At 60.7% G+C, this 48,911-nt stretch carries 47 protein-coding genes; 27 read left to right on the plus strand and 20 right to left on the minus strand.

The window, feature by feature from the left end; translation table 11 throughout:
* The first annotated feature begins 100 nt into the window (after window positions 1-100).
* The 3 genes from QMX91_RS06290 to QMX91_RS06300 all read left to right on the plus strand — a co-directional run bounded on the left by QMX91_RS06290 (window position 101) and on the right by QMX91_RS06300 (window position 3,074).
* Window positions 101-2,062, plus strand: coding sequence for an acetyl/propionyl/methylcrotonyl-CoA carboxylase subunit alpha (locus tag QMX91_RS06290; RefSeq protein ID WP_282412424.1), 1,962 nt, complete (start codon window positions 101-103; stop codon window positions 2,060-2,062).
* A gap of 70 nt (window positions 2,063-2,132) precedes the next feature.
* Window positions 2,133-2,675 carry an exonuclease domain-containing protein gene (locus QMX91_RS06295; protein ID WP_027613412.1) on the plus strand — a complete coding sequence of 181 codons (543 nt, stop codon included), beginning with the start codon at window positions 2,133-2,135 and terminating at the stop codon, window positions 2,673-2,675.
* A gap of 114 nt (window positions 2,676-2,789) precedes the next feature.
* A complete protein-coding gene (locus QMX91_RS06300) occupies window positions 2,790-3,074 on the plus strand; it encodes a pyrimidine/purine nucleoside phosphorylase (RefSeq protein WP_003226701.1) in 285 nt (94 codons plus the stop codon).
* Window positions 3,075-3,145: 71 nt separating this feature from the next.
* On the opposite strand, the gene QMX91_RS06305 is transcribed toward QMX91_RS06300, so the two are convergent.
* A complete protein-coding gene (locus QMX91_RS06305) occupies window positions 3,146-3,952 on the minus strand; it encodes an MOSC domain-containing protein (RefSeq protein WP_097088280.1) in 807 nt (268 codons plus the stop codon).
* Window positions 3,953-4,150: 198 nt separating this feature from the next.
* Complete coding sequence (locus tag QMX91_RS06310) at window positions 4,151-5,086, minus strand: chemotaxis protein CheV (protein ID WP_003226705.1); 936 nt, start codon at window positions 5,084-5,086, stop codon at window positions 4,151-4,153.
* A gap of 456 nt (window positions 5,087-5,542) precedes the next feature.
* Between QMX91_RS06310 and QMX91_RS06315 the strand changes: the two genes are divergently transcribed.
* The 3 genes from QMX91_RS06315 to QMX91_RS06325 all read left to right on the plus strand — a co-directional run bounded on the left by QMX91_RS06315 (window position 5,543) and on the right by QMX91_RS06325 (window position 8,054).
* Window positions 5,543-6,013, plus strand: a complete 471-nt coding sequence (locus QMX91_RS06315) for a hypothetical protein (protein WP_098964877.1) — start codon at window positions 5,543-5,545, stop codon at window positions 6,011-6,013.
* A gap of 491 nt (window positions 6,014-6,504) precedes the next feature.
* Window positions 6,505-7,398, plus strand: a complete 894-nt coding sequence (locus QMX91_RS06320) for a sensor histidine kinase (protein ID WP_027613415.1) — start codon at window positions 6,505-6,507, stop codon at window positions 7,396-7,398.
* Window positions 7,395-8,054 carry a response regulator transcription factor gene (locus QMX91_RS06325; RefSeq protein ID WP_007969079.1) on the plus strand — a complete coding sequence of 220 codons (660 nt, stop codon included), beginning with the start codon at window positions 7,395-7,397 and terminating at the stop codon, window positions 8,052-8,054. The genes QMX91_RS06320 and QMX91_RS06325 overlap by 4 nt, the downstream gene beginning before the upstream one ends.
* Here the strand turns inward: QMX91_RS06325 and yegS are convergent.
* Window positions 8,038-8,955 carry a lipid kinase YegS gene (yegS, locus tag QMX91_RS06330; RefSeq protein WP_097088281.1) on the minus strand — a complete coding sequence of 306 codons (918 nt, stop codon included), beginning with the start codon at window positions 8,953-8,955 and terminating at the stop codon, window positions 8,038-8,040. The genes QMX91_RS06325 and yegS overlap by 17 nt on opposite strands.
* A 318-nt stretch (window positions 8,956-9,273) precedes the next feature.
* Between yegS and QMX91_RS06335 the strand changes: the two genes are divergently transcribed.
* On the plus strand, window positions 9,274-9,582 hold the full coding sequence (locus QMX91_RS06335; RefSeq protein ID WP_171061883.1) for a hypothetical protein: 309 nt from the start codon (window positions 9,274-9,276) through the stop codon (window positions 9,580-9,582).
* 57 nt (window positions 9,583-9,639) lie between these two features.
* Here QMX91_RS06335 and glp read toward each other — a convergent pair whose 3' ends face one another.
* Both glp and moaB read right to left on the minus strand, forming a co-directional pair.
* The gene (gene glp / locus QMX91_RS06340; RefSeq protein ID WP_098964878.1) at window positions 9,640-10,866 is read right to left on the minus strand and encodes a gephyrin-like molybdotransferase Glp; all 1,227 of its coding nucleotides are present in this window, start codon (window positions 10,864-10,866) and stop codon (window positions 9,640-9,642) included.
* Window positions 10,850-11,389, minus strand: coding sequence for a molybdenum cofactor biosynthesis protein B (gene moaB, locus QMX91_RS06345; RefSeq protein WP_003226719.1), 540 nt, complete (start codon window positions 11,387-11,389; stop codon window positions 10,850-10,852). Before moaB ends, glp begins: the two co-directional genes overlap by 17 nt.
* Window positions 11,390-11,471: 82 nt before the next feature.
* On the opposite strand from moaB, the gene mobA reads away from it, so the two are divergent.
* A complete protein-coding gene (gene mobA / locus QMX91_RS06350; RefSeq protein WP_225135807.1) occupies window positions 11,472-12,074 on the plus strand; it encodes a molybdenum cofactor guanylyltransferase MobA in 603 nt (200 codons plus the stop codon).
* Window positions 12,075-12,152: 78 nt separating this feature from the next.
* Window positions 12,153-12,374: a YgdI/YgdR family lipoprotein gene (locus tag QMX91_RS06355; RefSeq protein WP_282412425.1), complete on the plus strand. Its 222-nt coding sequence runs from the start codon at window positions 12,153-12,155 to the stop codon at window positions 12,372-12,374.
* A 77-nt stretch (window positions 12,375-12,451) separates the two neighbouring features.
* Here the strand turns inward: QMX91_RS06355 and QMX91_RS06360 are convergent, their stop codons facing one another.
* From QMX91_RS06360 to QMX91_RS06370, 3 genes are all read right to left on the minus strand, one after another.
* The gene (locus QMX91_RS06360; protein WP_282412426.1) at window positions 12,452-13,342 is read right to left on the minus strand and encodes a pseudouridine synthase; all 891 of its coding nucleotides are present in this window, start codon (window positions 13,340-13,342) and stop codon (window positions 12,452-12,454) included.
* An 81-nt stretch (window positions 13,343-13,423) separates the two neighbouring features.
* Window positions 13,424-13,741, minus strand: a complete 318-nt coding sequence (locus QMX91_RS06365) for a transcriptional regulator (protein WP_003226726.1) — start codon at window positions 13,739-13,741, stop codon at window positions 13,424-13,426.
* A gap of 166 nt (window positions 13,742-13,907) precedes the next feature.
* Window positions 13,908-14,144 carry a glutaredoxin family protein gene (locus QMX91_RS06370; RefSeq protein WP_098964882.1) on the minus strand — a complete coding sequence of 79 codons (237 nt, stop codon included), beginning with the start codon at window positions 14,142-14,144 and terminating at the stop codon, window positions 13,908-13,910.
* Between the two features lie 201 nt (window positions 14,145-14,345).
* Between QMX91_RS06370 and QMX91_RS06375 the strand changes: the two genes are divergently transcribed.
* Complete coding sequence (locus QMX91_RS06375) at window positions 14,346-16,058, plus strand: monovalent cation:proton antiporter-2 (CPA2) family protein (protein ID WP_282412427.1); 1,713 nt, start codon at window positions 14,346-14,348, stop codon at window positions 16,056-16,058.
* Here QMX91_RS06375 and QMX91_RS06380 read toward each other — a convergent pair.
* Window positions 16,055-17,263: an ammonium transporter gene (locus tag QMX91_RS06380; protein WP_027613424.1), complete on the minus strand. Its 1,209-nt coding sequence runs from the start codon at window positions 17,261-17,263 to the stop codon at window positions 16,055-16,057. The genes QMX91_RS06375 and QMX91_RS06380 overlap by 4 nt on opposite strands.
* A 305-nt stretch (window positions 17,264-17,568) precedes the next feature.
* On the opposite strand from QMX91_RS06380, the gene QMX91_RS06385 reads away from it, so the two are divergent.
* The 8 genes from QMX91_RS06385 (at window position 17,569) to QMX91_RS06420 (ending at window position 28,921) form a co-directional block, all read left to right on the plus strand.
* Window positions 17,569-17,883 carry a DUF883 family protein gene (locus QMX91_RS06385; RefSeq protein WP_003226733.1) on the plus strand — a complete coding sequence of 105 codons (315 nt, stop codon included), beginning with the start codon at window positions 17,569-17,571 and terminating at the stop codon, window positions 17,881-17,883.
* Between the two features lie 2 nt (window positions 17,884-17,885).
* Window positions 17,886-18,272: a phage holin family protein gene (locus QMX91_RS06390; protein ID WP_027613425.1), complete on the plus strand. Its 387-nt coding sequence runs from the start codon at window positions 17,886-17,888 to the stop codon at window positions 18,270-18,272.
* The gene (locus QMX91_RS06395) at window positions 18,269-18,607 is read left to right on the plus strand and encodes a hypothetical protein (protein WP_027613426.1); all 339 of its coding nucleotides are present in this window, start codon (window positions 18,269-18,271) and stop codon (window positions 18,605-18,607) included. Before QMX91_RS06390 ends, QMX91_RS06395 begins: the two co-directional genes overlap by 4 nt.
* A 124-nt stretch (window positions 18,608-18,731) precedes the next feature.
* Window positions 18,732-19,895 (plus strand): EAL domain-containing protein, encoded by a 1,164-nt coding sequence (locus tag QMX91_RS06400; RefSeq protein WP_096794968.1) that lies wholly within the window; start codon window positions 18,732-18,734, stop codon window positions 19,893-19,895.
* Window positions 19,896-19,971: 76 nt separating this feature from the next.
* On the plus strand, window positions 19,972-21,300 hold the full coding sequence (locus tag QMX91_RS06405; RefSeq protein ID WP_003226741.1) for a deoxyguanosinetriphosphate triphosphohydrolase: 1,329 nt from the start codon (window positions 19,972-19,974) through the stop codon (window positions 21,298-21,300).
* Window positions 21,301-21,650: 350 nt separating this feature from the next.
* On the plus strand, window positions 21,651-22,277 hold the full coding sequence (locus QMX91_RS06410; protein ID WP_098964885.1) for a response regulator transcription factor: 627 nt from the start codon (window positions 21,651-21,653) through the stop codon (window positions 22,275-22,277).
* 8 nt (window positions 22,278-22,285) lie between these two features.
* On the plus strand, window positions 22,286-25,927 hold the full coding sequence (locus QMX91_RS06415) for a transporter substrate-binding domain-containing protein (protein ID WP_282412428.1): 3,642 nt from the start codon (window positions 22,286-22,288) through the stop codon (window positions 25,925-25,927).
* Between the two features lie 48 nt (window positions 25,928-25,975).
* Window positions 25,976-28,921 carry an HD domain-containing phosphohydrolase gene (locus QMX91_RS06420; RefSeq protein WP_210558380.1) on the plus strand — a complete coding sequence of 982 codons (2,946 nt, stop codon included), beginning with the start codon at window positions 25,976-25,978 and terminating at the stop codon, window positions 28,919-28,921.
* On the opposite strand, the gene QMX91_RS06425 is transcribed toward QMX91_RS06420, so the two are convergent.
* Both QMX91_RS06425 and QMX91_RS06430 read right to left on the minus strand, forming a co-directional pair.
* Complete coding sequence (locus tag QMX91_RS06425) at window positions 28,922-29,404, minus strand: GAF domain-containing protein (protein WP_115989240.1); 483 nt, start codon at window positions 29,402-29,404, stop codon at window positions 28,922-28,924.
* The gene (locus QMX91_RS06430) at window positions 29,401-30,291 is read right to left on the minus strand and encodes an ATP-binding protein (protein ID WP_027613432.1); all 891 of its coding nucleotides are present in this window, start codon (window positions 30,289-30,291) and stop codon (window positions 29,401-29,403) included. Before QMX91_RS06430 ends, QMX91_RS06425 begins: the two co-directional genes overlap by 4 nt.
* Before the next feature lie 165 nt (window positions 30,292-30,456).
* On the opposite strand from QMX91_RS06430, the gene QMX91_RS06435 reads away from it, so the two are divergent.
* The gene (locus tag QMX91_RS06435) at window positions 30,457-32,778 is read left to right on the plus strand and encodes a response regulator (protein WP_282412429.1); all 2,322 of its coding nucleotides are present in this window, start codon (window positions 30,457-30,459) and stop codon (window positions 32,776-32,778) included.
* Here QMX91_RS06435 and QMX91_RS06440 read toward each other — a convergent pair.
* From QMX91_RS06440 to msrB, 3 genes are all read right to left on the minus strand, one after another.
* Complete coding sequence (locus tag QMX91_RS06440) at window positions 32,762-33,223, minus strand: MarR family transcriptional regulator (protein ID WP_282412430.1); 462 nt, start codon at window positions 33,221-33,223, stop codon at window positions 32,762-32,764. The two genes, QMX91_RS06435 and QMX91_RS06440, sit on opposite strands and share 17 nt — an antisense overlap.
* Window positions 33,220-33,705 (minus strand): glutathione peroxidase, encoded by a 486-nt coding sequence (locus QMX91_RS06445; protein WP_027613435.1) that lies wholly within the window; start codon window positions 33,703-33,705, stop codon window positions 33,220-33,222. Before QMX91_RS06445 ends, QMX91_RS06440 begins: the two co-directional genes overlap by 4 nt.
* A gap of 101 nt (window positions 33,706-33,806) precedes the next feature.
* On the minus strand, window positions 33,807-34,202 hold the full coding sequence (msrB, locus tag QMX91_RS06450; RefSeq protein ID WP_027613436.1) for a peptide-methionine (R)-S-oxide reductase MsrB: 396 nt from the start codon (window positions 34,200-34,202) through the stop codon (window positions 33,807-33,809).
* A gap of 223 nt (window positions 34,203-34,425) precedes the next feature.
* On the opposite strand from msrB, the gene QMX91_RS06455 reads away from it, so the two are divergent.
* Together QMX91_RS06455 and htpX are read left to right on the plus strand one after the other, a co-directional pair.
* Entirely contained in the window at window positions 34,426-35,637 is a 1,212-nt protein-coding gene (locus QMX91_RS06455) for a pyridoxal phosphate-dependent aminotransferase (RefSeq protein WP_003226761.1), read from the plus strand.
* A gap of 304 nt (window positions 35,638-35,941) precedes the next feature.
* Window positions 35,942-36,829, plus strand: a complete 888-nt coding sequence (gene htpX, locus QMX91_RS06460; protein WP_007964827.1) for a protease HtpX — start codon at window positions 35,942-35,944, stop codon at window positions 36,827-36,829.
* A 200-nt stretch (window positions 36,830-37,029) separates the two neighbouring features.
* On the opposite strand, the gene QMX91_RS06465 is transcribed toward htpX, so the two are convergent.
* A complete protein-coding gene (locus QMX91_RS06465) occupies window positions 37,030-37,686 on the minus strand; it encodes a thiopurine S-methyltransferase (protein ID WP_098964893.1) in 657 nt (218 codons plus the stop codon).
* Window positions 37,687-37,790: 104 nt separating this feature from the next.
* On the opposite strand from QMX91_RS06465, the gene QMX91_RS06470 reads away from it, so the two are divergent.
* A complete protein-coding gene (locus QMX91_RS06470) occupies window positions 37,791-38,558 on the plus strand; it encodes a class III extradiol ring-cleavage dioxygenase (RefSeq protein WP_097088299.1) in 768 nt (255 codons plus the stop codon).
* A 117-nt stretch (window positions 38,559-38,675) separates the two neighbouring features.
* Here QMX91_RS06470 and QMX91_RS06475 read toward each other — a convergent pair whose 3' ends face one another.
* The gene (locus QMX91_RS06475; RefSeq protein WP_027613439.1) at window positions 38,676-40,349 is read right to left on the minus strand and encodes a DEAD/DEAH box helicase; all 1,674 of its coding nucleotides are present in this window, start codon (window positions 40,347-40,349) and stop codon (window positions 38,676-38,678) included.
* Between the two features lie 421 nt (window positions 40,350-40,770).
* Between QMX91_RS06475 and QMX91_RS06480 the strand changes: the two genes are divergently transcribed.
* Window positions 40,771-41,562, plus strand: coding sequence for a crotonase/enoyl-CoA hydratase family protein (locus tag QMX91_RS06480; protein ID WP_210558371.1), 792 nt, complete (start codon window positions 40,771-40,773; stop codon window positions 41,560-41,562).
* 109 nt (window positions 41,563-41,671) lie between these two features.
* Here the strand turns inward: QMX91_RS06480 and QMX91_RS06485 are convergent, their stop codons facing one another.
* The gene (locus QMX91_RS06485; protein WP_027613441.1) at window positions 41,672-42,427 is read right to left on the minus strand and encodes a spermidine synthase; all 756 of its coding nucleotides are present in this window, start codon (window positions 42,425-42,427) and stop codon (window positions 41,672-41,674) included.
* A gap of 153 nt (window positions 42,428-42,580) precedes the next feature.
* Between QMX91_RS06485 and QMX91_RS06490 the strand changes: the two genes are divergently transcribed.
* Window positions 42,581-43,927, plus strand: a complete 1,347-nt coding sequence (locus QMX91_RS06490; protein ID WP_139054951.1) for a 3-deoxy-7-phosphoheptulonate synthase class II — start codon at window positions 42,581-42,583, stop codon at window positions 43,925-43,927.
* A gap of 98 nt (window positions 43,928-44,025) precedes the next feature.
* Here the strand turns inward: QMX91_RS06490 and QMX91_RS06495 are convergent, their stop codons facing one another.
* Complete coding sequence (locus QMX91_RS06495; RefSeq protein ID WP_223007695.1) at window positions 44,026-45,252, minus strand: winged helix-turn-helix domain-containing protein; 1,227 nt, start codon at window positions 45,250-45,252, stop codon at window positions 44,026-44,028.
* A 64-nt stretch (window positions 45,253-45,316) separates the two neighbouring features.
* Window positions 45,317-45,538, minus strand: a complete 222-nt coding sequence (locus QMX91_RS06500; protein ID WP_097088306.1) for a DUF1127 domain-containing protein — start codon at window positions 45,536-45,538, stop codon at window positions 45,317-45,319.
* A 96-nt stretch (window positions 45,539-45,634) separates the two neighbouring features.
* On the opposite strand from QMX91_RS06500, the gene QMX91_RS06505 reads away from it, so the two are divergent.
* Entirely contained in the window at window positions 45,635-46,489 is an 855-nt protein-coding gene (locus QMX91_RS06505; protein ID WP_025113145.1) for a LysR substrate-binding domain-containing protein, read from the plus strand.
* On the opposite strand, the gene QMX91_RS06510 is transcribed toward QMX91_RS06505, so the two are convergent.
* On the minus strand, window positions 46,479-47,228 hold the full coding sequence (locus QMX91_RS06510) for a sulfite exporter TauE/SafE family protein (RefSeq protein WP_282412432.1): 750 nt from the start codon (window positions 47,226-47,228) through the stop codon (window positions 46,479-46,481). The two genes, QMX91_RS06505 and QMX91_RS06510, sit on opposite strands and share 11 nt — an antisense overlap.
* Window positions 47,229-47,338: 110 nt before the next feature.
* On the opposite strand from QMX91_RS06510, the gene QMX91_RS06515 reads away from it, so the two are divergent.
* The gene (locus QMX91_RS06515) at window positions 47,339-48,295 is read left to right on the plus strand and encodes a LysR family transcriptional regulator (protein WP_282412431.1); all 957 of its coding nucleotides are present in this window, start codon (window positions 47,339-47,341) and stop codon (window positions 48,293-48,295) included.
* Between the two features lie 73 nt (window positions 48,296-48,368).
* A complete protein-coding gene (locus tag QMX91_RS06520; RefSeq protein WP_134787014.1) occupies window positions 48,369-48,827 on the plus strand; it encodes a MarR family transcriptional regulator in 459 nt (152 codons plus the stop codon).
* Window positions 48,828-48,911: the final 84 nt, after the last annotated feature.

Here is a 48,911-nt window from a genome sequence, read left to right on the forward strand (position 1 = left end):
GAGCAAGCCCGCTCCCACAGACGGAACGCATTCCAAATGTGGGAGCGGGCTTGCTCGCGAAGAGGCCAGCACCAACACCGCAAATTCCGAGGGAACAGCCATGCCCGTCATCCACAAAATCCTGATCGCCAACCGCGGTGAAATCGCCTGCCGCATCCAGCGCACCGCCCAGGCCCTCGGCTATCGCACCGTCGCCGTATTCAGCGATGCCGACGCCGATGCCCTGCACGTGCAGATGGCCGATCAAGCGGTGAACATCGGCGCCGCATCGGTGCAACAGTCCTATCTGAACATCCCGGCGATCCTTGACGCCGCACGCCGCAGCGGTGCCGACGCGATCCACCCAGGCTACGGCTTTCTCTCGGAAAACGCCGAATTCGCCCGCGCCTGCGCAGCGGCCAACCTGACCTTCATCGGCCCCAGCGCCGAGGCCATCGAGCTGATGGGCAGCAAGCGCCTGTCGAAAATCGCCATGCTCGACGCCGGTGTTCCTTGCATCGCCGGCTATCAAGGCGCCGCGCAGGACGACGCCACTCTGCTGCGTGAAGCCGAGCGCATCGGCTACCCGCTGATGATCAAGGCCAGTGCTGGCGGCGGTGGACGCGGCATGCGTCTGGTGCACAGCAGCGAGGAATTGCCGGCGCAATTGCGCACCGCCCGCTCCGAAGCGCTGAACGGTTTCGGCAGCGACGAACTGATCCTCGAACAGGCACTGATCGAACCACGGCACGTCGAGGTACAACTGTTCGGCGATAGCCATGGCAACCTGATCTACCTCGGCGAGCGCGATTGCTCGGTGCAGCGCCGCCATCAGAAAGTCGTCGAGGAAGCACCCTGCCCGGTGATGACCCGCGAGTTGCGCCAGGCCATGGGCGAAGCGGCATTGAAGGCTGGCCGCGCGGTGAATTACCTCGGTGCGGGCACCGTCGAGTTTCTGCTCGATGCCCGTGGGCAGTTCTACTTTCTGGAAATGAACACGCGTCTGCAGGTCGAGCATCCGGTGACCGAACTGATCACCGGGCAGGATCTGGTCGCCTGGCAATTGGCCGTCGCCGAGGGGCAGCCGCTGCCGTTGACTCAGGATCAGCTCGCGCTGAACGGCCACGCCATGGAAGTGCGTCTGTATGCCGAAGATCCGACGCAGAATTTCCTGCCGCAGACCGGTCGTGTACAGGCCTGGGAACCGGCGTTGGGTCCGGGGGCGCGGATCGATCATGGCGTGCTCGAAGGTCAGTCGATCAGCCCGTTTTATGATCCGATGCTCGGCAAACTGATCGCCCACGGCGCCACCCGCGAAGAGGCACGGCGCAAGCTGCTGCGCGCGGTGCAGGACAGCGTGCTGCTCGGCGTTCAGAGCAACCAGCGTTTGCTGGTCAGCCTGCTGCAGCATCCGCAGTTCATCAGCGGTGAATTCAGCACCGCGTTCATCGCGCAGCATTTCACTGACCACCCATGCCTGCACACTTACGCCCCCACCGCCGAGGAGCTGGCCATCGCCGCCGTGCTGTTTTATCAGGCTGGCGCGCAGGCGCATCGTGCGCCGCTCAAGGGCTGGCGCAACAATGCGGGCGCGCCGCTCAATTACCGCCTCGGGCTGGAACAGCAGGAATGGAGCTTGCAACTGCTTGCGAACGGCGCTGGCCGCTTCACCGTGAACGTGATGCAGCGCGCACTGTCGCTGACCGTTATTGAGTGCAACGAACGCTCAGTGACGCTGGAAGTCGACGGCCTGCGCCAGCGTCACGCCTACCGGATCGATGACGAAGAACTCTGGCTGTTCACCCACCCCGGCAACCTGCGCCTGGAGGATCGAACTCATGCGCTGATCAGCAGTCAGAGCAGCGTCAGCTCCGGCACCCTGAAGGCGCCGATGGACGGTGCCATCGTCGACGTGCTGGTCAGCGAAGGCAGTCCGGTCAGCAAGGGTCAGTTGCTGGTGGTGCTGGAGGCAATGAAAATGGAGCATCCGCTCAAGGCCGGCATCGACGGCGTGCTCAAGCGGGTGCAGGTCAAGGTCGGCGATCAGGTAAAAAATCGTCAGGTTCTGTTGCAGGTCGAGTGAGTCGCCAGGCGCAAACGCAAGGTTTGACTACGCTCTGATCTATCAGGACGCGTAAATCAGGAAACCTGCGATGCCCCATTGGCTGGTCATTGATCTGGAAGCCACCACAGATGAAGGTGGCTGGCCGGTTACGGAAATGGAAATCATCGAAATCGGCGCGACGCTGGTCGACCGTGCCGGTCGCGAGCAGGATCACTTTCAGCGGTTCGTCAAACCGACCCGGCGGCCGTTGCTGACGCCGTTCTGCCGTGAGCTCACGCACATCACCCAGGCCAACATCGACGCCGCGCAGCCGTTGAACGAGGTCTGGCCGGCCTTCGAACGCTGGCTCGGGCAACACCAGACGCGCCTCGAAGGCTGGGCCAGTTGGGGCGATTACGACCGCAAGCAGTTGCTCCAGGAATGGCAGCGCCTGCAGCTCGACAGCCTGCTGAGCCGGGTGCCACACATGAACCTCAAGCAGCGCTTCGCCAAGGCCCGGCGCCTGGAACGACCGCTGGGCTTGAACGGTGCGCTGCAACTGGCCGGCATGCAGTTCAGCGGTCAACAGCACCGAGCCCTGGAAGATGCGCGCAATACCGCGCGGTTGCTGCCGTTGGTCTTGCCACTCTGAAGTCAGGGCGAGAACTCGCCGGACACGCCCCGGGCAGGTGACGGCGCCGGGAGCGTTGTGCATACTGGCCAGCCTTTTTTAACCCTTTTTTGCCCTTTTCGAGAGGAATCGCCCATGTTCAAAGTCAACGAGTACTTCGACGGCACCGTCAAGTCGATCGCTTTTGGCACCGCTGAAGGTCCGGCGACCATCGGCGTCATGGCCCCGGGCGAATACGAATTCGGTACCGCTCAGCGCGAGATCATGCACGTGGTCTCCGGTGCGCTGACCGTCAAACTGCCGGACAGCAGCGACTGGGAAACCTTCGCCGCCGGCAGCCAGTTCAACGTTCCGGCCAACAGCAAGTTCCAGCTGAAAGTCGCCGTTGATACCGCTTACCTGTGCGAATACCGCGGCTAAGCCCACGGTTTTTCCCGGTGCAAAAAAATGCCCGTGTCCATGGACACGGGCATTTTCATTTCTGGCCTCGGTTACTCGAGGATTTCCACCGGCATTCCGACTTCCAGTTGACCATTGCTGTCGTTGACCAAATTTTGCCCGAACATCGCACCATCGGCCTGCGCACGGTATTTCTGCAGGGTTGCCAGCGGTTCGCGATCAGCACTGCGTTCGCCGGTTTGCGGATCGATGGTGGTCAGAATGCAGCGCGAGCAAGGCTTCACCACGCGGAACTCGACGTCACCGATACGAATGCGCTTCCAGCCGTCCTCGGCGAACGCCGCGCTGCCTTCGATCACCAGATTCGGCCGAAAGCGCAGCATCTCCAGCGGTCGTCCGACCTTTTGCACCAGATCCTCAAGTGACGCTTCGCCAATCAGCAACAGCGGGAAACCGTCGGCGAACGCGACCTGATCGTCCTCACGGCCATAACCGGCCTGCGTCATGCGCGCGCGATCAAGCGGCACCTGCACCAGACGGGTCGGTTTGCCGATGAACTCGCTGACCCAGCGGGCCGCTGCATCACCGGCATCCGGCACGCGCAGGGTGTCACGCCAGATGGTCACACCGCGCAAGTCGGAGTCGGCCTCGGGCAATGGCACGTCCAGCGCGGCAAGCCCGGGGGCACTGAGGGTCAGACCGCCCTGCGCATTCCACAGCGCCGACAACTGGCTCATTTTCGCCTCGGCCCGCTGGGTCAGAAAGCGGCCGCTGGCCTCGTCCACGAGCATCCAGCGTCGGTCCCCTGCAAGGCCCAGTTTGTCCAGGCCAATCGATTGCAGAATCTCGGGTTTGCCGGATTTCAACGGATAACGATAAAGCGCGCTCAGACGCAGCATGGCCAGCTCCCTGGTGGGCAAAAAAGCCACCCTATACGAGCTTTATCGGCGAATCAAAGGCAGATGCACGCCACCTGGAAGATAACTTTGTGGCGAGGGGATTTATCCCCGATGGGGCGCGAAGCGGCCCCACATGAATCAAGAAGCGGGACCGCTGCGCAGTCCATCGGGGATAAATCCCCTCGCTACAGGTTTTCGTCAGGCCGGCACTTCATCGAGCATCAGACGCTGACGCACCACATCGACCAGTTTGTCCGGCTGGAACTTGGAGAGGAAGTTGTCGCAACCGACCTTCTTCACCATCGAGTCGTTGAAGCTGCCGGACAGTGAAGTGTGCAACACCACGTACAGGCCGCGCAGACGTGGATCGTTGCGGATCTCGGTGGTCAGACGATAGCCATCCATTTCCGGCATTTCCGCGTCGGTGAACACCATCAACAGCTTGTCGGTCATGTTCACGCCGGTATCGGCCCAGGCCTTGAGCATGTTCAGCGCCTTCAGACCGTCACTGGCGATGTGCATTTTCACCCCGAGCTGGCCAAGGGTGTCGCGCAGTTGCGAAAGCGCCACGTTGGAGTCGTCCACCAGAAGCACTTCGCGGCCACGGGCACGCTCCAGCACCGGATCGTCAAGCTTGTCGCGCGAGACCTTGGCGTTGTACGGGACGATTTCGGCGAGGACTTTCTCGACGTCGATGATTTCCACCAGTTGATCGTCAACCTTGCTGATCGCGGTCAGGTAGTGCTGGCGGCCAGCACTGGTCGGCGGCGGCAGAATGGCTTCCCAATTCATGTTGACGATGCGATCCACGCCACCGACGAGGAAAGCCTGCACCGAACGGTTGTACTCGGTGACGATGATGGTGCTGTTCGGGCCCGGCACCAGCGGGCGCATGCCGATCGCCTGAGACAGATCGATCACCGGCAGCGTCTGTCCACGCAGGTTGACCACGCCGCAGACAAACGGGTGACGCTGTGGCATCAAGGTCAGCTTTGGCAGTTGCAGAACTTCCTGGACCTTGAACACGTTGATCGCGAACAATTGGCGTCCGGCCAGTCGAAACATGAGAATTTCCAGGCGATTCTCACCCACCAGTTGCGTGCGTTGGTCTACCGTGTCGAGAATGCCGGCCATCAATGACTCCTGGGCTTGTTCTGATGAATTCACTACTAAGTGGGGTTATCGGCTGTTTATGGCGATTCTTGATCCCCACAAAATTCACCATCAAAATGCCACACACGGGCATTGATGTCACATTAACATCATGGTTTACTGGCCCGGTGTTTTCATCTGCTACATTCTCTTCTGGCGCGACCACGGTTTGCGCCACAGGTTCCCGCGTGTAAGGGAATCCCCTAGTAACAATCAGGCCTAACCTGATGTTCGCAATATCCAATAGCCATTAATGTGACGCCATTCTCATTGCATGAACGGAGTCAGGCTATTGTGTGCGATCGCAGGTCAGTGGAACCCCACCCTCTGGAAAACCTCAGCCAGTGCACTTGCACGGTGGGGCGCGATCTCCCGACGATCCACGAACGTCGACACACACGGCATTCCCTCATCAGACATGACGCTGTGGAGATAAGCATGCCAATCGACCGTAAAGACTGGGCGCAACGCTTTCCCGAATTCCTCGTCGAAGCTGAAACACTCCTGGCCAAGTCCGAAGAGTGCCTGAGCCACCTGCAATTGATCAGCAACGACAAAGACGCCATCGACTGCATGCGCAACACCCTGCTCAAACTGGCGAGTCGGGCTGAAGCGTTGGCACTGGAGGCGATCTCCGAGTTTTCCCTGCATATTCACAGCCTGCTCGACCACGCGCCGGATCATATCGATCTGCACGCACAGGCGCTGAATGCGCTGCAGGACTGTTTCACCTTGATGGCCTGGCAGATTGAACTGGTCGATCACAATACCGGCCAATTGAGCCTGGATGGCAGCGAACAAACCTCACTGATCGAAGCTTTCGCGTTTCAGGTCGGTCAAAACCAGTTCAAGCCACCGCTCCGGCCTCAGCCGGTTTCGCTGTTGTCTTATTCCGAGCGTCAGGCGTGATCCGCCGCATTCAAAGCGTAAATCCAGGCTGAAGACGGGAATCGCTGAATGTCGCAATTGAATAGTTCATACCTGCCAGCGACAATTCGAATTAAATAATCACACCTGACACCAGCGGATATTCTGCCGCGGCCTCAGGGTTTGCCTGTATCTGTGTAACGATCAACTTCGAACCACACGGATCTCTACCAAGCACAATAAAACGACATTTTCCATAATGGAACTCACGTCCAACATGACGTATTTCCTGACTCATTGGACATATATGGCAAACGCGACCAACGGTATCTTAAGTGGTATTATGCCGACCGTTAGTTGCTTTCAACTAATGGCACAGTGATTCAGCGACTGTCATCCAACGAACTTGATGGTCGAATATCGTTCACTGTACTTCGTTAAAATCAATAACATAATTGACAGCATTTTCAGACAGAGATCCGCCAGCCACCGGCCGGTCTGCCCGTAGCGAACATCCATTGGCTCCATCCGTTATGTACGCCAGCCTCAAGTCAATCATCAAATGGCCACCGTCCCGGGAAAATGCACGCCGGTTCACTCTCATATTGAGTGTCATCGCCGCCGCTGGCAGCCTGCTGACCTACGGATTGTCTGCTCCGCTCTCACTGGGTCTGCTGCTGTTGAATATTGCCGCCACTGCTTGTGTCTGGGTGCAATATCGACTGTCGCGCAAATCGATCAAGTTTCAGCCTCAGGAACTCGCCGACCGTTTGCTGGAAGTCCAGGAAAACGAACGCCACCGTCTCAGCCGTGAACTGCACGACGATATCGGCCAGTTACTGACAGCGGCCAAGCTGCAAAGTGAATGGCTGAAAAAACGCCTGCCAGCCGACTTGCAAGCGCAATGCTCGACACTCTGCGACACCCTTGATGAAACCCTCAACAAGGTGCGCGATGTTTCCGCCATTCTCAATCCGCGCCAACTGACCAGCCTCGGGCTGGAGGCCAGTCTGCGCGCGCACCTGCTCAAGACCCTGGCGAACACCTCGGTGCACTGGAGCCTCGATTGCCAGCAACGGCTCAATGGCATTCCGGAAGAAATGGCGGTCGCTGCCTTTCGCATTGCCCAGGAAGCGGTCACCAACATTCTGCGTCACGCGCAGGCCAGCAATCTGCTGATCCGCGTGCAACGCTTGCCAAAAGGCCTGACGCTGTTGATCAGCGACGACGGCCAAGGCTTTGCGCCTGCCGCGGATCCGGGTCGCGAAGGACAGCGCGGAATGGCCGGGATGGCCGAAAGGATCGAACAGTTGGGCGGCACGCTGAACGTCATCAGCGAGCCGGGCAAAGGCACTCAAATCGAAGCACTATTCCCCTGGGCGCCCCGTGCACTCGAGCGGGCCAGTACGAATAAGGTTATGCGTTGACTTGTAACTTACTTCTGGTGGATGACCACTCGCTGATCAGGGCCGGCGTGCGCGCTCTGGTGCTCGATATTCCCGGTTACGCGGTCGTTGGCGAAGCCAGCGACGGCTCGCAGTTGCTCGAAATGGTCGAGCAACTGGCGCCCGACATCGTGTTGCTGGATATCTCGATGAAGGAAACCGGTGGCCTGGAAGCCTTGCAACGGCTCAAGCGGGTGCGCCCGCAAAGCAAGGTGCTGATTCTCTCGATGCACACCGATCCGGCGCTGATCATGCAGGCGCTGGAGTCCGGCGCGCACGGTTACCTGCTCAAGGACACCACGGCCACCGAGCTTGAACACGCCCTCGAAGCCTTGCGTAATAACGAGCGCTACTTGAGCCCGGCCATCGCCCACACCGTGATCAACCAGGCGCTGACGCGCACGCAGAAAAACCAGCCGGAAGTCGCCGACTCGCACAATCTGACGGCACGCCAGCTGGAAATCCTGCGGTTGATCGTACGCGGCAAATCCACTCGGGAGATCGCCAACGGCCTGGGCCTGAGCATCAAGACCGTCGAAACCCACCGCTCGCAGATCATGAAACGCCTGCAGATCTACGACGTGGCGGGTCTGGTGCTGTTCGCGGTGCGCGAACAGATCATCAGTCTGGACGACTGATCGAACCCGCGCCGCCCAACAGCGGCGAATGCTCCGGCAAATGCACCTGCAAGGCGGCGGGGCGCGCCTCGAAACGCAGGCTGTCGCCCTCCAGCGGCTCGCCGTCAAGGTTGATGCTCAGCCCCTCGGCGACCTTGATTTCGACCCAGGGCAAACGGGCCCGGACAAACATATTGTCGAGGCCGAAGCCGTCGCTGAGCAGGTTCTTCAGCGTGCCCACCAACTCCTGTGGCGCCGGCAGAATACTGATGTCCAATAGACCATCGTCCGCCAGTGCCTGCGGGCACAAGACGTGTCCGCCGCCTGCCTGACGACCGTTGCCGATGCCCAATGCGAGCAGCTCGCCGCTCCAGTGAAAGTCCGGCCCTTGCAGTTCACCGTAAGCCGCGTGCAGCTCACTGAAGCGCGACAAACCGGTGAACAGATAAGCGGCCCCGCCGAGCACTTTTTTCAGATCTTCAGAGGTATTGGCCGTGACCTGGCTGCCGAAACCACCCGTCGCCATGTTCAGGAAAATCTGCCCACCGACTTCGCCCAGGTCAATCTTGCGCGGTGGCACGTCCAGCATTTCCAGTGCTTCGGCCGGCTCCAGCGGGATCCCCGCCGCGCGGGAAAAATCGTTAGCCGTTCCTAGCGGCAACAGCACCAGACTGGCCTCGTCCGGATGCGCGGCAAGCGCTTCAGCGATATCGCGCAACGTGCCATCTCCGCCTCCGGCGATGATCTTCCGAAAGCCACTCGCCAGTGCTTCTTCCACCAGACGCTGAGCGTCACCGGCCTCCCAGGTCAGCCGTACGGCCAATTCCCAGCCCTGCTTGCGTTTGCCTTCGACGGCGGCGCGAACCGCCTCATTGAGTGCCTGCTTGCCATGCAGAATCAACAGCGCCCTGCGTTCACTCATTACGGTCACTCCCCAAGATTGAATCGGTATGAAACATCTTGACCACTGGTGCAGGCAAAAAAGCCATGGGAACACCATTTAATTCAAGCGACTGACCTGTTGCGTCCTACGCGACGGTATTTTTTCTTACAACATGTGAGGAATCGGCTCAATTGACCGGACACGATCCTTGATTCACCTTGTGCAGGTGGTATCAATTTTCGATTCAACAACACAAGGATGTGCAGGTAATGATTGGATACACCCTCGGAGCTGTTGGCAGTCTGGATGACGGGAAGGCCGGTGCGCTTACACTTGAAACAGCCGATGGACATTTCCATGCCAAGCCATGAAGCCAGAATTGCAAATAGTCCGGTTGCCCCTCTGGACGAAAGTCGCGCCAGTCACAAATCCGATTTCAGAAAGAACGCCAGAACCGCTGGAGAAGTTGATATGGAACCGCGCGTGACCGAACTGGAAACCCACCTCAAATACATTCGTCGGGATATGGACGAAGTTCGCGGGGATGTAAAGACCATCAAGCACCGTCTCGCCTATTCGGCGGGTGCGACGGCGGTGGTCCTGGGACTGCTGGGATGGGTTGCCAACAGCCGGTTCGATCAGTTGGTCACACTGATGAGCCATTGACAGAGGAATGCAGGCATCGACGCGGTATCGGTCGAGCCTGCAATTACCGGAAGCGGATCAGCCGAGCAGGTCACTCAGGGGAATGAACCCGACCTCATCGCCTTCTACCAGCGTGCGGCCTTCCAGCACCTCTACCAGACCATCCGCCCAGGCCGCGCTGCGCAGCACACCGGAGCTTTGATTGCGGTAGATGATCGCCCGCCCCTGCTCGAGACGACCGCGCAGGTATTCGCGCCGATTGCCGGCCACAGGCCAGACAAAACCTGCCGGAACCGTAAACTTCAGAGGTTCGACATCCTGTACGCCCTGACGCCGCAGCAAGTAGGGCCGCGTGAGCAGAGCAAAGGTCACCAGCGTCGAAGCGGGGTTGCCCGGCAGGCCGATGACCGGCACCTTGCGAAAATGGCCAACTGTCAGCGGCTTGCCCGGTTTGATGGCCAGTTTCCACAGCGCCAGCTCGCCCTCTTCCCGCAATGCGATGCCAAGAAAATCCGCTTCACCGACCGACACGCCTCCGGTCGAGAGAATCAGGTCGACACCCTGCAAGCCGCCAAGGCGCGCCCGCGTGGTCGCCAGATCGTCCGGAAGAATACCGGCATCAATCACTTCACAACCCAGGCGCTGCAGCCAACTGCACAACACCACCCGATTACTGTTGTAGATCTGCCCCGGCCCCAGCGGCCGGCCCGGCTCGACCAGCTCATCGCCGGTGGACAGCACCGCCACTCGGACCTTGCGTACCACATTCAGCCCGGCACACCCCAGCGACGCCGCCAGACCTTGTTCGATCGGTCCCAGCCGGGTACCTGCCGCCAGAATCAACTCACCCACAGTGGTTTCTTGCCCCTTCGGGCGAATGTTCTGGCCGACGCTCATGGTTTCGATGAAACGCACGCTGCCGTCGTCCTGAACTTCGGCGTTCTCCTGCATTTCCACGCAATCGGCCCCGGCAGGCACTGGCGCACCGGTGAAGATCCGCGCGCAGGTACCGGGCTTCAACGGCTCAGGCGTCTGCCCGGCAAAGACTTTCTGACTGACCGGCAGCGGTGCGCCGGTCCAGTCGGCCAGATTCAGGGCATAACCATCCATGGCGCTATTTGGCCAGGGTGGCAGGTCCAGGGTCGAAACCAGGTCCTCGGCGAGCACCCGCCCCTCGACTTCGGCCAAGGGCAGAAACTCGCGTTCGACAATCGGCGAGGCTTCAGCCATCTCCAGCAGGCGGGCCAACGCTTGCTCGACAGGCATCAGGCTGCCGGTCTTGCCCGGCTTACCCACGGGATTCACAGGGCGCCGCCTGTTTCAGGTGAGGGACGAAGTTGCACGGACGGTGCCGCGAGTCCAGCTGTTCGGCGAGAATACCGTCCCAACCGGTGCGCACCGCATTGGTCGAACCTGGCAGGCAGCACACCAGTGTGCCATTGGCCAGGCCGGCCAGTGCCCGCGACTGCACGGTCGAAGTACCGATATCGGCCACCGAGATCTGGCGGAACAGTTCACCGAAGCCGTCAACCTGCTTGTCGAGCAGACAAGCCACGGCTTCAGGCGTGCTGTCACGCCCGGTGAAACCAGTGCCGCCGGTAATCAACACGACCTGCACGACGTCCTCGGCAATCCAGTGGGCAACTTGCGCGCGGATCTTGTACAGGTCATCTTTGAGCAGGACCCGTTCGGCCAAGCGGTGACCGGCAGCAGTCAGGCGGTCGACGAAGACCTGGCCTGAGGTGTCGGTTTCCAGGGTTCGGGTATCGCTGACAGTCAGCACCGCAATGTTCAGCGGCGCAAAAGGTACATCGGCCTTGGCTTTCATTAGGCTCGTCCAGTTGTAGGAGAAACAGCCCGGTGTTATATCACAGCGCCTGAATTTTTCGCCGCCCCGCTGGAGAGCTGCCATGACCTCGAATTCGCCATTGCCCCCCTGCTCCATTCTGCTCCTGGCAGGCGGACGCGGCCAGCGCATGGGCGGCCAGGACAAAGGGCTGGTCGAATGGCAGGGTGAGCCGCTGATTGCGCATTTGCAGCGCAAGGTCCGACCGCTGACTGACGATCTGATCATCTCCTGCAATCGCAATCACGAGCGTTATGCAGCCTACGCCGATCAATTGGTCAGCGATGAGCAAGGCGATTTTCCCGGTCCCCTGGCCGGCATCCTCGCCGGACTCAAGGCCGCCCGCCAGTCACACCTGTTGGTCTTGCCTTGCGATGTGCCGCGAATCGACGCCGCGCTGTTGCAGGACATGCGTGAAACCGCCGGCCGGTTTCCTGAAAAACCTTTAATGTTGCGTCACGACGACCACTGGGAACCCCTGCTGTGTGTAATTCCCGTCGCCCTGTTGCCAGCCTTCGAAGCCGCGTGGAACGCCGGCGAACGCAGCCCCGGCCGGGTCATGCGCAATCTCGGCGCGACTGCCCTGCAATGCCCGGACAATGACCCGCGACTGGCCAACCTGAACACCCCCGAACTGTTAAATACGCACAACACTGTGTCAGACTGACAGCATTCAAGGAACTCTCACGCCTTGTACACGTCTCAAGCTCAGTAACCAAAAGTATTCCCATTCGGAGACACACCCATGACTCAACGGACCCTCGCCACTTTCATGCTCGCACTGGGCCTGACTACCCTCGCTGGTTGCTCGTCGCCAACAGTGATCACCTTGAATGACGGTCGCGAAATCCAGGCCGTCGACACCCCGAAATACGATGACGATTCGGGCTTCTACGAGTTCAAGCAACTCGACGGCAAAGAGACCCGCATCAACAAGGATCAGGTTCGTACCGTTAAAGAGCTGTAAGCTTTACGTCGATACCGGATACAGAAAAGCCCGCATCAATGCGGGCTTTTTCATGGGTGAGGGGAAAGTGAATGGCGTCACCACTGCAGGGTGATCCGGCTCTCGAATTCACGATCCTCGCCGGTCACCGGGTCGACAAACCGCAGCCCCTGCGCCAGCAGCTTGAGCGGATTGGCGTAATCATCCTCAACGTCTTTCAGCACCTCCGGGTAAAACGGATCATTGCAGATACTCGCTCCCAGCGCGGTCATGTGTACCCGCAACTGATGCTTCTTGCCGGTCACCGGATAAAGGCCATAGCGCCACAGATCACCGTTCTTTTCCCGGACTTCCACCGCTGTTTCCGTATTGGCGTCGCCTGGCCCTTCCTGCATGCGGAAGAATGGTTCGCCATCGATCAGACGGCTTTTGTGTACCAGGGGAAATTCCAGCTCCGGCAGCGCACGGGCAATCGCCTCATAGCGTTTATCGATCTGCCGCGTAGGGAACAGCGACTGATAAGCGGAGCGGGTTTGTGGGTTAGCCGAAAAGATCACCAAGCCTGCCGTGTGCCGGTCAATGCGGTGCAGTGGCACCAGATGCGGATTATCGAGGCGGCGGATCAGACGACGCAGCAACGTCTGCTCGACGTATTCACCGGCCGGTGTCACCGGCAGAAAATGCGGCTTGTCCGCCACCACCAGATGTTCGTCCGCATACAGGATCGACTCGACCACCGGGATCGGCTTTTCGTCCGGCACTTCACGGAAGTAGTGAATGCGCAGGCCTTCCTTGTACGGCAGATCCAGCGCAATCGGCTGTCCCTGCCCATCCAGTACCCGGCCCCGGGCGATCCGGTCCAGCCATTGCTCGCGACTGATCGCACTGAAATGCTCACACAGGCAATCAAGGACGGTAGGCCAACTGCCCGGAGGAAGGTAAAGGGTGCTGGCCTGATTCTGCGCAGCGGAAAACGTTGGTGTGGACATACGGAAATTCGAACCCTCAATGCAGGTCGGCATTATCCAACACTGAGCGATACGAACCTAGCGCCGATTCCACCGCCCGCTTCAGGCCGGGATCGACTTGAGCGCGGCGGCTTCGGTGAATTCCTTGAGCCAGCGCAGCACATCGACCGCCTCCCAGCGCCCCGGGTCATACAAGGCGTACAGCAAGCCCTGATAACCGACCACATCCAGCTGCTTGTGATAACCGGCACGCTGGAACAGCGCCTCGATCTCGGCAAAACAGGTGTTGAAATGCAGTTTGTTGAAAGGCGTCTTGCCCTCCGTGACCAGCCCGTCCAGGCGCAACTCGAGGACCGCCTCGCGCACCACGTCAACCGACATCCGGTTCACGCTGTTCTTCAACTGTTCGACATTGACCACGGTTCGTCCCTCTGACTGCCGGATTCACCTGCTCAAGTCATGCAAAGCAGCAGGCCAACCCAATTACTGTATGCACATACAGTAACCGAATAAACCACAGAGTGCCAAGGGAAGGATGCACGGTCACGACCGGCGGAAAGCCATGTCGCGTCACCGAAGAAAAGGCTCAGCGCAGGAATGCCACGACCTGATCGGCATTGAACGGCCAGCTCAGCTCCGCACCATTATCAACACGGCGCAGCACCGGAATCCGCAGGCTGTAAGCCTCGAACCAGGACTCATCGTCGGCAATATCCACCAGTTCGACCAGCAGACCGTGCTCGACGAAAGGCATCAACTCGGCTTCTGCCAACTCACACAAATGGCATCCCAAGGTGCCGAACAACTGACATTCAGGAGGCATGATCGCTCAACCGGAAAAATGAGCATTCATTCTAGGCCTGCCTCGAAAACCCGTCGAGCCGCTGCCGCCCAAAGGCCCGAGCACGGCAACCAGTACGCAAAACCCTGACGCAAATCAGTCCAGAGAAAAGCCAATTGGGCCATGCTCCCGGGCTTTTTGCCTCTACGCTTGAGAAGCCTGAGCCTGACATCGGAGTGTCTTGTGTTTGCCAACCTGTTGATCATCCTCGCCTCATCCCTGGTGATGATTGCCCTGTTTCGCCGCCTGCGCTTGCCGCCGGTGCTGGGCTATCTGTGCGTGGGCCTGATGGTGGGGCCGACCGCGTTCAACTGGGTCAACGAGAGCGAGCACCTGCCGGACGTGGCCGAGTTGGGCGTGGTGTTTCTGCTGTTTTCGCTGGGCCTGGAGTTTTCCCTGTCGAAAATGATCGCGCTGCGCCAGGTGGTGTTTCGCCTGGGCAGTCAGCAGGTATTGCTCAGCACCGGGGTGCTCGGGCTGGTGCTGATCCTGCTGGGCATGCCGCTGGCCCCGGCAATGTTGCTCGGGGCCGGGCTGTCGTTGTCGTCGACGGCGATTGTCACCAAGGAGTTGAGCAGCCTGGGCGAAGTGTTCAGCAGCCACGGGCAGAACGCGGTCGGGGTCTTGCTGTTTCAGGACGTGGTCGCGGTGTTGTTGCTGACCCTGGTGCCAGTGTTCGCCGGGAGCAGCACGCAAGCCTGGTACTGGGCCTTGCCATTGACGCTGGTGAAGACCGTGGTGCTGTTTTTCGGTCTGCTGCTGGCCAGCCGCTGGTTGCTGCCACGGCTGTTCCACGAAGTGGCGGCCTCGCGCTCGGCGGAATTGTTCGTCCTGCTGGCGCTGGTGATTGTGCTGCTGACCGCCTGGCTGACACACCTGCTGGGCCTGTCCCCTGCCCTTGGCGCATTTCTCGCCGGCATGCTGTTGGGCGAGAGCCACTATCGCCATCAGATCGAGGCCGACATCCGGCCGTTTCGCGACATCCTGCTCGGGGTGTTTTTCGTCAGCATCGGCATGCTGATCGACCTGCAACTGTTCGTCAGTCACAGCCTGCTGATTCTCGGCCTGACCCTCGGTCTGATGCTGATCAAAGGCACGGTCGTCGCGCTTTTGGTGAAGTGGCGCGGCAGCGATCACGAAACTGCCTGGCGCAGCGGCCTGGCGTTGGCGCAGGGCGGGGAATTCTGCTTCGCATTGATGGCGCAGATGCAGCAAAACCGCATGCTGCCTGACGAGCTGGGCGGCCTGCTGCTGGCGGCGACATTCTGCTCGATGTTGCTGACCCCGCTATTGTTGCGCGGGGCACCGAAAATTGCCCTGCGCCTGCATCGCAAGCCGAATCAGGAGGCGCAAATCGAGGAAATCAGCGCCCTCAATGCCGGTCTGGATCAACATGTGGTGATTTGCGGCTACGGGCGCGTTGGCCAGTCCATCGGCCGCTTCATGCGCAATGCCAATCAACCTTACATCGCGTTGGACAACGATCCGGTGCGCGTGCAGGAAGCCGCGTCCGGGGAAAGTGATGTGCATTATGGCGACTCATCGCGCGGTGACTTGCTGACGGCCATCGGATTGTTGCGCGCGAAACTGCTGGTGATCGCCGTGGATCAGAGCGATGTCAGCCTGCGAATTCTCAAGGAAGCGCGCCGGCTCAATGCGCGGATACCAATTCTGGTGCGCACCCGCGATGACAGCCAATGGGCTGAACTCAAAGCGGCCGGCGCCACCGAAGTGGTGCCGGAACTGTTGGAATCGAGCCTGATGCTCGCCTCCCACGCCTTGATCATGCTCGGCCTGCCCGCGCATCAGGTGCAGGAGCAGATCGATCAGGTGCGCATCGACCGCTATCGCCTGTTGCATGGGTTCTATCCCGGCGCCGAAGACAAGGAAACTTAGTCCTGACTGACCGCGCCGATCTTGTGCAGCGACAGATCGGCGCCGTAATACTCTTGTTCCTGACTCAGGCGCAGGCCGTGCAAGGCCTTGATCACGCCGTAAACGGCGAATCCGCCGAGCAATGCGACCACCACACCGAGCGCAGTGCCGATCAACTGACTGATCAGGCTGACGCCACCGAGGCCACCCAGCGCAGTCTGGCCGAAGATGCCGCAAGCGATCCCGCCCCACACCCCGCACAAACCGTGCAACGGCCAGACGCCGAGTACATCGTCGATACGCCATTTGACTTGCGCGGCGGTAAAACACCAGACAAACAACGCACCGGCAATCGCGCCAGTCACCAGCGCACCGACCGGATGCATCAGGTCGGAACCGGCGCAGATCGCCACCAGCCCGGCCAACGGGCCGTTGTGCAGAAAGCCCGGGTCATTGCGCCCGACAATCAACGCCGCCACCGTGCCGCCGACCATGGCCATCAACGAGTTGACTGCAACCAGACCGCTGACGCCTTGCAACGTCTGTGCGCTCATCACGTTGAAGCCGAACCAGCCGACAATCAGAATCCACGAACCCAGCGCCAGAAACGGAATGCTCGACGGTGCGAACGCCACCAGACGCCCTTCGCGATAACGGCCATTGCGCGGGCCGAGCAGCAAAACCGCCGCCAGTGCCAGCCAGCCGCCCATGGCGTGCACCACCACCGATCCGGCGAAATCATGGAACGCCGCGCCAAAACGTGCCGTCAGCCAGGCCTGCAGACCGAAGTTGCCGTTCCAGACCATGCCCTCGAAAAACGGGTAGATGAACGCCACGATTAGCGCCGTTGCACACAACTGCGGAACGAAGCGCGCGCGCTCGGCAATCCCGCCGGAGATGATCGCCGGAATCGCCGCGGCGAAGGTCAGCAGGAAGAAAAACTTCACCAGACCGTAACCGTGATCGGCACTCAGCACCGCCGCCGGTTGCATGAAGGTCACCCCGTAGGAGATCCAATAGCCTATAAAGAAATAGGCCAGGGTCGAAACGGCAAAGTCGCTGAGGATCTTCGACAGTGCGTTGACCTGGTTTTTCTGGCGCACCGTGCCGACTTCAAGGAAGGCGAAACCGGCGTGCATCGCCAGCACCATCACCGCACCGATCAGAATGAACAACGTGTTGGAGCTGTGAACCAGCGTGTCCACAGCGCTTTGCAGATTTTCCATAAAGAGGCAGACCTGAAGGCTAAAAAGGCACCAAAGCGGTTCGCGCGGACAATTCATGCACCAAGTTGCGACCGGTCGGTCTGCGCAATGAAGCTGCGATGAACCGGTTTGGCGCACAAGGTCGATGTCCTGACACGAACCAGGATTATTTGAGTTAAGGTTTTGCTGCATGTACGCCCGCCAACAGCGCACGGCGGCAGCAGAACGCACCACGACATAGCAAAAGCTGTACCAGTCATTTGTACTGAACCTTCGCGCAAGGCTCATACTCGAACGCTTCAGACGTCACTTACGGAGATCCACCCATGGCCAGCATCAAGGCAAAGACTGCTCAAGAAATCCTGATGAACGACTTCCAGACTCTGGTCGCCGACACCGAGCGGCTGCTCGAACACACCGCGTCCCTGGCGGGCGATCAGGCCGATGAGCTGCGTGATCAGATCCACGACAGCCTGCTGCGCGCCCGGGAAACCCTGAAGCTGACCGAAGACACCCTGCGTGATCGCGGCCAGGCTGCCGTCACCGCCACCGAAGATTATGTGTCGGCCAACCCTTGGCAATCAGTGGGTATCGCCGCCGGCGTGGGCTTTCTGATTGGCCTGCTGGCCACTCGGCGCTGATCATGTCGATCGGCGAATCCGGCCTGGGGTCGGGCACCTCCTCTTCCACGCGGCGTCTGGGCGCCGCTGTTCTCGGCTTGCTGCACAGCCATGTCGAACTGTTCGGCATCGAATTGCAGGAGCAGAAATCACGCACCGTCAGCCTGTTGCTGTTCGCAGGGCTGGCGCTGGTGTTTGCCCTGCTGTTGCTGGTGGGTCTGTCGACGCTGGTGCTGATCGTGTTCTGGGATACCTATCGTCTGGCAGCGATCATCGGCCTGTGCGTGTTCTACACCCTGGCGGCCGCTTTCTGCGGGCTGCGTCTCAAGGCAGCAGTCTTCGATGAATCCTCGCCCTTCCACGGCACGCTGGAAGAATTGGCCAATGATCGGGAGCGCCTGCTGCCATGAGCCTGCCTGAACTGCCACACAACAGCTCGCGCCGGGAAATGCGCAAGGCGCTGATCCGCCTGCGCATGGAAATGCATCGTCAGGAAATCCGCCACGAAGCCGGGCAAGTGCTGCAGCCCTTGCAGCGCATGCGCGGCATGACGCAAAACCTGCAAGGCGGCTTCGGCATCAAGCACGCGCCGCTTTGGGGCGTGGCCGCCGTCACCCTGCTGGGCTTCATCACCGGCAAAGGCGCAAAAAGCGGCGGTGTTGGCGGGCTGACCCGGCTGATACGGCTGGGCACCAGCCTCGGGCCACTGATCAAACTGGTCATGCAGAGTTCGGGCAAACGCTAAGCCGACGCATCTGGCTACATTCTTGCAATATCCGCGGGATGAACCTCTTTACCCGGAGGTTCAATCCCGCGCGCCTACCCGGTCGGCGGGGTTCATCCAGAACAAGAACGACTAAGGAGGCCCCGTGATCGACGGGCAACCGCTCGCCTGCTTTCAACCTTTCATCGATACCGCCACCGGACGTATTGCAGGCGTCGAAGCATTGGGTCGCCTGCGCCAGCCTGACGGCCAACTGGCCTCGGTCGGGCCGTTGTTTGCCGACCCACGCACACCCGCCATCGCCCTGCGCCGGCTCGACCGGCAGATCCGCGACAACGCCCTGAGCCGACTGCATGAAGCCCCCGCCGAGTGGTTTCTCAGCCTGAACATGTCGCCGCGCTGGATCAGTCGCCTGCGCGCCGATCAACCGCTGCCCAGCCTCAAGCAGATGCTGCGCCACGGCGTCGATCCGCAACGCATCGTGTTCGAGATCACTGAACTGGGCGGCAATGGTCAGCGTCTGGCCGAAGTGGTCGCGCGCTATCGCGAGGCCGGAGCGCGGATCGCTATCGATGACTTCGGCGCCGGTTACTCGCAGCTCGATCGGGTGCTGGCGTTGCAGCCGGACATTCTCAAACTCGACATGCGCCTGTTTCAGGCTGCCGCACTGGGCGGGCCGAGCAGTGACGTGGTCAAGGCTCTGGCGCAAATGGCTGAAAAAACCGGCTGCTGGATCATCGCCGAAGGCGTGGAAACCGAGGCCCAGCTCAATTTCGCCCTGGAATGCGGTTCGCGCTACGTTCAGGGTTTCCTGTTCGCCCGGGCGCAGGAGGCGTTTTATCCGACCGACGCCTTCGTGCAGCGCTTCGCCGAACTGCGCCAGCGTTACGTGCGGCAGAAACTGGCCGAACGCGGGCGCCTGATGCAGATGCGCCAGCAACTCGGCGAACTGATGGCGATCCTCCAGAGCTGGGCTCAGGCCCACGCGCCGCTGAGTGCGCTGCCGCAACTCGAAGCCTTCCCGTGGTTGCTGCGGTTCTACCAATGCGACCGTCACGGCACCCAACTCACGCCCAACCTCGAATGGCGCAACAACGGCTGGGTCGCCGATAACCGCTATCTGGGCCACAACTGGTCATGGCGTCCGTACTTCTATCATTTGCTCGCCGAAGGCTGGGAAGAGCGGCGCCTGACCCTGTCCAGCACCTACCGCGATGCCACCAGCAACCAGTATTGCCTGACCGCCGGGCAGTTCTTCGATAACGGCGAGCGCCTGCTGCTGATCGATATTGATGCCGCGGGCTTGTAGTTCCGCTTGCAGGTGTGTGGCTGAACCGGGAAGCTAGGGCAACAGTCATCCCAGTCACCGACGGAGAGAACCAGCCTTGGATTGGCAGACCCTGCTCAACCGCGAACGCCTTGGAAAACCGCTGCACAGCCCGCAAGAACTGGGCCGCAGCCCGTTCCACAAAGACCACGACCGCATCATCTTCTCCGGTGCCTTCCGCCGTCTGGGCCGCAAGACCCAGGTGCATCCGGTGTCGAGTAACGACCACATCCACACCCGCCTGACCCACTCGCTGGAAGTCAGCTGCGTCGGGCGCTCGCTGGGCATGCGCGTCGGTGAAACCTTGCGCAGCGCCCTGCCCGACTGGTGCGACCCGAGCGATCTGGGCATGGTCGTGCAATCGGCCTGCCTGGCCCATGACATCGGCAACCCGCCGTTCGGCCACTCCGGTGAAGATGCGATTCGGCACTGGTTCCAGCAGGCGGCCGGGCGCGGCTGGCTCGACGGCATGAGCGAAGCCGAGCGCGGTGACTTCCTCAATTTCGAAGGCAATGCGCAAGGCTTCCGGGTGCTGACTCAGCTTGAGTATCACCAGTTCGACGGCGGCACCCGCCTCACCTACGCCACCCTCGGCACCTATCTGAAGTATCCGTGGACCGCACGTCACGCCGACTCGCTGGGCTACAAGAAACACAAATTCGGCTGCTATCAGAGCGAACTGCCGCTGCTGGAGCAGATCGCCCACAAGCTCGGTCTGCCGCAACTGGAAGACCAGCGCTGGGCGCGCCACCCATTGGTGTACCTGATGGAGGCTGCCGACGACATCTGCTACGCGCTGATCGACCTCGAAGACGGCCTGGAAATGGAGCTGCTGGAGTACGCGGAAGTCGAATCGCTGCTGCTCGGTCTGGTGGGAGACGATCTCCCGGAAACCTATCGCCAGCTCGGCCCGCAGGATTCGCGTCGACGCAAACTGGCGATCCTGCGCGGCAAGGCCATCGAGCACCTGACCAACGCCGCTGCCCGGGCATTCGTCGAGCAACAGGATGCGCTGCTGGCCGGCACCCTGCACGGCGACCTGGTGGAACACATGCACGGCCCGGCCAAACGCTGCGTACTCAACGCCAAGGACATCGCCCGCAAGAAAATCTTCCAGGACAAGCGCAAGACGCTGCATGAAATCGGCGCCTACACCACCCTGGAAATCCTCCTCAACGCGTTCTGCGGCGCGGCCCTGGAGCAACATGGCGGCCGCACGCCGTCGTTCAAGAGCCGCCGGATCCTCGATCTGCTGGGCAACAATGCGCCGGATCCCCATGGCCCGCTGCACACCTCGTTCCTGCGCATGATCGACTTCATCGCCGGGATGACCGACAGCTACGCCAGTGACATGGCGCTGGAAATGACCGGGCGTTCCAGCCACTGACAGAAAAAAAGTTGCTCAACCGGGTCAGGCAACTGCCCGGATGAGCGATGCCTCGATTGAACCGGTTCTCTGGTCTCAGGCAAACGGATCGACTGAAAGGTAAATCCGTTTAACAGCCAACTACGCAAACAAAACCTTGTTTATTCAAGGTTCGACAAGCAACTTAAAACATTCAGATAAACAAATCAGCACAACACTTCCTTACGCGACACAGAGTTTGGTCGTAGTCGGTTTCCTTTTAGTGCGTAGGACTTATCCTATATTGCCGCAACAGCCCCGGGAGTTCATGCGGCAGCTCATTTATCTGAGCTAAGGTGCGCCCTTTATTCGCGCACGTATGGGATTTGATTATGAACTCCGTTTTTATTGTCGATGATCACCCCGTCATCCGACTTGCCGTTCGAATGCTGCTCGAGCATGAAGGTTACAAGGTCGTCGGCGAAACCGATAACGGGGTCGATGCCATGCAAATGGTCCGCGAATGCATGCCCGACCTGATCATCCTTGATATCAGCATACCCAAACTCGACGGCCTGGAAGTTCTCGCCCGGTTCAACGCCATGGGCACCCCGCTCAAAACCCTGGTACTGACGGCGCAATGCCCGACGCTGTTCGGCATTCGCTGCATGCAGTCCGGTGCATCCGGTTATGTTTGCAAAGTGGAAGACTTGAGTGAACTGGTCAGTGCGATCAAGGCGGTACTTTCCGGTTACAACTATTTCCCCAGCCAGGCATTGAATCCGGTGCGCCTCGACGACGTGCGTTATGCCGAACTGGAGTTATTCAAATCCGTCAACGACCGCGAGCTGATGGTCCTGCAATTATTTGCCCAAGGGCGCACCAACAAGGAAATAGCCAAGGGCATGTTTCTCAGTAACAAGACAGTCAGTACCTACAAAAAACGCCTGATGCAAAAACTCAAGGCCAGATCTCTGGTGGAACTGATCGAGATGGCCAAACGCAACGCGCTAGTGTGAGAGCCTGAATGCCCAGTCGTTTAAAGATCTGTCTCGCCCTATGTTGCGTCAGCCTGTGCCTGACGACTCAGGTGCATGCCAGCTTCGTCACCGCGCAAGATTATGTGCTGCGCAGCCGCTCGGGCCACGAAGCGCCATCCGTGTCCCTTGAACCCGCGCAACGGCAATGGCTGGAGAGTCGCCGCGAACTGGTACTGGGCACTTCCGCGCCGGACTATCCGCCGTTCGACATGACCGCCAGCGGTCGTGATTACGAAGGTTTTACCGCCGACTACGCCGGTCTGCTCGAACAGGCTGTCGGGTTGCCAATCCGGGTCCAGCGCTTTGCCTCACGGGAAGCCGCCTTGCAGGCGTTGATTGCAGGTCAGGTCGACATGCTCGGTACGGCCAACGGTTTCGAGGCCAGTAACGCAAATATCCTGCTTTCAACGCCCTACGCCATCGATCAGCCGGTTCTGGTTACCCGCGAAGGCGAGACCCGCTCGCTGACTGAAGGCCTGGCCGGTCTGCGGCTGAGCATGGTCTATCACTATCTGCCCCAGGATGAGGTCAAGGCGCAGTATCCCAAAGCCATCCTGACGTCCTATCCCTCCTATCAAAACGCAATCAACGCGGTGGCTTTCGATCAGGCTGACGTGTTTCTGGGTGACACCATTTCCACCCACTACATGATCAACAAGGGTTATCTGAACAACATTCGCATGGCCAATTTCGGCAAACAGGAAGCCCACGGTTTCAGCTTTGCCGTTCACGCCGACAACCCGCAACTGCTGGCGATCATCAACACCGTGCTGCAAGCCATACCGGCCAGCGAACGGGACAACATCGCCAAGCGCTGGAGCGCCGGCAGCGACATTCTGCTGACCGACCAGAAGCTGCAATTGACCCACCACGAAGAACAGTGGCTCAAACAGCACCCGGTGCTACGCGTCGTCGTCAACGAGGCGTTCGCGCCGCTGACATTCTTCGACAGCGACGGCAACCTGCGGGGCATCACTGCCGACCTGCTCGAACTGCTGCGCCTGCGTACCGGCCTGCGCTTCGAACTGGTCCGCAGCCGCAGTGACGGAGAAATGATCGAGCAGATCAATCAACATCGGGCGGATCTGATCGCCGCGTTGCTACCCAGCCCCCAACGGGAAAAGACCCTGCAATTCAGCCGTCCCTATCTGGAAAACTCCTTCGTCCTGCTGACGCGCAAATCCGCTGACAGCCCGACACATCCCACCCAGCTCAAGAACCGATACCTGGCGATTGCCCAAGGCAGTCCCATGGCTGATTACCTGCGCCGCGAATTCCCCAACATCCACCTGATCGAAACCTCCGACACTTTCGGTGCCGCAACCTTGCTTGCCGAAGGCAAGGCCGATGGCGCCGTCGCCTCGCTGGTGATTGCCAATTATCTGATTTCATCGCGGATCTTCGAACATCAGTTGCAGATCACCACCACCCTGGGCACACGTCAGGCGGCCTTCTCGCTGGCCAGCGCCCGTGACAATGCCGAACTGGGCTCGATCCTCGACAAGGCGCTGCTGAGCATCACACCGGAGGAACTGGGGGTCATCAACAGTCGCTGGCGCGGTTTCTCCAATGCGGCTCAAAGCAACTGGCATCACTACAAGCGCCTGTTTTACCAATTGATCGGCGCGGCCTGCCTGCTGCTATTGCTGTCGCTGTTGTGGAACGCCTACATGCGTCGCCAGATCAAGCAACGCCAGGCCGCCGAACGGGCACTCAACGATCAGTTCGAATTCATGCGTTCACTGGTCAATGGCACCCCTCACCCGATCTACGTGCGCGACCGCCAGGGTCTGCTGCAAAGCTGCAACGACAGCTACCTCGAAGCCTTCAACGCCAAACGCGAAGACGTGATCGGCAAAAGTGTCATGCAGGGCACCCTGAGCAACGCCTTCGAAGCCCAGGCCTACCAGGCGGATTACCAGCGGGTGGTGGCCGAAGGCACGCCTCTGCTGCTCGATCGACCGCTGCACATCGGTGGCCGGCGTTTGACGATCTACCACTGGATCCTGCCGTACCGCGACTCCAGTGGCGATGTGCAAGGGATCATCGGCGGCTGGATCGACATCAGTGAACGTCGCCAGTTGTTCGATGAACTGCGCCGGGCCAAGGAACAGGCGGACAACGCCAACCGCGCCAAAAGTACCTTTCTGGCCACCATGAGCCACGAAATCCGCACGCCGATGAATGCCATTATCGGCATGCTCGAACTGACGCTCAAACGCATGAATGATCAGGCTCCGGATCGCTCCTCCATTGAAACCGCCTACTGCTCGGCCAAGGATCTGCTGGGCCTGATCGGCGACATTCTCGATATCGCGCGGATCGAGTCCGGGCACCTGAGCCTGAGCCCGGAACGGGTCAATCTGGTCGAAACAGTGGCGTCGGTGGTCAGGATCTTCGACGGCCTCGCCCGCCAGAAAAACCTCCTCCTGCCGCTGATCATCAATCCGCCCGGGCTGCAGGTCGACGTGGAACTGGATCCGTTGCGCTTCAAGCAGATCCTGTCGAACCTGATCAGCAATGCCATCAAATTCACTGAGTCCGGGCAGGTGCGGATCAATCTGGATGTGCTGCCCAACGGGCCGGGCCAATGCTCGCTCGTTCAGTTGACGATCCAGGACACCGGGGTCGGCATCAGCATCGAAGATCAACAACGCCTGTTCGAGCCGTTCGCCCAGACCGAGAGTGGCCGGCAGCAAGCTCGCAGCGGCGCAGGCCTGGGGCTGGTGATCTGTCGCAACCTGTGTGAAATGATGGGTGGGCAGCTGCAGTTGAGCAGCCAGCCGGGGATCGGCACCCAGGTCTGCCTGTCACTGCCGCTGCAAACGCTACCGTGCCAGGTGACCACGGCAAAAACCGAGCCTGTGCTGCAAACCTCTGCACCACTGAACATTCTGGTGGTCGACGATCATCCGGCCAATCGCCTGCTGATGTGCCAGCAACTGGAGTTCCTCGGGCACCGATTCACCCTCGCCGAAGAGGGTCGGAGTGGATTCGAGAAATGGCAGACCGGTGCATTCGACCTGGTTATCGCTGACTGCAACATGCCGTTGATGAACGGCTACGAACTGACCGAGGCGATCCGCCAACAGGAACAACGCACTGGCCGCCCTCCGTGTACCGTGCTGGGCTTCACGGCCAACGCGCAGCCTGAAGAAGTACAGCGCTGCAAACAGGCCGGCATGAATGACTGCCTGTTCAAGCCGTTGAGCCTCAGCGCACTGAGCCACTGGATCAATGGTCTGCAGCCCGCGACGCTTGAACCGGCGTTCAATCTTGACGGGTTGAGTCAGTTGACTGGCGGCAACCCGCTGCAAGTCCGGCGTCTGCTCACGCAATTGCTCAAGAGCAGCCGTCTCGATCGCGAGGAATTATTAGCCCTGGCCCCCTGCAATGATCGTCAGGCAGTGGCGCTGGTCGCCCACAAGATCAAAGGCGCCGCCCGGATCGCCCAGGCCTCGCGCCTGATCGCCTGTTGCGATGCGCTGGAACAGGCCTGCATGCAGACAACGCCCGCACCGACCATCGTGCGCTGCGTCGAGGCCACCGATGCAGCCATGCTCGAACTGGAGCAGGCGTTGCGGCAACAACTGGAACCGTTCGCAGAAAGCACAATGACCGAGCCTTAACTATGCTTGGACGCTGAGCAGTGTGTTTACTTCAATGGAGAGTCAGCAATGCCCAGCCCACTGCGCCCGGATCAACGCCGGTTCCCGTTGCACGTGCACATCAGCGTCATGTTCACCTTTCTGCTGTTGCTCACAGGCGTGGTGCTGGGGCTGTTCAATTATCGCCAGACCACCCGGATCATCCTGTCGAGCAGTGAAAACCTGTTCAATCGCATCGAACAGGATGTGCGCCTGGACCTGCATTCAACCTACGAACCGATCCGGCACCTGCTGAGCCTGCTGGCCGACAATCAGGCGGCCGAGGCGCCGAACCTGCAACAGCGTCTGGCGCTGCTCAAGCCGTTCAGTCAGTCGCTCAAGGACAACACCGATCTCGCCTCGCTGTATCTGGGCTACGGCAACGGCGATTTCTTCATGGTCCGGCCCTTGCGCACCAGCGCGCTGAAAACCCTGCTCAAGGCACCACCAACAGCGGCCTATCAGGTCTGGAGCATCGAGCACGACGCCAGCGGCACCGTATTGTCGCAGTCACTGTTCTTCGACCAGACGCTGACGCCTGTCGGACGCGACACCAATCCCGACGACCGCTACGACCCGCGTACCCGCAACTGGTACAGCAACGCCCTGCAACAGGGCGATCAGATCACCACCGAACCCTATGTATTTTTCTCCACGCACAATGTGGGCACCACCCTGGCCCGGCGCAGCAGCGCAACCAGTGTGATCGGTGCCGATCTGACTTTGGAGGCACTCTCGGCCACCTTGACCAAGCATGTGGTCACCCCCTCGACCGAAATCGTGTTGTTCGATGCCGATGGCAATGCCGTGGCCTATCCGGACAGCAGCCGGCTGATCGTCGACGGCAGCAGCGCACGCCTGGCCAAAGCGGCCGACCTCAGTCCGAATCTGCACGCGTTGCTGTCCACCGCCCATCCGGGCAAACGGCTCGACGTCAATGGCCGCCACTGGATCGTCGCCCGCAGCACCCTGCAGGAAGGCGGGCCAAAAGGTTTGCAGATGGCCCTGCTGGTGCCCGAGGACGAACTGCTTGCCGATGCCTACCGCATGCGCTGGCAAGGCGCGCTGATCACCTTGGCGATCTTGCTGCTGTGCCTGCCGCTGGGCTGGCTGATCTCGCGGATTCTGGTCAAACCGTTGCACGCGTTGGTCAAGGAAGCCGACGCGATCCGCAGTTTCGATTTCAACTTTCCGGTCACCCGCCGCTCGCCGGTGCTGGAGGTTGACCAGTTGAGCCTGTCGATGGCGCGCATGAAGGACACGCTCGCCAGTTTCTTCCGCATCACCGACAGCCTCTGCGCCGAAACCCGCTTCGCCCCGCTGCTGCAAAGGGTGCTGTTCGAAACGGTGCAGATCGCCCAGGCGCAGGCGGGGTTGATCTATCTGCGCGAAAGCGATGGCAACCGGATGGAGCCTTACGGACTGGTTATTGATGGCGCCTCGCACGAGCCGGGCGAGTTCGCTGTGCTGGGCCGGGATCTCCTGGCCGATCAAGGGCCGGCGTGGTTCCAGCAACTGATCAACGCTGACAACGTGGTCAGCAGCCTTGGCTTCGAGCAGGCCGGGGACTTGCAGAAAGTCCTGTTGGCCATGCAGTCGCCGCGCATCCACCTGATCGGCATCCGCTTGCGTAATCGGCACAACGAAACCATCGGCCTGTTGCTTCTGCTGATCAACGACAGCGGCAGCGCTCAGGACCTGGAAAAACTGCGCCCGGACCGCATCGGCTTCCTGCAAGCCGTGTCTGGTGCGGCGGCGGTGAGTATCGAAAGTCAGCGCCTGCAAGCGAAGCAGAAACAGTTGCTCGATGCGTTCATCCAGTTACTGGCCGGCGCCATCGACGCCAAGAGCCCGTACACCGGTGGCCACTGCCAGCGCGTGCCGGAACTGACCCTGATGCTCGCGCAGGCCGCGGCCGCCAGCCAGGCGCCGGCGTTCCAGAGCTACCAACCGAGCGAAGACGAATGGGAAGCCCTGCACATTGCGGCCTGGCTGCACGATTGCGGCAAAGTCACGACGCCGGAGTATGTCGTCGACAAGGCGACCAAACTGGAAACCCTCAACGATCGCATCCACGAAATCCGCACCCGTTTCGAAGTGCTCAAGCGCGATGCCTGGATCAGTTACTGGCAGGCGATCGCACTGGGCGGCAACGCGGCGCAACTGAGCGAACTGCGTGACGCCACGCTGACGCAACTGGATGACGACTTTGCCTTCGTTGCCCGTTGCAATCTGGGCGGTGAGGCCATGGCGCCCGCCGATCTGCAACGTCTTGAACGCATTGCCGAGCGCCGCTGGATGCGCACCCTCGATGATCGCTTGGGGGTGTCATGGGAGGAAAACCGCCGCCAGGCGCAAACGCCGGCGGCGAATCTGCCAGTCAGCGAGCCACTGCTGGCGGACAAGCCCGAACATCTGATCGAACGCGCCGACAGCGAACTGATTCCGGAAGACAATCCGTGGGGGTTCAAACTGGATGTGCCGCGTTACAAATACAATCGCGGCGAACTGTACAACCTGAGCATTGCCCGGGGCACGCTGACCCGCGAAGAGCGCTACATCATCAATCACCACATGGTGCAGACGATCCTGATGCTCAGCCACCTGCCCTTCCCCGGGCACCTGGACAGCGTCGCGGAAATCGCCGGTGGGCATCACGAAAAGATGGACGGCAGCGGTTATCCCAAACGCCTGAAGCGCGAGGACATGAGCCTGCCGGCGAGGATGATGGCGATTGCCGATATTTTCGAGGCCCTGACAGCGGCCGATCGGCCGTACAAGAAGGCCAAATCCTTGAACGAGGCGCTGGGGATCATGGCCACCATGTCCCGCGAGGCGCACATCGACCCCGAGCTGTTTGCGCTGTTCATCAACGATGGGGTGTACATGCAGTACGCCGCACGGTTTCTCGATCCGCGCCAGATCGATGTGGTGGATCCGGCCAGCCTGCTGCGCAAGGCTGGCCTGAGTGCCTGATCAGCAGTCGGTCAGACGCAGGAAAATCGCCGCCAGTTGCTCGATTCCGGCCTGATCGTCGGTGCCGAAACGCGAGAGTTTCGGGCTGTCGAGATCAAGTACGCCGATCAACCGACCGTCCTTGACCAGTGGCACCACCAGCTCGCTGTTGGAGGCGCTGTCGCAAGCGATATGACCGGGGAACGCATGCACGTCTTCAACGCGCTGGGTCTGTCGACTGGCCGCTGCCGCGCCACATACACCGCGACCGAACGGAATGCGCACACAGGCGATCTGCCCCTGAAACGGGCCAAGCACCAGTTCTTCGTTGCGATTGAGGTAGAAACCGGCCCAGTTCAAATCGTCGAGCTGGTTGAACAGGAACGCCGAAAACTGCGCGGCGTTGGCGATGAAATCGCGCTCGTCCGCCAGCAGCGATTCCAGTTGTGCGGCCAACATGCCATAGCCTTCGAGGCCCTGGCCGCTTTGTTGCAAATCAATCATGCCTTGTGCTCCAGCAATTTCAGTCCCACCCAGTAACGGGCGAATTGGTACGCGCAACGTCCGTTGCGATTGCCGCGCCCGGTTGCCCAGCGCACGGCGAGGATGTCGAGCTCTTCGTCGCGCTGCCAGCTCAAGCCGGCCTTGGCGGCCAACTGGCCGATCCAGTGCTCGACGACGTTGAGGAAGTGTTCCTGGGTAAACGGATAAAACGACAACCACAGGCCGAAACGGTCGGACAAGGCGATCTTGTCTTCCACCGCCTCACTCGGATGCAGCTCGCCGTCGACGCGTTTCCAGTTTTCGTTGTCGCTTTCCTTTTCCGGCACCAGATGGCGGCGGTTGGAAGTGGCGTACAGCAGAACGTTGTCCGGGGCCTGTTCGAGCGAGCCGTCGAGCACGCTTTTCAGCACGCGGTAATCGCCTTCGCCGGACTCGAACGACAGGTCATCGCAGAACAGCACGAAGCGTTGCGGCAGTTTGCCGATCTGCTCGACCACGCGCGGCAGGTCGGCCAGATGGTCGCGCTCGATTTCGATCAAACGCAGGCCGGCCTTGGCGTGTTCGGCCAGCAACGCGCGCACCAGCGACGATTTACCGGTGCCGCGCGAGCCCCAGAGCAGCGCATGGTTCGCCGGCATGCCGTCGAGAAACTGCTGAGTGTTGCGGCCCAGTTGTTCCAACTGACGATCAACACCGATCAGGTCGGACAGGCGCATGTCGAGGCTGACTTCCAGTGGCAGCAAATAGCCGCTGCGCCCGTCACGCTGCCAGCGCGCCGCCAGGCAGGTTTCCCAGTCGATCAGCGGACGCGGCGCCGGCAGCAAGGGTTCGATCCGCGCCAGAACCGACTCGGCGCGTTCAAGAAAAGCATTCAATCGGGAATCCACGTCTTCTCCTCGGGCACGTTCACAGTGATGATGTCGATCCAGCGACGACAGACAGATCTCAATCCCCGTTCAAGCCTTGTTACAAGGCGCTTCGGGAACCTCGGTATCCATACATGATCGACTATGCTTGAGCAGCGAAGGGAAACGGAAGTGGTTCAACACCCCATGGATATCAAATTCACCCACCGGCTGTCATACAAGCAAGCCAGATTCACGGTGCTGGTCGGGTTCGTTCTGGGCACGCTGCTCAGCCTGCTGCAAATCGGCATCGATTATGCCAGTGAAGACGCCTCCATCAACCGTGAAATCCTGTCTTTGCTGGAAATCAGCCACAATCCGGCGTCGCGAATCGCCTACAACATCGATGCGGAACTGGCGCAGGAACTGACCCTGGGCCTGTTGCGTTCGCCGGCGATCATCTCGGCGCAACTGACCGACAACAACGGCAACGTCCTGGCCAACGTCAAGCGCCCGGAGCTGCAAAGCGGTTACCGGGTGATCAGCGACTTTCTGTTCGGTGCCAAGCGCCAGTTCGAAGACCGCCTGTACCTCGACCACCTGCCCGAGGAATCATTGGGCACGCTGAGCCTGGAGGTCGATACCTACGCGTTCGGCAGCCGGTTTCTGCGCCGCGCCGAAGTCACCCTGCTCAACGGCTTTGCCCGCAGCCTGATTCTCACCGGGATCCTGTTGGCGCTGTTCTACGTGATGCTGACCAAGCCACTGGTGCGCCTGATCCGGGAACTCAGCGCGCGTGACGCACGCAGCGCAGAACCGACGACCCTGGAATGTCCGGCTGGCCACGCCAATGACGAGATCGGCGTACTGGTCAAAGTCGCCAACCAGCAGTTCGACAACATCGCCACGGAAATCCAGCAACGGCGCAACGCGGAAAACCGCCTCACCGATTACCTCGGGCAACTGGAGCACATCGTCTCGGCCCGCACCGCCGAGCTCAAGGCCATCAACACCCGGCTCAGCCAGTCCAACGAAGAACTGGAAGTCGCTCGCAGCACCGCACTGGACATGGCCGAAGCGCGCTCGGCATTCCTCGCCAACATGAGCCACGAGATCCGCACCCCGCTCAACGGCCTGCTGGGGATGATCGCCCTGTCCCTCGACGGGCCGCTGAATGCCGAGCAGCAACAGCAACTGTCGATTGCCCATGACTCGGGCAAGGTGCTGGTCGAGCTGCTTAACGATATTCTCGACCTGTCCAAGTTCGATGCGGGGCAACTGGAGCTCGAACACATCCCGTTCGACCTCGGCTCGCTGATCGAGGACACCGCCAACCTGCTGTCGCAGAACGCTGCGCCGAGCGTCGAGCTGACCTGCCTGATCGACCCGCACTTCCCCGCGCTGGTGCTGGGGGATCCGACCCGGGTACGGCAGATCGTCAGCAACCTGCTGTCCAATGCCCTGAAGTTCACCCGCTTCGGCCGGGTCGATGTGCGCCTGTCCGCCCACAAGGACGGGGTGCGCATCGAAGTCTGCGACACCGGCATTGGCATCGCTCAGGATGCCCAGGTGAAAATCTTCCAGCCGTTCACCCAGGCCGGTGCCGGCATCACCCGGCAGTACGGCGGCACCGGTCTCGGTCTGGCGTTGACCTACAACCTGTGCGAGGCCATGCAAGGCCGATTGACCATCAGTTCCGAGGCCGGTTTCGGCAGTCAGTTCTGTGCCGACCTGCCACTGCCGTGTCACACCCGGGCGGTCATGCCGCCGCCACTGCACGGCAAGGTGCTGGCGATCACGGCCGCCAGCAGCGGGCTGGCGGAACTGCTCAAGACATTGCTGCCGGTGTGGGGCGTGACCTATGAGCAGCGCACCATGGATGACCCGTTGCTGGGCCTGTCACCCGATCTGCTGATCACCGATTGCCCGGAATGCCTGTTCAGTCTGCGCCCGACCATCAGCGCACCGATCCTCGTCGTAACCGCTTATGGCAGTTTCATGCCCGGCGAAGAAGCCGCCGCGCTGGCGCCATTGCAGCAACAAGCCCGACCGCTGGCACGCAACGCGCTGTACCAGATCCTGCGGCGCATTCTGCTGGCCGATGTCACCACGAGCAACGATGCGCGCCTCGAGAGCCAGCCGGTCCGGCGGCGCGGAAAGGTGCTGCTGGTGGAGGACAATCCGGTCAATCAACTGGTGGCCAAAGGCATGCTCGGCAAGCTCGGTTGCGACGTGGTGGTCGCTGCCCACGGTGCCGAGGCGCTGGATCAACTGGAGCACGATGAGTTCGATCTGGTGCTGATGGACTGCAACATGCCGGTGATGGACGGCTACGAAGCGAGCCGGCAGATCCGCCAGAGCGGGCGCTGGCCGCATTTGCCGATCGTCGCGCTGACCGCCAACGCCATGTCCGAGGAACGCGAGCGCTGCCGTGCGGCCGGCATGAGCGATTACCTGGCCAAGCCGTTCCGCCGCGAAGAGCTGGCGGCCCTGCTCGACCAGTGGATGCCGGCTACGTCAGCGCTTTGATCTGCCCCAGCAGATGATCAAGGCCATTGCGCAAATCGTTGAGCCGATCAAGATCCACCCCGCTGTCGCACAACAATCGGGCCTTGAGCGGCCCGACCTGCTCGCGCAGCGCTTGGCCTTGCGCGGTCAGGCTCAGATGCACTTCACGCTCGTCGCGCGCCGAACGCTGGCGCTGCACCCACTGCAATTGTTCAAGCCGCTTGAGCAACGGCGTCAGGGTGCCGGAGTCCAGCGCCAGGCGCTCGCCCAACGCCTTGACCGTCGGTTGCTCCGGTGCACTGCCCTGCCACTCCCACAGCACCAGCATCGCCAGGTACTGCGGGTAGGTCAGGCCGAGTTGATCGAGCATCGGCTTGTAAGCGCGAATCACCGCCCGGGACGCGGCGTACAACTTGAAGCACAACTGACTGTCGAGCTTCAGCGAATCGTCGGGCAGGCTGTTCATTTGAGCAGGGCTTCGATCTCGCCGCTAATGTCCTGCGGCTTGGTGGTCGGGGCGAAACGCTTGACCAGTTGCCCATCCTTGCCGATCAGGAACTTGGTGAAGTTCCACTTGATGCCCTCGGAGCCGAGCAAACCCGGAGCGCGCTTTTTCAACTGCACGAACAGCGGATGCGCGTCAGAACCGTTGACGTCGATCTTCTTGAACAGCGGGAAGCTCACGCCGTAATTCAGCTCACAGAACTCGCTGATCGCCCCCTCGTTACCCGGCTCCTGCTTGCCGAACTGATTGCACGGGAATCCCAATACCACCAGGCCCTGATCCTTGTAGGTCTGCCACAGCTCTTCCAGGCCTTTGTATTGCGGGGTGAAGCCGCATTTGCTGGCGGTGTTGACCACCAACACCGCTTTGCCGGCAAAATCGGCCAGGGTCTTTTGCTCACCCTTGATGGTGGTGACAGGGATATTCAGCAGGTTGTCGCTCATGAGACGGCTCCACGGGTTATCGGGAAAGGCCAAACATAGCGAGCAATTAAATTGTGTGCAATTTAATTATCCGAAAGGCGACCCGCAGGTCGCCGGTCCGCTTACTCGCGCGGCTCGAGATTCAGGCACACCGAGTTGATGCAATAACGCAGGCCGGTCGGTGGCGGGCCATCGGGGAACACGTGACCCAGATGCGCGTCGCAGCGGGCGCATTTGACCTCGGTGCGGATCATGCCGTGGCTGGTATCGCGAATCTCGGTCATGGCGCTTTCGCCGATCGGCGCGTAAAAGCTTGGCCAGCCGCAGCCGGAATCGAATTTGGTCGTGGAGTCGAACAGCGGCTCATTGCAGCAGACGCAGTGATAGACACCGTCGGTTTTGGTGTCGTTGTATTTGCCGGAAAACGGCCGTTCGGTCGCACTGAGACGGCACACGTTGTACTGCTCGGGGTCGAGCATCGCCCGCCATTCTTCCAGGGTTTTTTCCAACTTTTCCATCATCACACCTCAGCGGCTGAAAAAGCCCGATCTGTACCTTTTCCACGGATCGGGTGGCACGTATGATTGCGCCTCGTCACACGCCAGTCTGGCAGCCAGACCGGGCGCATTCAAACGGATTCTCGGCGCCATGGCGCAAGACTCCGCCTGTGCGAAGACGCAGGAATCCCAGTACGGTTGGCCATCCGCCGTCTGGATCGTTCATTTTCGGGATCACATCGCCATGCAGTTCAGCAAATCGAACAAGCTCGCCAACGTCTGCTACGACATTCGCGGCCCGGTGCTCAAGCACGCCAAACGTCTGGAGGAGGAAGGCCAGCGCATCCTCAAGCTGAACATCGGCAACCCGGCGCCGTTTGGTTTCGAAGCGCCGGACGAAATTCTTCAGGATGTGATCCGCAACCTGCCGACCGCCCAAGGCTACAGCGACTCAAAAGGCCTGTTCAGCGCCCGTAAGGCGGTGATGCAGTACTACCAGCAAAAAAATGTCGAAGGCGTCGGCATCGAAGACATCTACTTGGGCAACGGCGTGTCCGAGCTGATCGTGATGTCGTTGCAGGCGCTGCTCAACAACGGTGATGAAGTCCTGGTGCCGGCCCCGGACTACCCGCTGTGGACCGCCGCCGTGAGCCTGGCCGGCGGTAACGCCGTGCACTACCTGTGCGACGAGGGTGCCGACTGGTTCCCTGATCTGGCCGACATCAAGGCCAAGATCACCCCGAACACCAAAGCCATGGTGATCATCAACCCGAACAACCCGACTGGCGCGGTGTATTCCAAGGAAGTGCTGCTGGGCATGCTGGAAATCGCCCGTGCGCACAATCTGGTGGTGTTCTCCGACGAAATTTACGACAAGATCCTTTACGACGACGCCGTGCACATCTGCACCGCTTCGCTGGCGCCGGACCTGCTGTGCCTGACCTTCAACGGTCTGTCGAAATCCTACCGCGTGGCGGGTTTCCGCTCCGGCTGGATCGCCATCTCCGGGCCGAAACACAATGCCCAGAGCTACATCGAAGGCATCGACATGCTGGCCAACATGCGCCTGTGTGCCAACGTCCCGAGTCAGCATGCGATCCAGACCGCCCTCGGCGGCTATCAGAGCATCAATGACCTGGTACTGCCGCAGGGCCGCCTGCTGGAGCAGCGCAACCGCACCTGGGAATTGCTCAACGACATTCCGGGCGTCAGCTGCGTCAAGCCGATGGGCGCGCTGTATGCGTTCCCGCGGATCGACCCGAAAGTCTGCCCGATCCACAACGACGAAAAATTCGTCCTCGACCTGCTGCTCTCCGAGAAGCTGCTGGTGGTGCAAGGCACGGCCTTCAACTGGCCGTGGCCGGATCACTTCCGCGTGGTAACCCTGCCCCGCGTCGACGATCTCGAGATGGCCATCGGCCGCATCGGCAACTTCCTCAAGTCCTACCGCCAGTAACCGGTCAACGGTGCGCAACGGCCCGAACGTTGCGCACTGTCTGATTCAGCAACACTTCTGCTCTCCCCGCCTCGCTGCGCCTTCTACACTTGCGATTCATAGGGCCCACCCGCCTCTGGCGCAGTGGCGGCGGGTAGCGGCTGGCTGTCATCCCTTTCGGTTTTGGCCGTGGGCAATGACCTGCCGACTCGGGAATCCGCTGTAGGACACAGTTTGAAATAGTCACTCGGTTGAATCACCCGGTGCCGCACCTTATATACCCCGCAGTACGCTACATCTTTAGCTTGAGGAGATTTCTACAACCATGATGCGCATCCTGCTGTTTTTGGCCACTAACCTGGCGGTCGTGCTGATAGCCAGCATCACCCTGAGCCTGTTCGGCTTCAACGGGTTCATGGCGGCCAACGGGGTTGATCTCAACCTCAGTCAGCTGCTGGTTTTCTGTGCGGTCTTTGGTTTCGCCGGTTCGCTGTTCTCGCTGTTCATCTCCAAGTGGATGGCGAAGATGAGCACCAGCACCCAGATCATCAGCCAGCCACGTACCCGGCATGAGCAATGGCTGCTGCAAACCGTCGAGCAACTGTCCCGCGAAGCCGGGATCAAGATGCCCGAAGTCGGTATTTTCCCGGCCTACGAAGCAAACGCCTTCGCCACCGGCTGGAACAAGAACGACGCGCTGGTCGCGGTCAGTCAGGGCCTGCTCGAACGTTTTTCGCCAGATGAAGTGAAAGCCGTTCTGGCCCACGAAATCGGTCACGTGGCCAACGGTGACATGGTCACCCTGGCGCTGATCCAGGGCGTGGTGAACACCTTTGTGATGTTCTTCGCGCGGATCATCGGCAACTTCGTCGACAAGGTGATTTTCAAGAACGAAGAAGGCCAGGGTATCGCCTACTACGTGGCGACGATCTTCGCCGAGCTGGTTCTGGGCATTCTCGCCAGCGCCATCGTCATGTGGTTCTCGCGCAAACGCGAATTCCGTGCCGATGAAGCCGGCGCACGTCTGGCCGGTACCAATGCGATGATCGGTGCATTGCAACGCCTGCGCGCCGAACAGGGCCTGCCGGTGCACATGCCGGACACCCTGAACGCCTTCGGCATCAACGGCGGCATCAAACAGGGCTTTGCCCGCATGTTCATGAGCCACCCGCCGCTGGAAGAGCGTATCGACGCGCTGCGTCGTCGCGGTTGATCGGTTTGGCGCAGTAACGAAAAGGCCCGCAGCGATGCGGGCCTTTTTTTGTGCGCGGGATTATGGGTTGCCTGTTCTGGCCTCTTCGGGAGCAAGCCCCCTCCCACAGTGTTTTCTGGTGTATTCGAGATTGCTATAACACCGACGCTCCCTGTGGGAGCGGGCTTGCTCGCGAAGAGGCCGTTAATGCCAATACAAAACTATCGGCCAGAAACCCGATACACCCGCTCCTCCAACCGCGTTACCCCCGCCTGCAGGAACCTGACACTCTCCGCCAGCACATCCTGCTCCTCAAGCACCTGCACCTGCCAGACTTCGCCCAGCAAGCGCTGCACTTCATCATCGCTCACCGCAAACGGTGGCCCTGGCATCTGCGCCTGATCGTAATCCAGGGTGATCAATAACCCTTGCACACTTTGCGGCAGGATCTGCTGCAGATGCGCTGCATAGCGCTCACGCATGGGTGGCGGCAAGGCGATCAGCGCTGCCCGGTCGTACAACGCCGCGCAATCCGCTACATCGTCGGCTGTCAGCGCAAAGAAATCACCGCACCACAACTCGATGGAATCGGCGCGATAGACCTTGAACGGCCCCTTGGCACTGACCTGCGGCGTTACCTGATGCTCACTGAAAAAATCCTCGACGGCCTTCAGCGACAGCTCGACTCCGAGCACCTGATGGCCGCGCCCGGCCAGCCACAACAGATCCAGGCTTTTCCCGCACAGCGGCACCAGCACCCGGGTCTGGGCCGGGATCGCCAGTTGCGGCCAGTGCCGCTGCAGATACGGGTTCACCTCAGGCAAATGAAAGCCGATCTGATTGGATTCCCACTTCTTGTGCCAAAACTCAGGCTGCATGCATCACCCCAAAAAAATCGATCAAAAGGCGTTAAAACTTATATTAGATTTAGATCAATGATCTGACTGAAGATGAGGCCATCTTACCGCTCAGGAACCTTTCCATGTTTCCCAGCCTGTTTATCTCCCACGGCTCACCGATGCTAGCCCTGGAACCCGGTGCAAGTGGCCCGGCGCTGGCGCGTCTGGCGGCCGAATTGCCGCGGCCGAAAGCCATCGTGATCGTCTCTGCCCACTGGGAAAGCCAGGAACTGCTGGTCAGCAGCAATCCTCGTCCGGAAACCTGGCATGACTTCGGCGGCTTCCCGCGTGCCCTTTTCGAAGTGCAGTACCCGGCACCGGGCAATCCGCAACTGGCAGCCGAAGTGGCGGAATTGCTTGACGCCGCGCATCTGCCGGCACGCCTCGATCCGCAACGACCGTTCGATCACGGCGTCTGGGTGCCGCTGTCGCTGATGTACCCGCAGGCGGATATTCCGGTGGTGCAGGTGTCGCTGCCGAGTCGCGGCGGCCCGGTGTTGCAAACCCGTGTCGGACAAGCGCTGGCGAGTCTGCGCGAGCAGGGCATTCTGCTGATCGGCTCCGGCAGCATCACCCACAACCTGCGCGAACTGGACTGGCATGCCGGCCCGGAAAGCGTCGAGCCGTGGGCACGGGACTTCCGTGACTGGATGATCGACAAGCTGGCGGCCGACGATGAGGCGGCACTGCATGATTATCGTCAACAGGCGCCCAATGCGGTGCGCAGCCATCCGAGTGACGAGCATTTGCTGCCGCTGTATTTTGCCCGTGGTGCGGGAGGTGAGTTCCGCGTAGCGCATAAAGGCTTCACGATGGGTGCACTGGGTATGGATATCTATCGCTTCGGCTGACGTCATCGCTGGCAAGCCAGCTCCCACAGGGTTGTGGGGCGAGGCAAAAAGCAGGCAAAAAAAATCCCCGAACCAGTCGGGGATTTTTCATGTTCGATCAATCAGCCCAAGGGCGGATCAATCTTCGCGGTAGCGACGCAGTTTCAGCTGCTTGCCAGCGACGCGAGTGTCCTTCAGCTTGGTGAGGAGTTTGTCCAGACCATCTTCCGGCAGCTCGACGAGGCTGAAGCTGTCACGCACCTGGATGCGACCGATCGCTTCGCGGGCTAGACCACCTTCGTTGAGGATGGCGCCCAGCAGGTTCTTGGCGGCGATACCGTCACGCGCACCCAGCGCGGTACGGCAACGGGCACGACCTTCGCCCAGAGGCATTGGCGCGCGACGCTCGCGGTCACCACGCTCAGGACGATCACCGGAACGCTCAGGACGGTCGCCACGCGGTGCGTTGTTCGGCACCAGTGGGCGTTCCTTCTCGATCGCCGCCAGGTTCAGCGCTTGACCGTTGGTCGCCTTGCGCAGCAGAGCTGCAGCCAGGGCACGCGGGGTGCAACCGATGTCAGCGGTCAGGCGATCCAGCAGTTCGCCGTGAGTCGACTCAGCATCAGCGACCAGCGGCGACAGGCTGTTGGTCAGTTTCTTGATGCGTGCATCGAGAACAGCCTGAGCGTCCGGCAGACGCACTTCGGCAACCTTCTGACCGGTGACACGCTCGATCACTTGCAGCATGCGGCGCTCACGTGGAGTCACCAGCAGCAGTGCGCGACCTTCGCGACCGGCACGGCCGGTACGGCCGATACGGTGCACGTAGGATTCCGGGTCGTACGGCATGTCCACGTTGAACACGTGGGTGATGCGCGGAACGTCCAGACCACGGGCAGCCACGTCGGTCGCGACAACGATGTCCAGGCGGCCATCTTTCAGCGAGTCGATGACGCGTTCACGCTGGTTCTGGGCGATGTCACCGTTCAGCGCAGCGGCCTTGTAGCCTTTGGCGTCGAGGGCACTGGCCAGATCCAGGGTCGCTTGCTTGGTGCGCACGAACATGATCAGCGCGTCGAAGTCTTCCACTTCCAGCAAGCTGAGAACGGCGGAAGTCTTCTGGTCAGCGTGAACCAACAGGTGAGCCTGTTCGATCGCGGTAACGGTCTGGGTCTTGCTCTGGATCTTCACGTGCTTCGGATCGCGCAGGTGGCGCTCGGCGATGGCACGGATCGACTGCGGCAGGGTTGCCGAGAACAATACGGTCTGACGGGTTTCCGGCATGGCCTTGAAGATCACTTCCAGGTCGTCCATGAAACCGAGTTTGAGCATTTCGTCTGCTTCGTCCAGAACCAGGTGGTTCACGGTAGCGAGGACTTTTTCGTCGCGACGCAGGTGGTCGCACAGACGGCCCGGAGTGGCGACAACGATCTGTGCGCCATTACGGATTGCTTTCAATTGTGGGCCCATCGGCGCGCCGCCGTAGACAGCCACAACAGTTACGCCCGGCATTTGCTTGGCGTAAGTTTCGAAAGCGGTTGCAACTTGTAGCGCCAACTCACGAGTTGGGGCCAGGATCAGAGCTTGCGGCTCGCGCTTGGACGGATCAATGCGGTGCAGGATAGGCAGGGCAAAGGCAGCGGTTTTACCGGTACCGGTTTGCGCCTGACCAATCATATCGTGACCGGCGAGGATGATCGGGATCGACTGCTGCTGAATGGCCGAAGGCTCTTCATAGCCGGTAGCGACTACTGCAGCGACAATATTGGGATGAAGTTCAAGAGCGGCGAAGCCGCCGATTTCCTGGGTCATGGGTCTGCCTCTAAGTGCATCCGCAAAGACCCATGCTCCAAAGCTGCACATGCCGTGTTGAGACTCAAGAGTCGCCCTGGCAGCTTTGTCGGCGGGGATTTGCGAAAACGTATGAATGAAAAAGAATCGTCAAGGAAGAGCCCGCAGTGCGGACATGCAGCCGAAGCTGACTTCGGGGAATTGCGCTACCTAAACGCGGCCCGGTTAAAGGCCGGCGCGCACTATACCGGAATTTGCCCGAAAAGGGAGCTTTTTTTATCGTCTGAATCGGTGTGTCACCGCTGTGTAACGGGGTTTTGCGGATAATCGTGCAAAGGTCTATTTTGCAAAGGCCCGGCCCTGCGGGTGATGACGCTTAAACGATTCACCGATGTGCGGCATACCGTCGCTGCACCCGCCCTTCCCGCCCGAGGATTTCTCCATGAATCAGCCCTGCCCCGGCCGCGTCAGCCGTGAACGTCGTGGTCATATCCACTTGATCGGCCTCGACCGGGCCGCCAAACGCAACGCCTTCGACCTCGATCTGCTCAATGACTTGAGCCTGGCCTACGGCGAGTTCGAGGCCGACAGCGAGGCGCGGGTGGCGGTGGTGTTCGGGCATGGCGAACACTTTACCGCCGGTCTGGATCTGCTCAACGCCAGCGCCGCCCTCGCCGAAGGCTGGCAGGTTCCGACCGGTGGTTGCGACCCATGGGGTGTTTTCGTTGGTCCACGGGTCAGCAAACCGGTCATTGTCGCCGCGCAGGGCTACTGCCTGACCATCGGTATCGAGTTGATGCTGGCCGCGGATATCAACCTGTGCGCGAGCAATACCCGCTTCGCGCAAATGGAAGTGCAGCGGGGGATTTTTCCGTTTGGGGGCGCGACATTGCGCTTTCACCAGGTGGCCGGTTGGGGCAACGCGATGCGCTGGTTGCTGACCGGCGATGAGTTTGATGCCCACGATGCGTTGCGTCTGGGTTTGGTGCAGGAAGTGATGGCCAGTGAGGATCTGTTGCCGCGGGCGATCGAACTGGCCGAACGGATTGCCCGGCAGGCACCGTTGGGGGTGCAGGCGACGCTGATGTCGGCGCGCCAGGCGCGGTATGAAGGCGAGACGGCGGCGGCGCAGGGACTGCCGGCGCTGGTGAAGAAGTTGCTGGGGAGTGAGGATGCCAAGGAGGGGGTGAGGTCGCTGGTTGAGCGGCGCCCTGGAATCTTCAAAGGGATCTGAGAAAACGGGTGCTCTTCAGGCCCTCTTCGCGAGCAAGCTCGCTCCCACATTTGGAATGCATTTCAAGTGTGGGAGCGGGCTTGCTCGCGAAGGGGCCATCACTGACCACTCAAGTCGCCGGGCGAATCGCCTTGATCAACGACTGCAACGAATACCCCAGCCGTGGCGCCAGCACTTCGGCGCGGGCGGTCAGCGCCTGCATGTCCAGCTCCTGATCGAGATCCGCCGGCACAATCAGAATCACATTGCCCTCCTTCACCGGCAGCTCCCAGTAATGCCGGTGATAGAGCCCGCGCAACAACGCCGCGCCCAACGGTTTGCCGTCATCGGTGGCCCACTGGTTGATCACCAGCCAGCCGCCCGGGTTCAGACGCTTCTGACAGTCCCCGAGAAAACTCCAGGCCAGGTGCCCGACACCCGGGCCGACATCGGTGTACAGATCGACAAAGATCAGATCCGCAGGCTCGGCCGTCGGCAGCAACTCCAGCGCATCGCCGACCCGAATGTACAAGCGCGGATCGTCATCCAGCCCCAGGTACTCGATCGCCAGACGCGGCACGTCCGGGCGCAGTTCGATGGCTTCGACGTCTTCCAGCGGCAGGAACTTGAGGCAGGCCTGGGTCAGCGTGCCGGCACCGAGGCCGAGAAACAGCGCGCTCTCCGGTTGCTCATGGCACAACGCGCCAATCAGCATCGCCCGGGTGTAGTCATATTCGAGCCAGCTCGGATCGGCGGTGAACACGCAGCTCTGTTCGATGGCATCGCCAAATTCCAGAAAGCGGTAATCGGCCACTTCCAGCACGCGAATCACGCCGAACTCATCCTGTACCTCGGCGAGCAACAGCTCGACGCGCTCCTCAGTCATTTCGTCTCCTGATGGTCACCGGGCGCGGTGACGCGATGGCACCGCTGCGGCGCCGTGGCAAAGCGGCGATTGTCGGTGATGGGGCGGGAGCAGGTCACGCACTAATTGCTGCTACCATGGGCTTCCCGTGCGTAGAACCAATTAGAGACCGTGATGAGCCAACCGTGGAGCCCTGACAGCTGGCGCGCCCTGCCGATCCAGCAACAACCCCAATACCCTGACGCGGCGCATCTGCGCCAGGTCGAGCAGACCCTGGCCAGTTATCCGCCGCTGGTGTTTGCCGGCGAAGCGCGCGAGCTGCGCCGTCAGTTTGCCGAAGTGACTCAGGGTCGGGCGTTCCTGCTGCAGGGCGGCGATTGCGCGGAAAGCTTTGCCGAGTTCTCGGCGGCGAAGATTCGCGACACGTTCAAAGTATTGCTGCAAATGGCGATCGTCATGACCTTCGCCGCCGGTTGCCCGGTGGTCAAGGTCGGGCGCATGGCCGGCCAGTTCGCCAAACCGCGCTCGGCCAACGATGAAACCATCGACGGCGTGACCCTGCCCGCCTACCGGGGCGACATCGTCAACGGCATCGGTTTCGATGAAAAAAACCGCGTGCCGGATCCGGAGCGCCTGTTGCAGTCGTACCACCAGTCCACCGCCACCCTGAACCTGTTGCGCGCCTTCGCCCAGGGCGGTTTCGCCGACCTGCATCAGGTGCACAAGTGGAACCTGGACTTCATCGCCAACTCGGCACTGGCCGAAAAATACAGCCACCTCGCCGATCGCATCGATGAAACCCTGGCGTTCATGCGCGCCTGCGGCATGGACAGTTCGCCGCAACTGCGCGAAACCAGTTTCTTCACTGCCCACGAAGCGCTGCTACTGAACTACGAAGAAGCCTTCGTGCGTCGCGACAGCCTGACCAACGATTACTACGATTGCTCGGCGCACATGCTGTGGATCGGCGACCGCACTCGTCAGCTCGACGGCGCTCACGTCGAATTCCTGCGCGGGGTGAACAACCCGATCGGGGTGAAAGTCGGCCCGAGCATGAACCCGGATGATCTGATTCGCCTGATCGACGTGCTCAACCCGGACAACGATCCGGGACGCCTGAACCTGATTGCGCGGATGGGTGCGAACAAGGTCGGCGATCACCTGCCGGCGCTGATCCGTGCGGTGCAGCGTGAGGGCAAACAGGTGCTGTGGAGCTCCGACCCGATGCATGGCAACACCATCAAGGCCAGCAGCGGCTACAAGACCCGCGACTTCGCGCAGATCCTGGGTGAGGTGAAGCAGTTTTTCCAGGTGCACGAAGCCGAAGGCACTTATGCCGGCGGGATTCATATCGAGATGACCGGGCAGAATGTCACCGAGTGCATCGGTGGTGCGCGGCCGATCACTGAAGACGGGTTGTCGGATCGTTATCACACCCACTGTGACCCGCGGATGAATGCCGATCAGTCGCTGGAACTGGCGTTCCTCATAGCCGAAACGCTGAAACAAGTTCGCCGCTAGACCGCATCGCTGCTTTCGCGAGCAAGCTCGCTCCCACATGAGTTTTGTGTACGACACAGATCCAGTGTGGGAGCGGGCTTGCTCGCGAAGAGGCCCGCTCAGTCACAGCCGATCTGCGCCAATGCCACCCGCAACCGCCCCGCACTCTCACGCTGACAATTAAGCTGCACTCGCGCAAGCCCCAGCCAATCGGCCATCTGCCGCAAATTCAACGCCAGCGCCAGCATCCCCTCTTCGTCCAGCCCCGGCTCTTCCTCGTGCACTGCATGCACCGCCAATCGTCCCGACGCCCGCTCGGCGCGCAGATCGACCCGCGCGGCAATCCGCTCATTGTGCAGAAACGGCAACACGTAGTAGCCGTAGACCCGCTTGTCCTGCGGCGTATAAATCTCCAGCCGATAGCGGAAGTCAAACAAGCGCTCGGTGCGACTGCGCTCCCAGATCAGCGAATCGAACGGTGACAACAGCGCACTGGCGACGACTTTTCGCGGGACTTTCGGCTGCGGCAGGCAGTAGGCGATCTGTCGCCAGCCAGCGACTTCGCAGGTCTGCAACTGCCCGTCCTCGACCAGCTCCGCCAGACGCGGGCGCGCATCGCCAGGGTTCAAGCGGAAATAATCGCGCAGATCCTTTTCCGTGCCGACGCCCTGTGCCTGGGCCGCGTGCAGCAGCAAACCACGTTGTGCTTCGGCTTCATCCGGCAACGGCTGCTGCAGAATCGACGTCGGGATCACCCGCTCCGGCAAATCATACAAACGCTCAAAACCGCGGCGGCCGGCGACGGTCACTTCACCGGCGGCGAACAACCATTCCAGCGCATGCTTTTCCGCGCTCCAGTCCCACCATTGCCCGGCCTTGTCCTCGCGGGTCGACAGACTGCCGGCGCCCAATGCACCGCGCGCCTCAACCGCGCTTAAAACCCGGCGCACGACGTCCTGCTGCTCAAGACCAAACTTCGCCAGTTGCTGATAGATGTCTCTGCCAGTTCTGGCCCGCTGCATCCGCCACCCCATCAACGGATACATCGCCAGCGGCAGCAACGACGCTTCGTGGCCCCAGTATTCGAACAGCGTGCGCCGACGGCCCGAACCCCAGGCAGCCTGGTCGAGCAGATCGGAAGAATAGGAACCCAGACGGGAAAACAGCGGCAGGTAGTGCGAGCGCACCACGGCGTTGACGGAGTCGATCTGCAACAGCCCCAGCCGTTCGATCAGCCGGTTGAGTTGCGGCGCCTTGACGGTCGGCGGCTGGCGCCCGTTGAACCCTTGGGCAGCCAGCGCCAGTCGTCGCGCCTGTTTGAGAGAAAAGGCCAGAGTCGCGGGCATGAGCATCTCCTTGTCTGCTCGCAACCTACCTCACCTGAAAGTGGTTTGTGTAGTAAGGCCCTGATCATTTATGCATCGGATCGTCCCAGAACGGCCGAATGGCCTCGTGTTCGACGTCGGCACGGCTGACCCCGATGTCCTTCAGCGCTTCGTCGCTCAGGCTGGCAAGCAACTCGCGTTCTCGGTGCAGTTCGTACCAGCGGCTAAACTTGTGCAGCAGGTCGGAAACGATATGCCCGTGGCCGGAAAATTTTGCGTCGTCTACATACTCTCTTTGACCTTTCATCGTGTTGCCCTCCTTGTGGATGGCTCAAGTCTCGCGCTGGCGCTAAGATCAATCCAACGAATGTTTCTGATGGCATTCATCACGGAGATTCATCAATTGTCGGCCTACCCCAGTATCGATACCGATGTCCTGCGCACCTTCGTCGCGATTGCCGATCAAGGCGGGTTTACCCGCGCCGGCGAAATGGTCAACCGCACGCAATCGGCGGTGAGCATGCAGATGAAGCGCCTCGAAGAAGATGTGCTGCAACGCCAGCTATTCGAGCGCGACGGCCGCCAGGTACGTCTGACCGCTGAAGGCCAGGTGCTGTTGGGTTACGCGCGGCGCATCCTGAAATTGCACAGCGAAGTGTTCAACACGCTGCGCGAGCCGCACATGGTCGGCACCGTGCGCATCGGTACGCCGGACGATTACGTGATGCGGTTTCTGCCGGGGATCCTCTCGCGGTTCGCTCAGTTCTACCCGCTGATCCAGATCGAAGTGCATTGCGAGTCCAGCAAACAGCTGTTGCAGCGCACCGATCTGGACTTGTCGATTGTCACCCGGGAGCCGGGCAACGAGATCGGTCAGTTGCTGCGCAAGGAGCGTTTCGTCTGGGCCGAGGCGCAGAATTTCAGCGCCCACGAGCAGACGCCGTTGCCGCTGGCGATGTTCAACAGTGATTGTTTCTGCCGTTTGTGGGCGTGCAATGCGCTGGACGCAATGGGCCGCGACTACCGCATCGCCTACAACAGCACCAGCCTGTCGGCACTGATGGCGGTGGTGAGCGCGGGTCTGGCGATCACCGCGCAACTGGAAAGCCTGATCACCCCGGACATGCGCATTCTTGGCGCCGCCGAAGATTTGCCGCTGTTGCCTGAGGCCAGTATCATGTTGATCCGCAACCTGAACAATCCGTCGCCGATCACCGAATGCCTGGCCGAACACATCGTCGAAGGCTTCAAACTTTAAACGCGAGCATCACCGCGCACAGCACCAGAAAACCGCAGAACAGCCCGCGCAAGAGCTTTTCCGGCATGGCGTGGGCAACTTTCACCCCCCAACTGATGCTGGCCAGACCGCCGATGGCCAGCGGCAGGCCGATCATCCAGTCCACTTCGTGATGCACCGCGTAGGTCACCAGGGTCACGCCGGTACTTGGCAACGCCAGAGCCAGCGACAGGCCTTGAGCAACCACTTGGCTGGTGCCGAACAGACTGGTCAGCACTGGCGTTGCCACCACGGCCCCGCCGACACCGAACAAACCACCCATGGTCCCGGACGCTGCGCCGAGAACACCGAGCCATGGCCATGAGTAACGCATTTCGGAGGTCACGGCGGTTTTCTTGCCGAACATCTTCAGCAGGTTGTACGCCGAGAGCACCACGAGGAACGCGACAAAACCGATGCGCATGGTTTGCGCATCAATGCCCACCGCCCAGATCGAACCGATCCACGCAAAGCAAAAACCCATGACCGCCAGCGGCAGCGCATGACGCAGCACGATGCGATTGCGCTGATGATAGCGCCACAGCGCCAGCATCACGTTGGGCACCACCATCACCAGCGCCGTGCCTTGGGCGATCTGCTGATCGAGGCCAAACCATACGCCCAGCAGCGGGATGGCGATCAAACCACCGCCGATGCCGAAGATCCCGCCCAATGTGCCAAGGGCGGCGCCAAACAGCAGGTACAACAAAAACTCGATCACAGCGATGTCCTCATCCGTCAGGCGATTCATCCTACGCAGTCGAGGCTGGCGGGGAAACGCACAGCAACGCACAATGGCTATGCCAATTTCGCACAAGCACCGAAACACTCATGAATCCCAATCAGTTGACCGAACAGCTCGGGCTGTTTCTCGATGTGCTGGAGAGCGGCAGTTTTTCTGCGGCTTCCCGTCGTCATCCGCTGACGCCTTCCGCCGTGGCGCGGCGCATCGACAGCCTGGAAAGCGCGGTCGGCAGCCAGTTGTTCATTCGCAGCACCCACGCCGTGCGGGCGACCCCGGCGGGTCTGGCGTTTGCCGATCGAGCACGACGCATCGTCAGCGAGCTGCAACTGGCCCGCGCCGAGGCGGTGTCGTTGAGCAGTGCGCCGGAAGGCTTGATCCGCATCGATGCCCCGGCCGCTTTTGGTCGCCGCCATCTCGCGCCGGTCATCGCTGACTTTCTGGTGCTGTACCCGGGCCTCGACGTGCAATTGCACCTGATCGACAGCTTCATCGACATGCACGGCTCGAATCTGGGCAAAGTCGATCTGGTGCTGCGCGCCGGGCAAATGGCCGATACGCGGCTGGTCGCCACGCCGCTGGCGAGCATGGTGCGCATTGCCTGTGCCAGCCCCGACTACCTCAAACGCCGTGGCGCACCGAGCCATCCCGCGCAGTTGAGTGAACATGACGGGCTGGATTGGGAAGGCCTAGCCCCGCCCTTCGCCTGGCGCTTCGAACTGGACGGGCAAATGCAACTGCATCGCCCCGCGCGCATCCGCATGAGCGCCAACAATGCCGAAGCGCTGGTGTGCGGTGCTCTGGCCGGGCTGGGCATCGCGCATTTGCCGACCTGGCTGGCCAGTGAGTACCTGCTGCGTGGCGAACTACTGCCGCTGTTCTGCGAGAACGGTCTGCCACAACCGGAGAGTACTGGCATTTATGCATTGCGCATGGAACAGCAGACCCACTCGCGCAGCCGTCTGCTTTTGGAATACCTCAAGACCCGCTTCAGCCCGGTGCCACCGTGGGATCTGGCGCTGCAACGCGAGCTGGGCCGACACTAGATCCTGGATAATTATCTGGCGCATTAAACATTCGGGCGCTAGATTCAAGCCCATCACCGAACAAGGCTTTGCCATGACCACCGAACGCGACACCTGCGACGACCTGCTGCTCGACAATCAGGCGTGCTTCGCCCTGCATTCCACTTCACTGATGATGACCAAGGTCTACAAGCCGCTGCTGCAAGCGCTGGGCCTGACCTATCCGCAGTATCTGGCGATGATGGTTCTGTGGGAAAAGGATGGTTTGACCGTGGGCGAAATCAGCACGCGGTTGCTGACCGATCCAGGCTCGCTGACACCGTTGCTCAAACGGCTAGAAGGTGAAGGTCTGCTCAGCAGAACCCGCAGCCGTGAAGACGAACGGGTGGTGATCGTCGAACTGACCGCGCAGGGCCGGGCTCTTCGTGAGCAGGCCAAAAGCGTTCCGCAATGCATCTTGGGCGCCAGTGGTTTCACCCTCGAACGCCTGCAGAATCTTCAATCTGAGCTGCAAGCCCTGCGCAGCCATCTGCAAGACAGCCTGACCGGATAACAGCGCTGCCGTATTGTAGGAGTGAGCCTGCTCGCGATAGCGGTGGTTCAGTCGGCCCCCTTATTGCCTGCTCCACCGCTATCG

It is taken from the genome of Pseudomonas sp. PS01299 (assembly GCF_029960145.1).
GTDB lineage: Bacteria > Pseudomonadota > Gammaproteobacteria > Pseudomonadales > Pseudomonadaceae > Aquipseudomonas > Aquipseudomonas putida_A.

What these genes read in the sequence shown, in the direction of transcription:
- QMX91_RS06515 (WP_282412431.1), top strand. Translation starts at nt 47,339, where the DNA reads ATGAATCCCAATCAGTTGACCGAACAGCTCGGGCTGTTTCTCGATGTG.
- QMX91_RS06435 (WP_282412429.1), top strand. Translation starts at nt 30,457, where the DNA reads ATGGATATCAAATTCACCCACCGGCTGTCATACAAGCAAGCCAGATTC.
- QMX91_RS06370 (WP_098964882.1), bottom strand. Translation starts at nt 14,144, where the DNA reads ATGCCTCCTGAATGTCAGTTGTTCGGCACCTTGGGATGCCATTTGTGT.
- QMX91_RS06415 (WP_282412428.1), top strand. Translation starts at nt 22,286, where the DNA reads ATGCCCAGTCGTTTAAAGATCTGTCTCGCCCTATGTTGCGTCAGCCTG.
- QMX91_RS06355 (WP_282412425.1), top strand. Translation starts at nt 12,153, where the DNA reads ATGACTCAACGGACCCTCGCCACTTTCATGCTCGCACTGGGCCTGACT.
- QMX91_RS06380 (WP_027613424.1), bottom strand. Translation starts at nt 17,263, where the DNA reads ATGGAAAATCTGCAAAGCGCTGTGGACACGCTGGTTCACAGCTCCAAC.
- QMX91_RS06455 (WP_003226761.1), top strand. Translation starts at nt 34,426, where the DNA reads ATGCAGTTCAGCAAATCGAACAAGCTCGCCAACGTCTGCTACGACATT.
- moaB (WP_003226719.1), bottom strand. Translation starts at nt 11,389, where the DNA reads ATGAAAGCCAAGGCCGATGTACCTTTTGCGCCGCTGAACATTGCGGTG.
- yegS (WP_097088281.1), bottom strand. Translation starts at nt 8,955, where the DNA reads ATGAGTGAACGCAGGGCGCTGTTGATTCTGCATGGCAAGCAGGCACTC.
- QMX91_RS06315 (WP_098964877.1), top strand. Translation starts at nt 5,543, where the DNA reads ATGCCAATCGACCGTAAAGACTGGGCGCAACGCTTTCCCGAATTCCTC.
- QMX91_RS06480 (WP_210558371.1), top strand. Translation starts at nt 40,771, where the DNA reads ATGAATCAGCCCTGCCCCGGCCGCGTCAGCCGTGAACGTCGTGGTCAT.
- QMX91_RS06500 (WP_097088306.1), bottom strand. Translation starts at nt 45,538, where the DNA reads ATGAAAGGTCAAAGAGAGTATGTAGACGACGCAAAATTTTCCGGCCAC.
- QMX91_RS06445 (WP_027613435.1), bottom strand. Translation starts at nt 33,705, where the DNA reads ATGAGCGACAACCTGCTGAATATCCCTGTCACCACCATCAAGGGTGAG.
- QMX91_RS06410 (WP_098964885.1), top strand. Translation starts at nt 21,651, where the DNA reads ATGAACTCCGTTTTTATTGTCGATGATCACCCCGTCATCCGACTTGCC.
- QMX91_RS06425 (WP_115989240.1), bottom strand. Translation starts at nt 29,404, where the DNA reads ATGATTGATTTGCAACAAAGCGGCCAGGGCCTCGAAGGCTATGGCATG.
- QMX91_RS06310 (WP_003226705.1), bottom strand. Translation starts at nt 5,086, where the DNA reads ATGGCCGGCATTCTCGACACGGTAGACCAACGCACGCAACTGGTGGGT.
- QMX91_RS06440 (WP_282412430.1), bottom strand. Translation starts at nt 33,223, where the DNA reads ATGAACAGCCTGCCCGACGATTCGCTGAAGCTCGACAGTCAGTTGTGC.
- QMX91_RS06495 (WP_223007695.1), bottom strand. Translation starts at nt 45,252, where the DNA reads ATGCCCGCGACTCTGGCCTTTTCTCTCAAACAGGCGCGACGACTGGCG.
- QMX91_RS06490 (WP_139054951.1), top strand. Translation starts at nt 42,581, where the DNA reads ATGAGCCAACCGTGGAGCCCTGACAGCTGGCGCGCCCTGCCGATCCAG.
- QMX91_RS06290 (WP_282412424.1), top strand. Translation starts at nt 101, where the DNA reads ATGCCCGTCATCCACAAAATCCTGATCGCCAACCGCGGTGAAATCGCC.
- QMX91_RS06485 (WP_027613441.1), bottom strand. Translation starts at nt 42,427, where the DNA reads ATGACTGAGGAGCGCGTCGAGCTGTTGCTCGCCGAGGTACAGGATGAG.
- QMX91_RS06520 (WP_134787014.1), top strand. Translation starts at nt 48,369, where the DNA reads ATGACCACCGAACGCGACACCTGCGACGACCTGCTGCTCGACAATCAG.
- QMX91_RS06470 (WP_097088299.1), top strand. Translation starts at nt 37,791, where the DNA reads ATGTTTCCCAGCCTGTTTATCTCCCACGGCTCACCGATGCTAGCCCTG.
- QMX91_RS06300 (WP_003226701.1), top strand. Translation starts at nt 2,790, where the DNA reads ATGTTCAAAGTCAACGAGTACTTCGACGGCACCGTCAAGTCGATCGCT.
- QMX91_RS06390 (WP_027613425.1), top strand. Translation starts at nt 17,886, where the DNA reads ATGTCGATCGGCGAATCCGGCCTGGGGTCGGGCACCTCCTCTTCCACG.
- QMX91_RS06420 (WP_210558380.1), top strand. Translation starts at nt 25,976, where the DNA reads ATGCCCAGCCCACTGCGCCCGGATCAACGCCGGTTCCCGTTGCACGTG.
- QMX91_RS06385 (WP_003226733.1), top strand. Translation starts at nt 17,569, where the DNA reads ATGGCCAGCATCAAGGCAAAGACTGCTCAAGAAATCCTGATGAACGAC.
- QMX91_RS06465 (WP_098964893.1), bottom strand. Translation starts at nt 37,686, where the DNA reads ATGCAGCCTGAGTTTTGGCACAAGAAGTGGGAATCCAATCAGATCGGC.
- msrB (WP_027613436.1), bottom strand. Translation starts at nt 34,202, where the DNA reads ATGGAAAAGTTGGAAAAAACCCTGGAAGAATGGCGGGCGATGCTCGAC.
- QMX91_RS06360 (WP_282412426.1), bottom strand. Translation starts at nt 13,342, where the DNA reads ATGTCCACACCAACGTTTTCCGCTGCGCAGAATCAGGCCAGCACCCTT.
- mobA (WP_225135807.1), top strand. Translation starts at nt 11,472, where the DNA reads ATGACCTCGAATTCGCCATTGCCCCCCTGCTCCATTCTGCTCCTGGCA.
- QMX91_RS06320 (WP_027613415.1), top strand. Translation starts at nt 6,505, where the DNA reads ATGTACGCCAGCCTCAAGTCAATCATCAAATGGCCACCGTCCCGGGAA.
- QMX91_RS06335 (WP_171061883.1), top strand. Translation starts at nt 9,274, where the DNA reads ATGCCAAGCCATGAAGCCAGAATTGCAAATAGTCCGGTTGCCCCTCTG.
- htpX (WP_007964827.1), top strand. Translation starts at nt 35,942, where the DNA reads ATGATGCGCATCCTGCTGTTTTTGGCCACTAACCTGGCGGTCGTGCTG.
- QMX91_RS06305 (WP_097088280.1), bottom strand. Translation starts at nt 3,952, where the DNA reads ATGCTGCGTCTGAGCGCGCTTTATCGTTATCCGTTGAAATCCGGCAAA.
- QMX91_RS06295 (WP_027613412.1), top strand. Translation starts at nt 2,133, where the DNA reads ATGCCCCATTGGCTGGTCATTGATCTGGAAGCCACCACAGATGAAGGT.
- QMX91_RS06475 (WP_027613439.1), bottom strand. Translation starts at nt 40,349, where the DNA reads ATGACCCAGGAAATCGGCGGCTTCGCCGCTCTTGAACTTCATCCCAAT.
- QMX91_RS06395 (WP_027613426.1), top strand. Translation starts at nt 18,269, where the DNA reads ATGAGCCTGCCTGAACTGCCACACAACAGCTCGCGCCGGGAAATGCGC.